Origin of the sequence: Mesorhizobium sp. LCM 4576 (genome assembly GCF_001854815.1) — a bacterium.
GTDB classification, from domain to species: Bacteria; Pseudomonadota; Alphaproteobacteria; order Rhizobiales; family Rhizobiaceae; genus Mesorhizobium; species Mesorhizobium plurifarium.
This window is the reverse complement of the sequence record NZ_MDDT01000089.1, coordinates 57,672-115,342: the sequence shown is the minus strand read 5'-3', so window position 1 is coordinate 115,342 and position 57,671 is coordinate 57,672. Positions and strand designations below refer to the sequence as shown.

Sequence of the window (57,671 nt, the reverse complement as noted above, 5' to 3'; positions counted from 1 at the left end):
TCATGGCCCGTCCGGGCCAGCATGCCTCGCCGAAAAAGCCGCCGCCGCCGCCCGCGACGGCAGGTCGAGCTTGAGCAGGATGTTGGCGACGTGCCGCTTGACCGTATGCTCGCTGAGGCTGAGCTCGGCGGCGATCGCGGCATTGCTCTTGCCGTCGGCGATCAGGTTCACCACCTCGCTTTCCCGCGCCGTCAGCGCCATCGGCTCGGCCGGCCTTCCCTTGGGCCGGCAGGCCGGCTCCAGATGCTGCTCCGACGTCGCCAGAACCACCGGCACAGGCTCATCCAGCTCATCGAGGCTGACGCGGCCAGCATCGACGAAATGCAGGCCGGAGCCCACCGCGAGATCGGCGACCAGCCGCGAAGCCAGGATGTCGCCGCGCCGCGCATGGGCGGCGAGCTGCATGGTCACCCGCGCGGTCAGCCCGACCGGCTGGCCGCGCGTTTCGATCTCGCCGACATGCGCGCCTTGCGCGCTCGCCACGCCGATCTGCTGCGCCGCCTCGCGCAGCGCCGCGGCGCAGCGTATGGCGCGCGCCGGTCCGTCGAAGCGCGACACCATCAATTCACCATGCGTGCCGGCCGCGCGTCCGCCGTGGCGCCCGACCAAAAGCCGCCAGGTTTCCTGGAAGCGCTGGCTGCGCTCGCTCCACATGCGGTCGCCGAGCTTGGCCGTGTCATAGATCCGCGTCACCAGCAGCGCCGCCAGCACGCGCTCGGTGTCGGCTACCGCAGGTTCCCCGGTGAGACATTCCTCGATCAGGTCGGCCACGCGATCGACATCGCCGGTCCAGATCGGATGRTCGCGCCCCGCTATCTCGACCAGCCGGGCATGCGGGATCTTCTTTGCAAGGAAGCGGCTGGCGTCGGGGTCGACCCGCGCGTCGTTGCGGCGATGGATGAGCAGCGTCGGCGCGCTGATCATCGCCAGGATATCGCGCACGTCGACATCGGCGTTCATGCGGGCAAGCGCTGCCGCGGCCGTCGGGCTGGCCGACAATCGCTCGAACCGGGCCCACCATTGGGCGAAATGAGCGTCGTCGACCCGGCCCGGCGCGAAATTGGGCAAGGTCGCGCCAGTGCCCCACGATGTCTCCGCCATCTCGATGAAGGCTTCCAGACGCTCCGGCGGCATCACCCATCTGTGGAAATGCGCATAGCCGCCATAAAGCACGAGCGCCCGCGTCCGCTCCGGATAGGTGGCGGCGAACAGCATCGCCATCGGCGCGCCTTCCGAGGCGCCGAGGATCGCCGCCCGGCCGCTGCCGGCGGCGTCCATCACCGCGCGCACGTCGTCCATGCGGGTCTCCAGACTGGGCAGGAGGCGGCTGTCGACGCGGTCGGAAAGCCCGGTGCCGCGCTTGTCGAACAGGATCAGCCGCGAGAAGGCGGAAAGCCGTTTCAACAGGCGGCTGTAGCCTTCGTCTTCCCAATGCAGATCGAGATTGGAGATGAAGCCCGGCACGAAGACCAGGTCGAACGCACCCTGGCCGACCACCTGATAGGCGATCCGCACCTCTCCGCTGCGCGCGTATCTGGTCTCGATCGGCCTCACGCAAACTACCCGCCCGGCCAGACGATTTCCTGTCGCCGACCATAGCAGAAATGGTCCGTCTAAGGCAGAAGAACTTTAGAAAGCGGGAATATAAGACGTTCGGCGAACGGGAGTTTGTCCGGCCTATTTCCGGGGCGTGGCGCCTGCGGCCTCGGCAGGTCTGACGTAACCCAGGTCCGCATCGGCCTGCTGCGGCGTCTGCGGCCGCTTGATCTTGGGCGAGGCGGCAAGCACCAGCTCGTCGAAATCCTCCGCGTCGCCGTCGAGCAGCTCGAAGAACTGACGCCGCATCCTGGGCTCCCAGAACTTGTTGATGTGCTCGGCAACGCCGGCGATGCCTTCCTCGCGCGGCTTCGAGTGGAAAAAGGTGGCGATCTGGTTGGCCATACGCACCAGCTTTTCCTTGGTGCTGGCGATGTGGTCTTCGTCATGCGACATGCTTGGCAACTCCGGAAACCACCCGTTCGGGGTGGGTGAAAATATCGAAATCGTCCCCGCGCACCAGTGCCACCAGCGTCATGCCGGCGGCCTCTGCCGTGCGGATGGCGAGCGCGGTCGGCGCCGAGACCGCCATGAYGATCGAAGCACCAATGGCCGCTGTCTTCTGCACCATCTCGACCGAGACGCGCGAGGTCACCACGACGGCGCCGCTGGCGCCATCGATGCCGGCCTTGGYCAGCGCGCCGGCAAGCTTGTCGAGCGCATTGTGGCGGCCGACATCCTCACGCGCCATCACGATGCCTTTGCCTGGGACGTAGAAGCCGGCGGCGTGCACCGCGCCGGTCTCGATGTGCAGCGGCTGCTGCTTCGACAGGAGCTTGACCGAACGGATGACGTCTTCGGCCTCAAGCGTAAGTTTCGACGCGCCGACCACGTCGACCGAGCGCATCGCCTCCTCGATGGATTCGATGCCGCACAAGCCGCAGCCGACGGGCCCGGCCAGTCGCCGCCGCCGCGCCTGGAAGCGCGTGTTGGCCTGGTCCTTCAGCCGGATCTGGATATCGATGCCGGCTCCGAGCTCCTCGACCTCGATCGCCTCGATCTCCGCCGGGTCGGCGATGATGCCTTCGGTCAGCGAGAAGCCGAGCGCGAAATCCTCGAAATCCGCCGGRCTTGCCATCATCACCGCATGRGTGGTGCCGGCAAAGGAGAACGCCACCGGCGTCTCTTCCGGCACCATGCGGGCCGCGGCAACGGTGCCGCCGGCGCGATGCGCCAGCCGCGATATTTGCGTCGTCGCTTTGCGGCGCGCGGCCAAGACTACTCCGCCGCCGCCAGCGGGGCGATCCGACGGCTCTGCCTGGCCTGTTCGTTATAGTCCTTCTGCCAGTCGGTCGGGCCGTTGGACGGCGCCACCTGCACGGCGGTGACCTTGTATTCCGGACAGTTGGTCGCCCAGTCCGAGAAGTCGGTGGTGATCACGTTGGCCTGCGTGTCCGGATGGTGGAACGTCGTGTAGACGACGCCGGGTGAGACGCGGTCGGTGATCAGCGCGCGCAGCGTCGTTTCGCCGGAGCGGCTCGCCAGCCGCACCCAGTCGCCGTCGCGGACGCCGCGGACCTCGGCGTCATGCGGATGGATCTCCAGCCGGTCCTCGGYATGCCAGGCAATGTTTCCGGTGCGCCTTGTCTGCGCGCCGACATTGTACTGGGACAGGATACGTCCTGTGGTGAGCAGCAGCGGATAGCGCGGGCCGGTCCGCTCGTCCGTCGCCACATATTCGGTGCGGATGAACTTGCCCTTGCCGCGCACGAAGCCGTCGACATGCATGATCGGCGTGCCGAGCGGCGCCTTCTCATTGCAGGGCCACTGCACCGAGCCGACGCGATCGAGCAGCTCGAACGAGACGCCGGCAAAGCTCGGCGTCGTCTTGGCGATTTCGTCCATGATCTGCGACGGATGCGTGTAGTTCCAGTCGAGCCCGATGGCCCGGGCAAGCTCTTGCGTCGCTTCCCAGTCGGCGTAGCGCGCCTTCGGCTCCAGTACCTTGCGCACCATGTTGATGCGGCGCTCGGCATTGGTGAAGGTGCCGTCCTTCTCGAGGAAGGTCGAGCCCGGCAGGAAGACATGAGCGTAGTTCGCCGTCTCGTTGAGGAAGAGGTCGTGCACGACCACGCATTCCATCGCGGCGAGGCCGCCAGCGACATGCTTGGTGTCCGGATCGGACTGCAGGATGTCCTCGCCCTGGATGTAGATGCCCTTGAACGAGCCGTCGACGGCGGCGTCCAGCATGTTGGGAATGCGCAGGCCGGGCTCTTCGTCCAGCTTCACGCCCCACAGGCTCTCATAGATGTCGCGCACCGCGTCGCCCGAGATGTGGCGGTAGCCCGGCAGCTCATGCGGGAACGAGCCCATGTCGCAGGAGCCCTGCACATTGTTCTGGCCGCGCAGCGGGTTCACGCCGACGCCCGGACGGCCGATGTTGCCAGTGGCCATCGCGAGATTGGYGATCGCCATCACCGTGGTCGATCCCTGGCTGTGCTCGGTGACGCCGAGGCCGTAATAGATCGCGCCGTTGCCGCCCTTGGCGTAGAGCCGCGCGGCACCCCGGATGGCTTCCGGGTCGACGCCGGACAGCTTGCCGACAACCTCGGGGCTGTTTTCCGGCAGCGCGACGAAGGATGCCCAGTCCTGGAACTCGGCCCAGTCGCAGCGCTCACGGATGAAGGCTTCATTGTAGAGCCCCTCGGTGACGATGACATGCGCCAGCGCCGTCAGCACCGCCACATTGGTGCCGGGCTTCAGCGGAAGGTGGTAGTCCGCCTCGACATGCGCCGACTTGACCATCTCGGTGCGCCGCGGATCGAGCACGATCAGCTTGGCGCCCTGGCGCAGCCGCTTCTTCAGCCGCGAGGCGAACACCGGATGTGCGGAAGCCGGATTGGCGCCGATGATAACGGCGACATCGGTGTRTTCGACGGAGTCGAAATCCTGCGTGCCGGCCGAAGTACCGTAGGTCTGGCCGAGCCCGTAACCGGTCGGCGAGTGGCAGACGCGGGCGCAGGTGTCGACATTGTTGTTGCGGAAGCCCTGCCGCACCAGCTTCTGAACGAGATAGGTCTCCTCGTTCGTGCAGCGCGAGGAGGTGATGCCGCCGATCGCGGTGCGTCCATACTGATACTGGATGCGGCGGAATTCCTTCGCCGTGTGCGCGATCGCCTCTTCCCACGACACTTCGCGCCACGGATCGGTGATCTTCTCGCGGATCATCGGCGACAGGATGCGGTCCTTGTGGGTGGCGTAGCCATAGGCGAAACGGCCCTTGACGCAGGAATGGCCGTGGTTTGCCTGGCCGTCCTTGTAGGGCATCATGCGGATGACCTCGTCATCCTTCACCTCGGCCTTGAACGAGCAGCCGACGCCGCAATAGGCGCAGGTGGTGACGGCCGAGCGCTCCGGCATGCCCTTTTCGAGCACCGTCTTCTCGCGCAGCGCGTCGGTCGGGCAGGCCTGCASGCAGGCGCCGCAGGAGACACATTCGGAAGCGATGAAATCCTCATGCATCCCGGCGACCATGCGCGATTCGAAGCCGCGGCCCTCGATGGTCAGCGCGAAGGTGCCCTGCACCTCTTCGCAAGCGCGCACGCAGCGCGAGCAGACGATGCACTGTGCCGGGTCGTAGGTGAAATAGGGGTTGGATTCGTCGCGGGCGATATAGTCGACGGCCAAGGAGCCGTGGCCGGGCRCGACGCCATTCTCCTGCTTGACGTGGTTGCGGCCCTCGACGCCGTAGCGGTTCTCGGTAAGACCGACCGACTTCGCCACCGYGTCGAACTCGCTGGCGCCGGTGCCGGCCTTCTCGTTCCAGCCGGTCGGATGGTCGGAGACGTAGAGCTCCATGACGCCGCGGCGGATGGCATCGAGCCGGTCYGACTGCGTGCRCACCACGATGCCCTCCGCAACGGGCGTCGTGCAGGAGGCCGGCGTGCCGCCGCGCCCTTCGATCTCGACCAGGCAGACGCGGCAGGAGCCGAAGGAGTCCAGCATGTCGGTGGCGCAGAGCTTCGGGATCTCGATCCCGCCTTCCATCGCCGCGCGCATGATCGACGTGCCCTCAGGCACCGTGATGCTCTGCCCGTCGACGGTGAGCGTGACCTGCYTCGTCGCCTTCGACTCCGGTGTTCCGTAGTCGATCTCTTCGATGAGTGTCGGGAAGTCGGCCTTGATGTTCATCTGCCAGCTCCTATTCAGCCGCCACGCGCGCCGGCGCGGGCTTGAAATCCTCGGGGAAGTGCGTGATCGAACTCATCACCGGATAGGGCGTGAAGCCGCCCAGCGCGCAGAGCGATCCGAACTTCATCGTGTTGCAGAGGTCAGTGACCAGGGCGAGGTTCTTCTCCGCCTCGATGCCCGCGGCGACCTTGTCCAGGACCTCCACGCCGCGCGTCGAGCCGATCCGGCAGGGCGTGCACTTGCCGCAGCTTTCGATGGCGCAGAACTCCATGGCGAAGCGCGCCTGCTTCAGCATGTCGGCCGTCTCGTCGAATACGGTGATGCCGGCATGGCCGATCAGTCCGTCGCGCTTGGCGAATTCCTCGTAATCGAAGGGCGTGTCGAACAAAGCGCGCGGGAAATAGGCGCCGAGCGGTCCTCCGACCTGCACCGCCTTCACCGGACGGCCCGAAGCCGTGCCGCCGCCGATCTCGTCGACGATCTCGCCGAGCGTCAGGCCGAAGGCCGTCTCGAACAGGCCGCCATTTTTGACATTGCCCGCGATCTGGATCGGGATCGTGCCGCGAGAGCGGCCCATGCCGAAATCCTTGTAGTAGGCCGCGCCCTTGTCCATGATGATCGGCACCGAGGCCAGGCTGATTACATTGTTGATCACCGTCGGCTTGCCGAACAACCCTTGGATGGCCGGCAGCGGCGRCTTGGCGCGCACGACGCCGCGCTTGCCTTCGAGGCTGTTCAAGAGCGAGGTTTCCTCGCCGCAGACATAGGCGCCGGCGCCGACGCGGATTTCCATGTCGAAGGCGTTGGGCGAACCCAGCACATTGACGCCGAGCACGCCCRCCTGGCGCGCGATCGCGACGGCCCTGTTCATCGTCGCCACCGCATGCGGATATTCCGAGCGGATATAGACGAAACCCTTGGTCGCACCGGTGGCGATGCCGGCGATCGCCATGCCTTCGATCAGCACGAAGGGATCGCCTTCCATGATCATGCGGTCGGCGAAAGTGGCGCTGTCGCCCTCGTCGGCGTTGCAGACGATGTATTTCTGCGCGCCCGCCGTATCCAGCACCGTCTTCCACTTGATGCCGGTCGGGAAGCCGGCGCCGCCGCGACCGCGCAGGCCCGACTCGGTCACCTGCTTGACGATTTCGGCCGGCGCCATGGCGACGGCGTTCTGYAGGCCGCGCAAACCGCCCAGCGACTTGTAGGCGTCGAGCGACAGCGGGTCGTTGATGCCGCAGCGTGCGAAGGTCAGGCGCGTCTGCTTGGCGAAGAAGGGGATCTTGTCGGGCGCGCCCAGCCAGCGCTTGTGGTGGCCGCCCTTGAGGAAGCCGCTGTCGAACAGGCTTTTGACGTCGGACGGCTTGACCGGGCCATAGGCGACGCGGCCCGTCTCGGTGGCCACCTCGACCATCGGCTCCAGGAAATAGGCGCCGCGCGAGCCGTTGCGCACGATCTTGGCCTCGACGCCGCGTTCCTTGAGCTCGGCTTCGATCGCCCTGGCGACCTTATCGGCGCCGAGCGCGATGGCGCCGGAATCGCAGGGGATATAGATGCGCGGGATCATGAACGCACCTCCGCGACGATCTCTTCGATCTTCTCGTCATCGAGCCGGCCGATGACTTCGCCGTCGAGCATCGCCGACGGCGAGCAGGCGCAAAGCCCGAGGCAATAGACCGGCTCCAGTGTAACCGATCCGTCGCGGGCGGTCTCGTGGAAATCGATGCCGAGCAACTGCTTGACCTTGGCCGCGACGGCGTCCGAGCCCATCGACTGGCAGGCTTCCGCCTGGCAGAGCTTCAGCACGTGCCGTCCGGCAGGCTTGGCGCGGAAATCGTGGTAGAAGCTGACCACGCCGTGCACCTCGGCCCGGGAAAGGTTCAGCCCATCGGCGATCACCGGCAGAGCGTCCTTCGGAACGTGCCCGAACTCTTCCTGTATGCTGTGCAGGATCGGCAGCAGCGGGCCTTCGAGGCCCTTCATCTCGTCAACGATCGCCGCCGTGCGCGACGCGATCTCGGTACTTGCGGCCTGCATGGTCACGCAGCGCCCTCCCTGGTCGTGGCGGCCAATGTATGTCACCCCTGGATATAGAGCGTTTTCGGGGCAACGACATGCATAGGGCGCAATATCGCTAAGTCCTTACGAAATCAGAGGAAACCCCTGAAATCAATAAAGCGCTCCCGTCGCTTGATAGAAATTTTCTATCAAAATGCGGCGGCTCGCATTGTCTAGCCTAGCGATGGGCGCGGAAATCGTCCGCCAGCGCCATCGCCTCGTCCAGAAGCGCCTGCACCAGCGGCGTGTGCGGCTCGCGTGGCGCCGCCACCAGCCCGACCGTGTGGCTGGCATCCGGCTCGACGATGGGGATCGCCCGGATGGGCTCGGAAAAGCCGAATGTTTCCGCAAGGTTGAGCGGCATGATTGACGACCATTTGCCGGTACGGATATGCGAGAACAGCACGATCATCGAATTGGATTCCAGCGTCGGCCGCACCTGCACGCCGGCTTCCGCCAGATGCTGGTCGATGATGCGGCGGTTCTGCATGTCCGGCGTAAGAAGACAGAGCGGCAGATGGCTGATCTCGGCCCACGTCACTTTGTCGCGGTCAAAATAGGGGTTCCCGACCGCCGTGATCAGCTGATAGCGCTCGTCATAGAGCGGCACGCTGGTGACGCGTCCGAGCGGCTCGTTGTCGAGATAGGTGATGCCGGCGTCGACATCGAAATTGCCGAGCAGCGACAGCACCTCGATCGAGGTGCGCGACAGCACCGAGAAGGTGACGCCCGGGTGCTTTTCGCGGAACGGCGTGGTCAGCCGCGCCACCATGGCCAGCGCCGTCGGTATCGCGGCGATGCGGATGCGCCCGGACAGGCCGTGGCGCGCCGCCCGCATCTCCTCGCGCATGGTCCTTGTATCGCCGACGATGCGACGCGCCCAGCCCAGCACCTGCTTGCCTTCCGGCGTCAGGCCCTGGAAGCGCGAACCGCGCAGCACCAGCATGACGCCGAGCTGCTCCTCGAGCTGCTTGATGCCGGCCGACAAGGTCGGCTGGGTGACGCCGCACACCTCCGCGGCCCGGCCGAAATGCTCCTCCTTGGCCAAGGCGATAAAGAATTCCAGCTTGTCGATCATGCCATCCGGTCCGCGGCGTTCGCCCCAAGGTCGGGGAAATCGCATCGCTTCGCAAGACATACGCGCAATCGGATCTCGTCCACATTTTTGAGCCGGCTATCTGTTTTCCCGCGCCGCGCATGGCGCTATGTGGGGGTAGGGCGGATTGAGGAGGACGACGTGCTKGGTTGGTTTCGCAAGCTCTTGCCGCGCGAGGATCGCTTCTTCGATCTGTTCGAGCGGCATTCRCGCACCGTGGTCGGCGGCGCCGAGGCCCTCGAGCAGCTGCTCAGCGGCAACGACATCGACCGCTGGTGCCAGAAGATCATCGATCTCGAAAACGAGGCTGACGGCATCACCGCCGAGGTCCTGCTTGCCGTCAGGCGCTCCTTCATCACGCCATTCGATCGCGGCGACATCAAGGACCTGATCCAATCGATGGATGACGCCATCGACATGATGCACAAAACCGTCAAGACGGTGAAATTGTTCGAGGTCAGGGAGTTCGATCCACTGATGCGAGAAATGGGCGGCGTCATCGTCCAGGCTGCCCGGTTGGTCGCGGAGGCGATCCCGCTGTTGGGCAAGGTGGGCGCGAACGCCGCGCGTCTCAACGCCATCGCCGAGGAGGTGATGCGCGTCGAGGGCCGCGCCGACGACCTGCACGAGCAGGGCCTGAAAGACCTGTTCAAGCGTCACGGCCGCGGCGACGCCATGGCATATCTGATCGGCTCGGAGATTTATGGCCAGCTGGAGAAAGTGGTCGACCGGTTCGAGGATGTCGCCAATGAGATCAGCGGCATCGTCATCGAGAACGTTTAGGCGATGGAAGCAACGATCGCGTTCCCCCTGCTGGTCGGCCTCGTCGCCGTGGCGTTGTTCTTCGATTTCCTCAACGGCCTGCACGATGCCGCCAACTCGATCGCGACCATCGTCTCCACCCGGGTGCTCAGGCCGCATTACGCGGTGTTCTGGGCGGCATTCTTCAATTTCATCGCCTTCCTGTTCTTCGGCCTGCATGTCGCTGAGACGGTGGGAAAGGGCATCGTCGACGCCAGCATCGTCACGCCGGCGGTAATCTTCTCGGCACTTGTCGGGGCCATCGTCTGGAACATCGTCACCTGGGTCGCCGGCATTCCGTCGAGCAGCTMGCACGCGCTGATCGGCGGACTGGTCGGCGCGGGCGTCGCCAAGGCCGGAACCGGCGCCATCGTCTGGTCCGGGCTCGGCAAGACGGTCGCGGCCATCGTGCTTTCGCCGGCGACCGGATTCGTGCTGGCGCTCGTCCTTGTGGCCATCGTCTCCTGGCTGTTCGTGCGCCAGACGCCGTTTGCCGTCGACAACACCTTTCGCGTGCTGCAGTTCTTTTCCGCCTCGCTCTATTCTCTGGGGCATGGCGGCAACGACGCGCAGAAGACCATGGGCATCATAGCCGTGCTGCTCTATTCGCAAGGCGCGCTCGGCCCCGCTTTCTATGTGCCGCTATGGGTGGTCCTCACCTGCCAGTCGGCGCTGGCGCTGGGTACGCTGTTCGGCGGCTGGCGCATCGTCCACACCATGGGCTCGAAGATCACGCGGCTGAACCCCATGCAGGGTTTTTGCGCCGAGACCGGCGGCGCCATCACGCTGTTCGCCGCCACATGGCTTGGTGTCCCGGTCTCGACCACGCACACCATCACCGGCGCCATCATCGGCGTGGGCGCCGCCCGCCGCGTCTCGGCCGTGCGCTGGGGTATCGCCGGCAACATCGTCGTCGCCTGGGTGATCACCTTGCCGGCGACGGCGGCGATTTCGGCGTTGACCTATCTCGCGACGCGACTGGCCGCATGACGCGGCCCGGGTCGCCGCCGCGTCACTATTCGCCCACCAGGTTCAGGATATTGCCGTCCGGATCCTTGAACCAGGCGACCTTCATGCCTTGACCGACATGGATGTCGCCCTCCAGAGTCAGTCCAGGCATTTCGTAGTGCTCGAAACTGACGCCCTTCGATCTCAGCGACTTGACGATCGGCTCGATCCCGTCGCCTACCGCCCACGTCACAGCCGTCGCCTTGTTGGTGCCGGCGAATTGCGAATGGTAGACGTTGATGAACGTGTCGCCGCTCTTATACACGACCAGCTCGCCGCCCATGTCGTCGACTTGTTTGAGGCCGAGCGTTCCGTCGTAGAACGCCTTGGCTTTCTCCAGGTCCTTCACCGCGAGATTGGCTGTCGCATTGCTGTTCTGCAGCATGACGGTCTCCTTCACAGATAGTCGTGGTGGCGGTGGAGATAGCGCGGWTGGGTCGTTTGGCCATGGCCAGGCTCGAAGCTCGATCCCGATGCAAATCCGACGTGAGCCGTCGCTTTCCGGGRCACGCTCGGCGGGCCATTGCGCCACGGCTTGGTTCCGCCGGCAAACTGCACTATCTGGAACGCCAAAGCCCCGAGGAAATATCATGACCGTTACCAAGGAATCCGTCGTCGAGCGCCTGAAGACGGTGAACGGACCGGACTTCACCGGCAACATCGTCGATCTCGGCATGGTTTCCGAGATTTTCATCGCCGATGCCAAAGTGTTCTTTTCGATCACCGTTCCCGCTGCGCGCGCCCAGGAGCTGGAGCCGTTGCGCGCCGCCGCCGAGCGCGCGGTCAAGTCCATCCCCGGAGTCGCCTCCGCCATTGTCGCGCTGACGGCGGAGAAAAAGGGCGGCGGCATGGAGGCGCCGGTTCCGGCGCGCCCGGCTGCTCCGCGGCCCGCCGCCCCGCAGCCGGCGCCGCAGCGTCCCGCGCCGCACGCTCCCGCCTCGCAGAGCCATGGCAAGCGCGGCGTGCCCGGCATCGACGCCATCATCGCCGTCGCTTCCGGCAAGGGCGGCGTCGGCAAGTCGACCACGGCCGTCAACCTGGCGCTCGGGCTCGCCGCCAACGGGCTGAAGGTCGGCGTGCTCGATGCCGACATCTACGGCCCGTCCATGCCGCGGCTGCTCAACATCCACGGCCGGCCGCAAACCGTCGACGGCAAGGTGCTGAAGCCGATGCAGAATTACGGCCTCAAGGTGATGTCGATGGGCTTCCTCGTCGACGAGGAGACGCCGATGATCTGGCGCGGCCCGATGGTGATGTCGGCGCTGACGCAGATGCTGCGCGAGGTCGAATGGGGCCCGCTCGACGTGCTGGTGGTCGACATGCCGCCCGGCACCGGCGACGCTCAGCTCACCATGGCCCAGCAGGTGCCGCTCGCCGGCGCCGTCATCGTCTCGACGCCGCAGGACCTGGCGCTGATCGATGCGCGCAAGGGCCTCAACATGTTCAAGAAAGTCGACGTGCCGCTGCTCGGCATCGTCGAGAATATGAGCTATTTCCTCGCCCCCGACACCGGCAAGCGCTACGATATTTTCGGCCATGGCGGCGCGCGCCGCGAGGCTGAGCGCCTCGGCGTCACCTTCCTCGGCGAGGTGCCGCTGGAAATGGGTATCCGCGAAAGCTCGGACGCCGGCGCGCCGGTCGTCGCCTCCAAGCCCGAGGGCGCGGAGGCGAAAATCTACCGCGACATCGCCGCGAAGGTCTGGGAGCGGGTCCAGCAAGAGCGCGGTGTGGCCGAAGCCGCCGTGCCGAGCATCGTGTTCGAATAGCCTTCGGTCAGGCGCCGACCTTCTCGCCAAACGTCGAGAAGAACTGCCCGGCGAGCTTCTTCGACGTCGATTCGATCAGACGGCTGCCGAGCTGCGCGATCTTGCCGCCGACCTCGGCCTTGGCGGCATATTTAAGCACCGTCGAGTCCGGCCCGTCGGCGGTCAGCGTCACGTCGGCGCCGCCTTTGGCGAAGCCGGCAATGCCGCCCTTGCCTTCGCCCTGGATGGTGTAGGAATGCGGCGGCTTGAGGTTCTTCAGCGTCACTTCGCCGTTGAAGGTCGCCTTGATCGGTCCGATCTTGAGCACCACGGTCGCCGCCATCTCGGTGGCCGAATTCATCTCCAGGCTCTGGCAACCGGGAATGGCTTCCTTCAGGATCTCCGGGTCGTTGAGGGCTTCCCACACTTTCTCGACGGGTGCGGCGATCCGCTCCTCGCCTTCGATCACCAAAGCCATCAAGACCTCCCCGATTTGCTGATGCYGATTGGTCGTAGCGCGTGGGCCGAAACAAGTCTATCGCACCAAAGTCCGGGTTCGGGCGGCGCCTGCCTCTTGCTTGCGCTCGCGCGTTGTCATATCGATTTGTCATACAAATACGGAGACCACCATGGCAGGCGCCCCCACCAAGAAGAAGAAATTTCGCTCGCAGGAGTGGTTCGACAATCCAGACAATCCCGGCATGACAGCGCTCTATCTCGAGCGCTACCTCAACTACGGCCTGACGCGCGCCGAACTGATGTCGGGCAAGCCACTGATCGGCATCGCGCAGACCGGTTCCGACCTCTCGCCCTGTAACCGGCATCACCTCGAGCTCGCCAAGCGCGTGCGCGAAGGCATCGTCTCGATGGGCGGCATCCCCTTCGAGTTCCCGTGCCATCCGATCCAGGAGACCGGCAAGCGCCCGACAGCCGCGCTCGACCGCAACCTGGCCTATCTCAGCCTCGTCGAGGTGCTCTACGGCTATCCGCTCGACGGCGTCGTRCTCACCATCGGCTGCGACAAGACCACGCCCGCGCTCTTGATGGCGGCGGCCACCGTCAACATTCCGGCAATCGCGCTGTCGGTCGGCCCGATGCTCAACGGCTGGCACAAGGGCAAGCGCACAGGCTCCGGCACCATCGTCTGGGAATCCCGGCAAYGGCTCTCGGCCGGCGAGATCAACTATGACGAGTTCATGGACATTGTCGCCTCCTCGGCGCCGTCGACCGGCTACTGCAACACCATGGGCACCGCCACCACGATGAATTCGCTGGCCGAGGCGCTCGGCATGCAGCTCCCCGGTTCGGCCGCCATTCCAGCGCCCTATCGCGAGCGCGGCCAGATCGCCTACGAGACCGGCAAGCGCATCGTCGACATGGTGCACGAGGACCTGAAGCCGTCCGACATCATGACGCGCCAGGCCTTCGAGAACGCCATCGTCGTCAACTCTGCCATCGGCGGTTCAACCAATGCGCCGATCCACTTGAACGCGATTGCCCGCCACCTCGGCGTGCCGCTCGACAATGACGACTGGCAGAAGATCGGCCTCAACATTCCGCTCCTCGTCAACCTGCAGCCGACAGGCGAGTATCTCGGCGAGGACTACCACCACGCCGGCGGCGTGCCGGCGGTCGTCGCCGAATTGATGAAGGCCGGGCTCCTGCCGCATCCGGGCGCAGTCACCGCCAACGGTAAGACGATGGGCGACAATTGCAAGGACGCCGTCAACGAGAACCACGACGTCATCCGCAGCGCCGACAAGCCGCTCAAGGCCAATGCCGGCTTCATCAACCTCAAGGGCAATCTGTTCGATTCCGCGATCATGAAGACCAGCGGCATCTCGCCGGAATTCCGCGAGCGCTACCTCTCCAACCCGAACGATCCGGAAGCCTTCGAGGGAAATGCCATCGTCTTCGACGGACCGGAGGATTACCACGCCCGCATCGACGATCCGGCGCAGGGCATCGACGAGCACACCATCCTGTTCATGCGCGGCGCCGGCCCGGTCGGCTATCCGGGCGGCGCCGAGGTGGTCAACATGCAGCCGCCGGCCTACCTCATCAAGAAGGGCATCCATTCGCTGGCCTGCATCGGCGACGGCCGCCAGTCCGGCACGTCCGGCTCGCCGTCGATCCTCAATGCCTCGCCGGAAGCCGCGATCGGCGGCGGCCTGGCGCTGCTCAAGACCGGCGACCGCGTCCGCATCGATTTGAAGAAGGGCACGGCCAACATCCTCGTCAGCGACGAGGAGATCGCCAAGCGGCGCGCCGCGCTGCAAGGCAATGGCGGCTACCATTATCCAAAGCACCAGACGCCCTGGCAGGAGATCCAGCGCGGCATGGTCGACCAGTTCTCGGCCGGCATGGTGCTGAAGCCGGCGGTGAAGTACCAGGACGTCGCCCATACCAGCGGCGTGCCGCGCGACAATCACTGATCGTGTTAGCTGGCTAAATCATGAGGGCGGCTTGCCGATGGCAGGCCGCCCTTTTTCGTGCCCTTGTTTCGGCTACGTTCAACGCACAGATAAGGTCGATCCCGGCAGGCTGCGAAGGGTAGAGACTATTTTGGCGAAACGGCGTTCTTCCCTGGGCTTCCTCGGCATGTTCGGCCGCTCCAGCGATCTGCGCCAGCTCGACGAGGCGCTGCGCGCGGCCGATCTGCATCCAGCCCTGGTGCCGGAAGGCGTCAAGCTGACCATCGTCAATCTGATGAACGACCGCTGGCCCGATGAGCCGCCGGCACAAGCCTATCATTCCGTGGCGCAGCTCTGCGGCTATTGCGTCGCCGGRCCGCAGGTGTTCGAGCAGGCCAATGGTCGCGAGCCGACCTTGGCGGTCGAGCGCCGCATCGAGGCGGCGCTGGAGGCCGGCGACAGTTTCGACGCGCAGATCGTGCTGATGACGCTGCATGCCAAGCTGATCAACGCCGAGGTCGTCGAGCGCTACGGGCTGAGTGTGGAGTAATCAGCCGCCCATCTTGCTGCGCGGCAGCTTGATCATCTCGCCGAAGCGGGCGCGCAATTTGTCGTCGAGAACACGCGAGACGTGGCGCGGGAAACGCTCGGCAAGCACGCGCTTCTTCTCCGCGATCGCTCGCGACAGGATATCGGGCCGGCCCTTTTCGTTCCATTCCTTGGGCGAGAACCGGTCGCCGACGGCGGGATAGAAATACTCGGTCTGCATCAGCTTCAACGTCTGGTCGTTGCCGAGATAGTGTCCGGGACCCTTGAGGCAAACATCGGCGATGGTGTCGATCGACAGCGCGTCGTCGGTCACCTCGATGCCGCGCACGCAGCGCAGGCAGTGGCCCAGCATGTCGTTGTCGATGATCAGGCTTTCGAGGCAGAAGCCGAGCAGCGAGGCATGCATGCCCGCCGATTCATAGACCAGGTTGAGGCCGGACAAGCCCGCCATGACATTGGTGATGCCCTTCTCGTAGCCCGCCTGGATGTCGGGCAACTTGGAGTCCGACATGCCGGCCGCCGAGCCGCCGGGCAGGTCGTAATATTGCGCCATCTGCGCGCAGGCCGCGGTCAGCACCGCCTGCTCGGCCGAGCCGCCGGACATGGCGCCGGTCCTGAGGTCGGAGACGAACGGCCAGGTGCCGAAGATCGCCGGATGTCCGGGCTTGATGGCATTGACATAGACCAGTCCCATCAGCACCTCCGCCACCGCCTGCACGACGGCGCCGGCGATCGCTGCGGGTGCCGTGGCGCCCGCCTGGCCGGCCGACAAAAGCAGGATCGGAATGCCGCCTTCGACGCAGGCCTCCAGCACGCCGCAGGCATCCTCGGCGAACTTCATCGGCGGCACCACGAAGCAGTTCGAATTCGACACGAATGGCCGCGCGCGGAAATTCTCCTCGCCGCCGGCGATCGCATAGAGCATTTCCAGCGCCGGCTTGACGTTCTCGCGCACGGTGAACGAGGTGCCGACATGCTTGGACGTTCCTATCACGCAGGCATAGAGCGTGTTGAAATCCATATCGAGCGGATCGGGGATGTCGCGCGGCACCATGGTGCGCTGGAAGAAATGGATGTTGTCCAGCCCATCGACGATGYGAGCGGCATCGTAGAGATCCTGCAGCAGCGACTCGCGATACTCGCGCTTCTCGACATCGACCAGATGCACCGCGGCGCCCGCCGTGCCGAAATGCACGCGCTTGCCCTGGATCGTCATGTCGTGCTTCGGATYCTGGCCGTAGAGGGTGAAGTTGCGCGCCGCTTTTTTGATCGTGTCCAGCACCAGCGCGCGCGGCAGCCGGATGCGGCCATCGTCGCCATAGGTGCCGCCGACCCGGGTCAGCGCCTCGATGCAGGACGGAATGGCATTGGCGAAGCCGACCGTCTCCAGGAGGGTCAGCACCGCTTCGTGGATGCGCTCCTGGTCGTTCTGGCTCAATGGGCCATAGCTGCCGCCTTCAAGCCCCGGCCGCACCGGACGGATATCGTCTGCCAAGGGCGCCGCCCGCATCGCGCGGCGCGCTTCGCGCCCGCCGGATCRCCGCGAACGCTGGTCCGACGACGATTCCTGCTTCTCGAGAGCCACTGACATGGAAGCACTCCACCTTTTGTCTAAACTGCGAGGCGGCACGCGGCGGTTGGTCCACCATCGTCTGCCTCGTCCCCTTCTGGCCCCGACTATGCCGCCGGCATTGGTACAGCCTATGGGCCAAGCAATCCCGTCGAATATGCCAGGCTTCTAAAGCAACGGGGTGTGTGCCAAAACAAAAAGAGCCGGCGCGGCGCCGGCTCTTTTCGGGAAATCAGTGGCGATCAGGCGGCAGCGGGCCTGCGGCCGGCGGCGGTGGCGAGTTCGCGGATGCCCGGCTCGATATGCTGCAGCGAGATCGAGGAGATGCCCAAGCGCATGAAACGAGAGGGCTTTTCGCTGCGATCGAAGAACCGGTCGCCGGGTTCGATGATGACGCTGCGCGAAGCGGCCGCTTCCGCCAGGCCACGGGAATCGGTGCCGCGCGGCCCTTCCAGCCAGAGCGAGGTGCCGCCCGCCGAGTCGGTCGAGCGCCATTCTGGCAGGAAAGCGGAAATCGCATGGACCAGACGCTTGCGCCGCTCGTCGAAGGCGGTGGAGAGCCTGCGCACCAGCGCCTCGTGGTGGCCGAGCGACAGGAACAGCGCCACCGCGCGCTGGTTGTTCGCCGGCGGGTGCCTCAGCATGAAGCGGCGCAGCGCGCGAAGCTCGGCGATCAGTCCCGCCGAGGCCACGATGTAGCCAAGCCTCAGGCCCGGAGCGAGCGTCTTCGACATCGAGCCGACATAGATGACGCGGCCAGAGCGGTCGAGGCTCTTCAGCGCCTGCTGCGGCGCCTCGTCGAGCAACTGGCTGTCATAGCCGTCCTCGATGATGATCTGGTTGTTGCGGTTGGCGCGCGCCAGAAGGTCCTGCCGCCGCTCCGCCGACAAGGGCACCATGGTCGGGCAGTGGTGGCTGGGCGTGACGAAGACGAAGCCGGAATCGCTCGGGATCGACGAAGTCACGATGCCCGACTGATCGACCGGAACCGGCTGGATATCGGCGCCGGCCAGCCGGAAGATCGAGCGGGCGTCGGGATAGCCGGGGTCCTCCATCGCCACTTTCGAGCCCTTGGTCATCAACAGCGAAGCGAGCATGTAGAGCGCGTTCTGCGCGCCCAGCGTCACGATGATCTCGTCCGGATTGGCGAAGATGCCGCGCCGCGGCAGGAGCCTGGCCTGGATCTGCTCGATCAGCAGCRGATCGTCGCGATCCACCATGTCGGACGCCCAGTTGCGGATCTCCAGCACCGCCAGTGCCATGCGGTTRCACTCGCGCCATTCGGCGGTCGGAAACAGCGCCGGATCGAACTRGCCGTAGACGAACGGATAGGAGGACTTGATCCAGTTGTCGTGCTTGGCCGGCGGCGGCATGTCGCTTGCGGCGATCTGCCGGCGCGCCTTCCAGTCGATCTCATTCTGCTGGTCCGGCGCCTTCTGGTGCGGCTTGGCGGGGGTGGCCAGCACGTCAGGGTTGACGAAATGGCCGCGCCGCTCGCGCGCCACCAGGAAACCCTGGTCGACCAGTTGCTGGAAGGCGAGCACCACTGTGCCGCGGGCAACCCCAAGTTTTTCCGCGAGAATTCGGCACGACGGCAGCGGCATCGAGGCGGYGATCTGTCGGTCGAGAATGGCCGCGACGATCGCTTGGCGGATTTGCGCCTGGAGGGTTTGGCCGGATTCAGCCGAAATCCSGAACAGACCGGACCATATGGCCGTGTCATTGCGCTGTGGYATGGGAAATCTTCCTCGGATGGCCAGCTGTTTTCACTTGGCTGGACCAGTGGAGTGTATGGGTGGCATAAGGGGTTGCGCCAATCAATTTTTCTGATCGCTGGGATTTATGCCAGTGATCTATCAGGGCGCGATGCGAAGCATCGTCGCCCGCGACGCGCAGCGTCGTCGCCCGCGATGTAAGCGCGATGCGAAGCATCGTCGCGGCGCCCAAGCGCGACGCTCAGCGTCGTCGCGGCACCAACCCAAGGCGTGACGCGCAGCGTCGTAGCCCCGGCGCACGGCACCTTCACCATCCAACACCCCCCTCATCAAAGCGTGATGCAGTGCGGCAAAGCCGCGCTTGAACGAAATGGAAATCGGCTAGATAGAATGACGCGCCGACACGCGCCGGAAACATCCGGCCTGCTAAAATGGTCTAAAAACCCGCCAGGAGCCCGCCAGTGGACCAGCCAACCTTCGACAAGCAACTTGCGGCCTTGCGCGATCAGCGCGCGGCGGCCAAGGGCTCGATGCGCGAGGCCTTCGCCGCCGATCCCAAGCGCTTCGAGACATTTTCCGCCACCGATGGCGATCTTCTGCTCGACTGGTCGAAATGCGYGGTCGACGCAAATACGATGACGATACTGGAAAAGCTCGCGGATGCGGCCGATCTCGCGGGACGCCGCGCCGCCATGTTCGAAGGCAAGAAGATCAACATCACCGAGAACCGCGCCGTGCTGCACACCGCTCTGCGCAACCTGACCGGCAAGAGCGTGATCGTCGACGGCCAGGACACCAAGGCCGACGTGATCGCCGTGCTCGACGCCATGGGCGCCTTCGCCGACGCCATCCGCTCCGGCAAGGCGCCAGGTGCCACCGGCAAGAAGATCACCGWCATCGTCAACATCGGCATCGGCGGTTCGGACCTCGGCCCGGCGATGGTGACGCTGGCGCTTGCACCCTATCATGACGGGCCGCGCGCGCATTATGTGTCCAATGTCGACGGCGCCCATATCCATGACACGCTGAAGGGCCTGTCTGCGGAAACGACTCTGTTCATCGTCGCCTCCAAGACCTTCACCACCGTCGAGACGATGACGAATGCCGAGACGGCGCGCGACTGGGTTCAGAAGGCGCTGGGTAAGGAAGCGGTCGGCAAGCATTTCGCCGCCGTCTCGACCGCCCTCGACCTGGTTGCGAAGTTCGGCATCGAGCAGGACCGCGTCTTCGGCTTCTGGGACTGGGTCGGCGGCMGCTACTCGGTCTGGAGCGCCATCGGCCTGCCGGTGATGATTTCCGTCGGCCCGCGCAACTTCCGCGCTTTCCTAGACGGCGCGCATGAGATGGACGAGCATTTCCGCTCGGCACCCATGCAGAAGAACTTGCCGGTGCTGCTGGGGCTGATCGGCTGGTGGCATCGCGTCGTCTGCAAATATCCGGCCCGCGCCGTCATCCCTTACGATCAGCGCCTGTCGCGTCTGCCCGCCTATCTACAGCAGCTCGATATGGAATCGAACGGCAAGAGCGCCACGCTGGACGGCGCCGCCGTCGCCACGCCGACCGGTCCGCTGGTCTGGGGCGAGCCCGGCACCAACGGCCAGCATGCCTTCTTCCAGCTCCTGCATCAGGGCACCGACTTCATCCCGGTCGAGTTYCTCGCCGCGGCGATAGGCCACGAGCCCGAGTTGAAGCACCAGCATGATCTCCTGCTCGYCAACTGCCTGGCGCAGTCGGAGGCCTTCATGAAGGGGCGCACGCTGGAAGAGGCGCGCGCCCAGATGCTGGCCAAGGGCATGAAGCCGGCCGATGTCGACCGCATCGCGCCGCACCGCGTCTTCTCCGGCAACCGCCCGTCGCTCACCATCCTCTACCGCAAGCTCGATCCGCGCACATTGGGCCGCATAATCGCGCTCTATGAGCATCGCGTCTTCGTCGAAGGCACGCTGTTCAACATCAATTCCTTCGACCAATGGGGCGTCGAACTCGGCAAGGAACTGGCGACAGGTCTGCTGCCTGTCGTTGAGGGCAAGGAGACTGCCGCAAAACGCGACGCCTCGACTGCCGGACTGGTGGCTCATATCCACCAATTGCGTGGCGTGGAGTAAAAGGATTGGCGGATATCAAGGGAATATTGTTCGACAAGGACGGCACGCTTGTCGACTTCAACGCGACCTGGCTCGGCATAGCCGACTTCATGGCGATGGACGCCGCCGAGGGCGACCGCTGGAAGGCCGACCGGCTGCTGGCGGCCGCAGGCTTCGACTTCGCCACCAAGCGCTTCAAGCCCGATTCGATCTTCGCGTCCGGCTCGAACATGGACGTGGTCGAGCTCTGGTTCCCGCGTCTGTCCGACGAGGATCAGCTGTTGGCCGTTTCGCGCTTCAACGAGATCACCTCCGTGCAGGGCTCCTCGATGGCGGTAGCGCTTCCCGGCATCATCGATTCGCTGCGCACGCTGCATAAGCAGTCCTACCGCCTGGGCGTCGCCACCAATGATTCCACCAGCGGCGCCGAGAAGACGCTCGCCACGCTCGGTGTCGCGCAGCTCTTCGAAGCCGCCTTTGGCTATGATGCGGTGGCGAGTCCGAAGCCGGCGCCGGATACGGTCGTCGCCTTCTGCGATCTGACCGGGTTGAAGCCGGGCGAGATCGCCATGGTCGGCGACAACCGCCATGACCTCGAAATGGCGCGCGCCGGCGGCTGCGGCCTGGCGGTGGGCGTGCTCTCCGGCACCGGCACGCGCGACTCGCTGGCGCCGATGGCGGACGTCGTTCTGGACTCGGTCGCCGACCTGCCGGATTTCCTTGCCGCGCGGGTGAACGTGCCGGCGGGCTAGACCGGTCGCCGCCTCAGGAAAAACGCCTCAATCCGGCATTCTCCGATGTGAGTGCTTCTTGGCGCGATTGCCGCAGCTGTTCATGTCGCACCAGCGCCGCGAACCGTTTTTCGTGCGATCGATAAAAAGCCAGCGGCAATCTTCCGGCGGGCATTGTTTGAGACGCGATAATTCCTCGCCGCGAAGCAGATCGAGGGCCGCCCACGCGATTGCTCCGGTGATGCGGTTGGCGCCTCGGAAATGCAAGGACACCGGCGATCCAGCGAGCGCGCCGGTCCTGAGTGCTTCTGCTGCATATGTTCGGATGGTGTCGAGCGCAGCAGCAGGAGGTTCGCCGCCATGAGCGATTGCCGAGCCGGCGTCGCTCACAGCCGCGCGAAGGGCGAGAACGTCTTTGACCAACCCCTTGTGGTCGGCCGAACGAAGAGCGAAATCATCGTCGATCAGGCCCGTTTGCCTTGACCACGCCAGGATGTCCGCCGCCGTCGCGAGATGGTCGACTTCCCGGTCGGTGCCGCGCCGACTGATGGTGTTGGCGAAGTCAAGGGCCAGATTGCCTGCGATACGATGAGGAAGTGACATTGGCGATCGCTTTCAATTCCTCGCTGGGTCGGCGCTGTCGCGTCTGGACAGCGCCAATCCTGCTGCTGCCAGCAACAGCGCGGCGCCGCCGATCTCGGCCGCGCCGACCTTTTCGCCGAAGAGCCAAACGCCCACGGCCAGCGCAACGATGGGCGAGATGAAGGCGTAAAGCCCGGCACGGGCGGTGCCCCATTTTTCAAGCAGACGCAGATAGATCGTGTAGGCCACGATGGTTCCGAGAAGGGACAGGAACAACAGGCTGGCCGCGGCGGGAGCAACATCGATCCTTGCTGRCAGGGTCGCCGATAAGTCGCCCAAAAGGAACGAGACAGCGATCAGCGCCGCGCCGCCGAGAACGGCATGGATCGCCGTGAGCGTCAGAGGCTTGATCGGGCCGATCAGCGGCCGTGCGATGACGCTCCCCACGCAATAGCACGCGGTGCCGGCCACGATCGCGGCAAGCCCCAGTCCGTTTCCGGATTGCTGCTCGACAAGGCGCGTCCAGAAGAGGCCTAGGAGACCCGTGCAGCCAAGCACCAGCGCCAGGCCGTGYCGCCAGGTCGGYCGCTCTTCTCCGAGCACGACCGCCAAGCCAAACAGAAGCACCGGGACCAGGGCGAGATTGACCAGGCCGGACAGGCCGGACGGGACCGTTTGCATGCCCCAGAACAGCAGGCCGTAGGTTCCCGCATTCGTCAGCAGGGCCGATATGATGACACGCATCGGTCGGCCTTCGGCAAAGGCCGACAAGGCCCCATGTGTCCAAAATGCCAGGATCCCCGCAGTCAGCAAATAACGCAGACCCGCCAGAAGGATCGGGGGAAYGCCCGCATCGAGGCCGATCTTGATCGCCGCCCAGGTCAGTCCCCAGATCAGCGCCATGAGGCCGAACAGACMGAGATTGCTCATCGTGGCGATCTCAGCGCAGATCCTGATCGTCGACGAGGATGCGGTGGATCTCGATGCGTTCGGGCAGTTCCATCAGAAATTCGGCGTCCCGGTCCAGGTGATGGACTTTGATCGGGTCGCCTTTGGTGAAAGCGGTCATAGCCTCGATGTCGGGCCAGTAGGAGATTGTCGTGAACCAGGTCTCCTCTTCCCGGTCTTCTCGAAAGAGTTGGACGCCGAGCGCCACCTGCTGAAGCGGAGGAATGCCCTCTGCCTTCAAATAGGGTTCGTAGCTATTCGCGACGTCACGACGGGTTCGGCCGCGCCAGATGCGTGCGATGGTTGGCTTCGTGACCATATTCGTCTCCTTAGGTTCTGGATTTCGCAGGGAGCCGCCTTACGGGCAGCGTTCGCGAGAGGAAGTCGCGCACGAGCCGCAGGGCTTCCTCGAAATGTGTTTCCAACAGCCAATGGCCGGCATCATCGAGGATATGGAGTTCTGCATCCGGGAGATCGCGCCGATAGGCGAGCGCCGACTGCTCGGGCATATAGCTGTCCTGCGGCCCCCACACGATCAGCGTCGGCGGCTGTTGGTCGCGCAGATAGGATTGGTATCGGGGGAACCATTCGAGGTTCTGTTCGAGCTTCTCCATCAACTGGACCGACACCGTCTTTCGGATCGGCGTATTCATCAGCGGCCAATGAAGCTTTCACAGATCGGGAGGGACGCGGCTGGCGACGTCCTCGGAGACCTCGCCGATGAACTCCTTGCGGAATCCCTCCTCGCTCACCGCTTCTTCGAGCGGACGATGCCGCGCGGCGGATTTGTCCGCCCACCACGCTTTGATCGTGTCGTATTTCGGCCCGAGGACGTCCTCGTAGATGTCGCCGTTCTGGATGATCAGCGCCGCGATCCTGTCCGGATGCGCTATCGCGTGGCGGAGGCCAATCTGAGAACCGTAGTCGTGAAGCCAGAGCATGTAGCGATCCAACTGCAGCGCATCGGCAACGTCAGCGAGAACATCGGCATAGGCGTTGAAATCATAGTCGAACTCCGTGGGATCCGGTGTGTCGCTGTAGCCGAATCCAGGCCAGTCGAATGCTACTGTCCGCCAGCGATCGGCCAGGCCCGGCATAAGGCGCCTGAACTGGTAAGACGAGCACGGGTAGCCATGCGGCAAAAGAAGGACAGGAGCATCGGGCGGCCCCGCGTCCCGCATGAATATTGTGTGATCACCGATTTTCGTTCGACGGTGACTTGTGTCGTTGATTGTCATGGTCGCTCCGTCTTTTCATTCTATCGATTAGAACTGGTAAAACGGATTTAGCTGGTTCTTGTTCCGAGCTTCGCCCGCGGAACGACAAATGAGAAAGTGCCGTATGAGCCCTAGCCTTCGATATGAGGCGAGGGCGGATTGCCGGACTTTTTAACCGGCCTTTGTCGGGACAAAGGTGAACACCGCGCTGGGCCCGGGCTCGCTGCCGCCGTTTCCGCCGACATCCGGCACGTGATATTCACCGAGCAGGCAAAGCCGAGGTCTCGGCAGCCAGGCGCGACCCGGATCGCCGACCAGCACGTCGATGCCGGCGGCGAGGCATCGATCGAGGAACGGCATCATCCGCCGCCCGACATCCTGCGCGTAAAAGACGTCGCCCGCGAGCACCAGCTCGACTGCCGGCGGCGGGTCGGCGGTGATGTCCTCATCGCGTATCTCGATGGCGACGCCATTGGCTTGCGCGTTGAGGCGGAGCGCCACCACACCGTTGCGGTCGATCTCCGACGCGATCACCGCGCGCGCTCCCGCCTTTGCCGCGGCGATGCCGACCAGCCCCGAGCCGGCGCCGAGGTCGAGCACCCGCTTGCCGGCGACGATCGACGGCCTGTCGAGGACATAGCGCRCCAGCACCGCGCCGCCGGCCCAGGCATAGGCCCAGTAGGGYGGCTGCGGCTCAGGCAGGCTTTCGCCRCTGTCGTCGTCCGGTTCCAGCAGTCGCCGCAGTCCGCTGCCGGGATGAGCCTGATAGAGCCGGACCTCCGGCACTGACGGCACCGGCGCCAGCCGCATGTTCGCCTTGATGAAGTCCGCCGGATCGAGCCGCTTGCCTCGCTCCCGTGTCTTGCCGGCGGAATGATCGCTCAAGCCTGGTCCCGCAGCGCCCGCCGCAGGATCTTGCCGACCGGCGTCTTCGGCAGCTCGGTGCGGAATTCGATGAATTTCGGCCGCTTGTAGCCGGTCAGGTTCTCGCGGCAGTAGGCCATCAGGGTCTCGACGGTGAGCGCCGCGTCCTTCTTGACCACGAACAATTTAGGCACTTCGCCGGAATGCTCGTCCGGCACGCCGATGGCCGCGACTTCCAGCACGCCCGGGTGATGCGCCACCACCTCTTCCAACTCGTTCGGATAGACGTTGAAGCCGGAAACCAGGATCATGTCCTTCTTGCGGTCGACAATCTTGGTGTAGCCGCGCTCGTCCATGAAGCCCATGTCGCCGGATTTGAAGAAACCGTCCTTGGTCATCACCTTGGCGGTCTCGTCGGGCCGGTTCCAGTAGCCGGCCATCACCTGCGGRCCGCGGATGCAGATCTCGCCCACTTCGCCGAGCGGCACATTGTTGCCGTCGTCGTCACGGATGGCGATTTCCGTCGAAGGCAGCGGCAGGCCGATAGTGCCGGTGAAGTCGGCCGAGCTGAACTTGTTGGCGGTCGCCACCGGCGAGGTTTCGGACAGCCCGTAGCCTTCGCTCACCGGACAGCCGGTCAGCGCCTTCCAGCGTTCGGCGACGCCCTTCTGCACCGCCATGCCGCCGCCCAGCGTCAGGATCAGCGRCTTGAAGTCGAGCTTGCGGAATTCCTCATTGTTGAGCAACGCGTTGAACAGCGTGTTGAGGCCCGGGAAGATGTGCATCGGGTATTTCGCCAATTCCTTGACGAAGCCCGGAATGTCGCGCGGGTTGGGGATCAGCACGTTCTGCGCGCCCTGCTGCATGCCCATCAGCGCGTTCACCGTCAGCGCGAAGATGTGATAGAGCGGCAGCGCGCAGATGAAGTTGAGATGCGCCGGCTTGGGCTTCACCGTGTAGGCGTCCTCCACCCACAGCGAATTCTGCGCGACGTTCGAAAGCACGTTGCGATGCAAAAGCACTGCGCCCTTCGAGACACCGGTGGTGCCCCCCGTATATTGCAGGAAGGCGATGTCGTCGGCCGAGACCGTGGGCGGCTTGAAGGCGATGGTCGCGCCGGTCTTGAGCACGGCGTTGAACTTGACATGGCCGGGCAGTGACCATGCCGGCACCATCTTCTTCACCCGCCGCACGACGAGGTTGACGATGGCGCCCTTGAGGCCGCCCAGCATGTCGCCCATGGCGGCGACGATGACGTGCTTGACCGGCGTCCTTGCGATCACCGCCTGCAGCGTGCCGGCGAAATTCTCGAGGATGACGATCGCCTGCGCGCCCGAATCCTTCAGCTGGTGTTCCAGTTCGCGCGGCGTGTAGAGCGGGTTGATGTTCACCACCGTGTAACCGGCGCGCAGGATGCCCATCATCGCCACCGGATATTGCAGCACGTTCGGCATCATCAGCGCCACGCGCGCGCCCTTCTCCAGGCCTCTTGCCTGCAGATAGGCGCCGAACGCGGCCGACAGCCGCTCGAGCTCGGCATAGGTGATCGACTTGCCCATGCACACGAAGGCCGGCCGCCCGGCGAATTGCTTGCAGGCGCCGACCAGGAACTCGCCGATGGACTTGTAGGGCAGGGCGCCGATCTCGGCTGGCATGTTCTTGGGATAGCTTTTCAGCCATGGCTTTTCCGGCAGGCCGGCCGTGAGTTCGGTGATCGCCTTCGGCAAGGCCTTCGAGGCAGGCTTGGCGGCGGTCGGCTTGGCGGCCTCCGCTTTTGCGGTGGCCGGCTTGTCCTTTTTGGCGGCCGCGGCCTTGGTCTTTGYCGCTGCTGGTTTGGCGGCTGCCTTGGCAGGCGCCGCCTTGGCGGCCGTCTTCGTCTTCGGGGCGGCGGCCGCCTTCAGAGCCTTGGGCGCATCGCTTTCGGCGGCGRCCTTGGCCTTTGCTTTCGCCGGGGCTGTCGTCTTGGATGCTTTTGCCACCTGTCTCTCCCTGTCGCCTTCTTGTCTGGCGCCGCCTCCGAAAGAAGCGTCCCTCCACGCCGGTCCGGATTTCCGGGAAATCCCGCCCATCGTCTATGTATTGCCTCTATCCGCGACCGTGCAAGCCTTGCCCCTGCGGCAACACGGGGGAAAGATTTGCCGCCGAATTCCCGTGCTTCGATCGCTTTCCGTATCGTGCCTGAGCGGCGGGGCGAACTTGGGCAGGGAGGCCTCGCGCCGCCATTTCGAAAGATGGCCAATCAATAAAAAATTTCCATCGTTAACAATGTCGTGAGAAGAAAAAACTACTCGTTTTTTCCAATATTTGAGCAAAGGATAGATTCTTTTCCTRCTTCCCATGGGGCACGCAAACGAGGTGTTCCAAAGGCGAAGAAACGGTGCTTATATGCGCCCTTCGCGAGCCTGATAGAGGGGCTTGRGAGAACATCAGGGAGTGCTCAATGAAAAAGACAATGGCTTTTGCAGCCGCGTTGCTGGCTGCAAGCGTCCTCAGCGGCATGGCCAGTGCCAAGACGCTTGTTTATTGCTCGGAAGCGTCGCCGGCCAATTTCGATCCCGGTACGACGACCGGCGGTAACGACTTCGACGCGTCTTCGCGCACCGTCTATTCGCGACTGGTCGAATTCAAGCACGGTGGCACCGAGATCGAGCCTGGTCTTGCCGACAAGTGGGAAATTTCCGACGACGGCCTGGTCTATACTTTCCATCTGCATCCGGGCGTGAAGTTCCAGACCACCGACTATTTCAAGCCGACGCGCGACCTCAACGCCGATGACGTCGTCTTCTCCTTCGATCGCCAGTTCAACAAGCAGAATCCATGGAACGGCGACAAGTATCTGCCGAACCTCACCTGGGACTATTACACCGGCATGGACATGCCGAAATATGTCGCCAAGTGGGAGAAAGTCGACGACCTCACCGTCAAGCTGACGCTGACCGAGCCGAACGCGCCGATGCTGGCCAATCTCGGCATGGACTTCGCTTCGATCGTGTCGAAGGAATATGCCGATCAGCTCGAGAAGGAAGGCAAGATGGCCGACTTCTCGACCAAGCCGGTCGGCACCGGTCCGTTCCAGTTCGTCGACTACCAGCTGGATTCGGTCATCCGCTACGCGGCCAACCCCGACTACTTCAAGGGCAAGGAAAAGATCGACGATCTCGTCTTCGCCATCACGCCTGACGCGACCGCCCGCATCCAGAAGGTGCTGGCTGGCGAGTGCGACGTGACGGTCTATCCGAACCCGGCCGACATCGCCACCATCAAGGCCAACAAGGACGTGACCCTGATGKATCAGGCCGGCCTGAACATCGGCTATATGAGCTACAACACCACGATCCCGCCGCTCGACAAGCCGGAAGTGCGCCATGCGCTCAACCAGGCGATCGACCGGGARGCGCTGATCAAGTCGCTGTTCCAGGATGCCGGCGCCACGCCGGCCGAAAACCTGATCCCGCCGACCATGTGGTCGTGGAACAAGGATGTGAAGACCGACGCCTACAATCCGGAAGCGGCCAAGAAGGTGCTCGAGGCTGCCGGGCTGAAGGAGATCCAGCTCTGGGCTTCCGACCGCGCCCGTCCGTACAATCCTAACTTCCAGCGCGCCGCCGAGCTGATCCAGGCCGACTGGGCCAAGGTCRGCGTCAAGGCCAACATCGTCAACTACGAGTGGACGAAGTACCGCGAGGAAGGCAAGAAGAAGGATCGTCCCRGCGCCTTCCAGGTCGGCTGGACCGGCGACAATGGCGACCCGGACAATTTCTTCGCCACCCTCTTCGCCTGCTCGGCCATCGGCGTCTCGAACTATTCGAGCTGGTGCGACAAGGACTTCGAGGACCTGATCCAGAAGGCCAAGAAGACCAGCGACCAGGCCGAGCGCACCAAGCTCTATGAGCAGGCGCAGGTGATCTTCGCGAAGGAAGCGCCCGCCTTCCTGCTGGCGCACAGCCAGGTTTACGCGGTCGTTCGCAACAACGTCACCGGCTTCAAGATGGACCCGCTCGGCATTCACCGTTTCGACGGTGTTGACAAGTCCGAGTAATATTTGCGAACGGGGCGGCGCGAATTCGCGCCGCCCCGTTTCGACTTGACGATGCTCCGATATCTTCTCAACAAAATCGCCCTCCTGATCCCGACCCTGGTCGGCATCACCATCTGCGCCTTCGCCTTTGTCCGTCTGCTGCCCGGCGATCCGATCCTCGCCATGGCCGGCGAACATGGCGTCGCCCCCGCCCGCTACGAAGAGCTCAAGGAACAGTTCGGCTACAATCTGCCGATCTGGCAGCAGTACGCGCGCTATGTCGGCGAGGTCGCCACCGGCGATTTCGGCGTCTCCATCTCGTCCAAGCGGCCGGTCCTCGAGGAGTTCAAGACGCTCTTCCCGGCGACGTTGGAACTGTCCTTCTTCGCCATGGTCTTCGCCATGGTCATCGGCATTCCCGCCGGCATCTTCGCCGCCGTCAAGCGCGGCTCATGGTTCGACCAGTCGCTTATGGGTACCGCGCTTGTCGGCTATTCGATGCCGATCTTCTGGTGGGGCCTGCTGCTCATCATCTTCTTTTCCGGCTATCTCGGCTGGACGCCGGTGTCGGGCCGCATCGGCCTGCAGTTCTTCTTCAAGCCGATCACCGGCTTCATGACCATCGACAGCCTGCTTTACGGCAAATGGGACGCGTTCCGCTCCGCGCTCAGCCACCTGGTGCTGCCGTCGATCGTGCTCGGCACCATTCCGCTGGCGGTGATCGCGCGCCAGACGCGCTCGGCCATGCTCGRGGTGCTGGGCGAGGATTATGTCCGCACCGCCYGCGCCAAGGGGCTTTCGGCGGCCCGCGTCATCGGCGTGCACGCGCTGCGCAACGCGCTGATCCCGGTCGTCACCACGATCGGCCTGCAGGTCGGCACGCTGCTCGCGGGCGCCATCCTCACCGAGACCATCTTCGCCTGGCCGGGCATCGGCAAATGGATGGTCGATTCCATCTTMAAGCGCGACTATGTCGTCGTGCAGTCGGGTTTGCTTTTGATCGCGCTCATCGTCATGGCGGTGAACCTCATCGTCGATGTGCTCTATGCCGTCATCAACCCGCGCATCRGGGCAGCGTAGATGAGCCAGACCGAAATCGCCCCGATGGCCGCCGGCAGCCCGGATCGTCTCACCGGCCTGAAAACCTTCTGGCACTATTTCTCCGTGAACCGCGGCGCCGTCATCGGCCTGTTCGTGTTCATCCTTCTGGTGCTCGCAGCACTTTTCGCGCCGCTGCTCGCGCCTTACGCGCCCGACATTCAGGACAAGGCCGCGTTCCTCAGGCCGCCCGCCTGGCAGGAAGGCGGCTCGACGCAATATCTGCTCGGCACCGACCCGGTCGGCCGCGACATCCTCTCGCGCCTGCTCTATGGCGCCCGCTTCTCGCTGCTGATCGGCGCGGTGGTGGTCACGCTCGCGCTCACCGGCGGCATCACGCTCGGTCTGCTCGCCGGTTATTTCCGCGGCTGGGTCGACGTCGCGATCATGCGCGTCATGGACCTGATCCTGGCCTTCCCGTCGCTGCTCTTGGCGCTGGTCCTGGTCACCATCCTCGGTCCGGGTCTGTTCAATGCGATGCTGGCGATCGCGTTGGTGCTGCAGCCGCATTTCGCGCGCCTGGTGCGCGCCGCCGTGATGGCCGAGAAGAGCCGCGAATATGTCGTGGCGGCGAAGGTCGCGGGCGCCGGACATCTGCGTTTGATGCTCGCCACCATCCTGCCCAACTGCCTGGCGCCGCTGATCGTCCAGGGCACGCTGTCCTTCTCCAACGCCATTCTCGAAGCGGCCGCTCTCGGCTTCCTCGGCCTCGGCGCGCAGCCGCCGACGCCGGAATGGGGCACGATGCTTGCCTCGGCGCGCGAGTTCATCCTGCGCGCCTGGTGGGTGGTGACCTTCCCGGGCCTCGCCATCCTCATCACCGTGCTTGCCATCAACCTGATCGGCGACGGCCTGCGCGACGCGCTCGATCCCAAGCTCAGGAGGTCGTGATGGCGCTGCTCGACATCCAGAACCTCGTCGTCGAATTCCAGACCGCGTCCGGCCCGTTCCGCGCCGTCGACGGCGTCTCGCTTCATGTCGACGAGCGCGAGGTGCTCGCCATCGTCGGCGAATCCGGCTCCGGCAAGTCGGTCTCGATGCTGGCCGTGATGGGCCTCCTGCCATGGACGGCCACCGTCACCGCCGACCGCATGACCTTCAACGGCCGCGACCTGTTGAAGATCAGCCCGGCCGATCGCCGCAAGATCATCGGCAAGGACATCGCCATGATCTTCCAGGAACCGATCGCCAGCCTCAATCCCTGCTTCACCGTCGGCTTCCAGATCGAGGAAGTGCTGCGCTTCCATATGGGCATGGACAAGGCCCAGCGCCGGGCGCGCGCCATCGAGCTTTTCAAGCAGGTCGGCATCCCCGATCCGGCTGACCGGCTCAATTCCTTCCCGCATCAGATGTCGGGCGGCCAGTGCCAGCGCGTCATGATCGCGATGGCGATCGCCTGCAATCCGAAGCTCCTGATCGCCGACGAGCCGACCACGGCGCTCGACGTCACCATCCAGAAACAGATTCTCGATCTGCTGGTCTCGCTGCAGGCCAAATATGGCATGGGCCTGATCATGATCACCCACAATATGGGCGTGGTGGCCGAGACCGCCGACCGCGTCATCGTCCAGTACAAGGGCCGCAAGATGGAAGAGGCCGACGTGCTGTCGCTGTTTGAATCGCCGAAGAGCAACTACACGCGCGCGCTGCTCTCGGCCCTGCCGGAAAACGCCGTCGGCAACCGGCTGCCGACCGTCTCCGACATGCTGTTCGAGGCGGCGCCCTCCGGAGCCGGTGCATGACCAAGGTCGTCGAAGGCAAGGACATCAAGCGCGACTATCACGTCGGCGGCGGCCTGTTCCGCGGCGCGCGCACCGTGCATGCGGTGAAGGGCGTCTCCTTCAGCGTCGAGAAGGGCAAGACGCTGGYGATCGTCGGCGAGTCCGGCTGCGGCAAGTCCACGCTCGCCCGCATCATCACGCTGATCGATCCGGCCACCTCCGGCGAGCTCTTCATCGACGGCAACAAGGTCGACATCRCCAGGGACGGGCTGACCAAGGAAATGCRCCGCAAGGTGCAGATCGTGTTCCAGAACCCTTATGGTTCGCTCAATCCGCGCCAGAAGATCGGCGACGTGCTCGGCGAGCCGCTCCTGATCAACACCGACAAGCCGGCCGAGGAGCGGCGCGACCTGGCGATGAAGATGCTGAAGAAGGTCGGCCTCGGACCCGAGCATTACAATCGCTATCCGCACATGTTCTCCGGCGGCCAGCGCCAGCGCATCGCCATTGCCCGGGCGCTGATGCTGAATCCGAGCCTCTTGGTGCTGGACGAACCGGTCTCGGCGCTCGACCTCTCGGTGCAGGCGCAGGTGCTCAATCTGCTCGCCGACCTCCAGGACGAGTTCCAACTGACCTATGTCTTCATCAGCCACGACCTCTCGGTGGTGCGCTACATCGCCGACGACGTGATGGTCATGTATTTCGGCGAAGCGGTCGAATACGGTCCGCGCGACGAGGTCTTCTCCGACCCCAAGCACGCCTACACCAAGACGCTGTTCGCCGCGACGCCGCGCGCCGACATCGCCAGCATCAAAGCGAGGCTGGCGAAGAAGAAGGCGGCCTGACGCAAGGCGTCAGGCGCCGCTCCATTACGACAGCTTCGCGATGATCGCCCGCAGCGCTTCGCCAAACCGGCGCACTTCCTCGACCGTGTTGTAATGCACCAGCGAGGCGCGGATGGCGCCGCTGTCCATCGACAGGTTCAGCCGCTTCATCAGTCGCGGCGCATACATATGCCCGTCGCGGATGCCGATCTGCATCGCCGCCATCTCCTCGACGATGCGCTGCGGCGAAAGCTTGCCGATGTTGAAGCAGAAGGTCGGCACGCGCTCGTGGATGCGCGCCTCGTCGGCGACGCCGTAGATCGTGGCGCCGCAATCCTTCAGCACCTTCATCATCTCGCGCGCCAGCATAAGCTCGTAGTCGCGGATGGCGTTCATGCCGGCGACGATGTTGTCGCGGCGCGAGCGGTTGTTCTGGGCTAAGAAGTTGCGGCCCACCGATTCCAGGTAGCGCACCGCCGCGTCCATGCCGGAGACGTTTTCGTAGATGAAGGTGCCGGCCTCGACCTTGTAGGGCGGCTCGTCCGGAATGAAATCCTCGCGGAAGGTCGGCAGCCGCTTCAGCGTGTCGAAGCGGCCCCACAGGAAGCCCATATGCGGCGAGAAATTCTTGTAGCCGGAGCAGACTAGGTAATCGCAGTCCCAGGCCTGCACGTCGATCAGTCCGTGCGGTCCGTAATGCACGCAGTCCAAAAACACTTCGGCGCCGGCCGCATGCGCGATCCTGGCCACCGAGGCGACGTCGACGATCGAGCCGATCGAATGCGCCGTCACCGTGCAGGCGACGAGCCGGGTGCGGTCCGACATCAGCGGCTTGAGGTCGTCGACATGCAGATTGCCGTCCTCGCGCATGCGCCACCATTTCAACTTGGCACCGGCGGATTCCAGCGCCAGCCAGGTGGCGATGTTGGCGTCATGGTCCATGTCGGTGACGACGATCTCATCGCGCTCTTGAAGCATCTGGCCGATGCCGAGGCTGACCAGGCGGATGAACGAGGTGGCGTTCATGCCGAAGCAGATTTCGGAGGGGCTGTAGGCGTTGATCAGGAGCGCGACGCTTGTCCGGGCTTCGGCGACCGACTGGTCGACCATGACGCTGCGGCCRTAGCGCCCGCCGCGCTGCACATTGTGCCCGACCAGATGGTTGGTCACCGCATCGAGCACGCTTTGCGGGATCTGCGCGCCGGCGGCATTGTCCATGAAGATGAAGTCGCCGGCCTGGCTGAGCGCCGGGAACATCGCGCGGATCTTTTCGACCGGGAACGAGGCGGCGCCGTCCTGCGCTTTCGAAACATGGTGCTGGTTCACGAGGCGTCTCCTTCAGGTCATCGATTCAGGTGGGGGATCAGTGCGCGGCGCGGGCCTTGCCGCRCTCTTCGAGGTAGCCGACCAGCCGCACCAGCGGCCACAGGAAGGCGAGGTAGATGATCGCGGCGCYGATCAGCGGCGTCGGGTTGGCCATCAGCGCCTGCGCGTCTGTCGCCTGCTTCAATAGGTCCGGCATCGCCACGACCGAGGCGAGCGCGGTGTCCTTGAAGACGGAGACGCAATTGCTGGTCAGCGGYGGGATGACGACACGGATCGCCTGCGGCAGGACAACCTTGCGCATGGYGACCCAGAAGGGCAGGYCGAGCRCTGCCGCCGCTTCGAACTGGCCTTCTGGGATGTTCTGGATGCCGGCGCGGCACACTTCAGCGGTGAAGGCGGCAAGCACCAGCGACAGCGCAAGTGCTGCCGACACGAAGGACGAGAGCCGAATGCCGACGAAGGGCAGGGCATAATAGATCAGGATCAGCACCACCAGGATCGGCAGCGCGCGGAAGATGTCAATATAGAGCGTCGCCAGCCGCCTCAACGGCTTCGGCGCGTAGAGCCGCACCAGGCAGATCGCCAGTCCGGCGATGGTGCCGAAGACGATTGCGGCGCAGCCGAGCAGGATGGTGTTGCCCAATCCGCGGATGAGGATCGGAAAGGATCGGACGAGGATGCCCCAGTTGAAGAAGGTGTCGATCAGTTCCATCGGCTCACCATGAAGGCAATGCCAAGCCCACCGCCTTCGCGGGCCTGAAGGGTGGAAGCGTGAGCGCCGGTCTGGCCGGCGCTCACGCGGCGACATTTCGCGGGATTATTGCGGGATCGGACCCGGCGTCACGGTGCTGGTTCCGGCTTCCGGGTCGACGCCGAACCACTTCTTGTGGATCGCGGCCATGGTGCCGTCCTTCTTCATGGCGGTGATCGCGTCATTGACCTTCTCGAGCAGCGGATGGCCCTTCTTGGTCATCATCGCGAAGCGCTCGCCGGTCGGGATGCGCACCAGGATCTTCAGCGCCGGCATCTGCTTGATGGCGAAGAGGAAGCCGGCGAGCTCGCCGGCGCCGCCGTCGATGCGGCCGTTCTGCACGTCCAGCAGAAGGTCCTGCTGGGCGTTGTAGCTCTTGGTCTCGGCGACGCCGAGCTTGGCGGCGTTTTCCTTCATATAGGCTTCGCCGGTCGAGCCGGCGATGACGCCGATGGTCGTGCCCTTGAGGTCGTCGAGCGACTTGATGGCGGAATCCGCCTTGCCGACGATGGTGCCGTCGCTGTCGTAATAGGCTTGAGTGAAGCCCTGGTTCTGCAGCCGCTCCTTGGTCACCGAGATCGAGGACACGGCGAAATCGATGCGGCCGGAAGCGGTCGCCRCGAACAGCGCCTGGAAGCCCAAATCCTGGAACTCGACATCGGCGCCGATGCGCTTGGCGACGTCGTTGGCGACGTCGATCTCAAAACCCTCGAAGCCGCCGGAATCGGTCTTGTATTCCCACGGCGGGTTGGCCGGATAGGCCCCCACCATGATCTTGTCGGCAAAGGCGGGCGCCGCGAAGGCCACGCCCGCGGCAATCATCACCCCAATCAGTCCTAGACGTTTCAACATCTTGCTTCCCTCTGGTTCGGTTCCTCTTCCGCTTCTTCCGGCGCCAGCTCCCAGGCGCCGCAGGCGAGGCGGTGCCTGCAATCAGGATGCGCGGCGATGCCGCGAACCGATATGGTCCTGGAGTCTGGCGATCAGCGCATCGACCGCCGCTTCCGTGGTGACAATGCCGGGCGACAGCCTGAGCGTCGTGCCGCGCGCGTCGCAGTAGAGGCGCTCGTTGCGCAGCGAAGCGACAATTTTCGCCGCCTCGACGCCTTGCGGCAAGCCGAGCATGACGCTGCCGCCGCGCTCGCCGGCGTCGAGCGGCGAACRCAGCGCCCAGCCATTGTCGAGCGCCGCGCCGATGATGCGCTCGACGAGCGCGGCGTTCTGCGCGCGGATGGCGTCGATGCCTGTCTTTTCCACCCACTCCAGCCCGGGCAGCGACGCGATGCTTGCGAGGATCGCCGGCGTGCCATGATCGAAGCGGCGCGCGTCGTCGGCATAGGCGAAGGCGTCGAGATCCCAGGAGAACGGGTTCGGCTGGCTAAACCAGCCGCGCAGCTCCGGCCGGCAGGTCGCAAGCAATTCCGGCGCGACCTGCAATATCCCGGCACCGGAAGAACCGCACAGCCATTTGAGCGATGTCGAGACGACGAAATCGACCGGCGTCGCGGCAACCGAAAACGGCGCAACGCCGATGCCTTGCGTGACGTCGACACCGACAATGCTGCCCATGGCGCGGCCATGCGCGGCGAGCCGCTCGACATCGCAGCGATGCGAGGCCGTCGAGGTGACGAAGGTGATGAGCGCGAGCCCGACATCGTCTTGCCAGCGGGCAATGAAATCCTCATCGCGCACCCAGCTTTCGCCCGGCGGCAGCGGCACGGTGTCGAGCGTGAAGCCGAAGCGCTCGGCCAGGCCCGCGAGCAGGAAATGCAGGCTCGGGAAGCAATCGCCGGCAACCAGCAGGCGTTTTCCCGCCAGGCGCTCCGCCGGAAGCCCGCCGATCAGGCTGTAGAGCGCGGCAGTGACATTCTCGGCTGTGGTCAGCGTACCCTTCGGCGCCTCGATCAGCCGCGTCCAGGCGTCGATGAAGCGTTGCCGTGCGGCCAGCGCGGCCGGCCACTGGCCGTCGTCCTCCGCCGACCAGATGGCGGAAAATTCCGCCAGCGCGGCGGCCATCGCCTCGGCCTTGCCGGGGAAAGTGCCGATCGAATGATAGAGAAAATAGCCGGACATTTGCTGTCTCTCGCTCCCTTGTGATCATGTGATCACAAATCCAGGAAGGGATCAATCCTTTAAGGCTGAAGAAAGTCGGCGGGAGTGGTCAAAAAGGGCTACTGCTTGGTCCAGTGCGACTGCGACGGGACCGTTTCCGCGCTTCGGTTACCGCCGTTGAAAAAAATCAGGACGCTTTGYCGAAAGCGGCGAAATCGACTGCCTTGGGCTCGGGCACGTCGGGACAGATCGTGCGCAGCGTCGCTTGAGTCGCCGTGATGTCGGCCACGACCTCGTCGCGGGCGCGCGGAAAATCCTTGTCCCTGATGGCCGCGATGATCGCGGCGTGACGTCCAGAGGGTTCCATCGTGCCGGCGCGCATCAGCGGCGCGACATGGTTGGACAACAGCCGCATATAGGGGCCGAAGCGCAGCCACAGCGTCTCGATCAACTGGAACAGCACGTCGGAGCCGGAAGCGCGATAGATGGTGAAGTGGAACTGCTGGTTCTTGGCGATCAGCTCGTAGATGCTGCCGTCACGGCCGATCGCCTGCTGGTCGTCGGTGACCCTCTGCAAGGAAGCGACATCGGCCGCGGTCAGGCGCGGCGCGCCGAGCTCGGCGGCGAGCCCCTCGACGGCGAGCCGGGCCCGGCAGAGGTCATCGAGCCGCGCCCGCGTCACCACCGGCACGCAGGCCGAGCCATTCTGCGAGATCTCCAGCGCGTTCTCCGCCGCCAGCCGCCGCAGGGCCTCGCGCACCGGCATGTTCGAGGTGCCGAAGGCCTCGGCCAGCGAGGCGATGGTCAGCACTTGCCCGGGATCGAAACTGCCGACCATCAAGGCATGGCGAAGCTGCTGATAGACGCCATCCTGGACGGTGATGCGTCCCGATACGGGTTCGAAGCCCAGAGCCACGCTTTTGCTTTCCTTGGATACCGGCAAAGTCTATGTGCGAAGACATCCCCGCCGAAGCGGGCGTGATCATCTGATCATAGATTGCGGCAGTAGCCAAGCGGGCTGCGGTTTGGTCTCAGGCGTTCGATCGATATCCGCTATCTCACTCCGGAATGACCGCCGTCGCCTGGATCTCCACCTTGGCGCGGTCCTCGACCAGCGCCACCACCTGCATGGCGGCCATCGCCGGAAAATGYCGGCCGATGACGTCGCGGTAGGCCTCGCCGATCCCCTTCAGGTTGGCGAGATATTCGGCCTTGTCGGTGAAGTACCAGGTCATGGAGGTGATGTGCCGCGGCTCGCCGCCGGCTTCGGCCAGCACCGCGACGACATTGGCGAGCGTCTGGCGCACCTGGCCGACGAAGTCGTCGGTCTCGAACTGGCATTGCCCGTTCCAGCCCACCTGGCCGCCGACGAACACCAGCCGCCCTTGCGCGGCCACGCCATTGGCGTAGCCGACCGGTTTGGCCCAGCCTTCCGGCTGCAGGATCGTGTGCATGTCTAGCCTCCCCCTTGGTTGAAATGCGGTCCRCAAGGCATGGTGTCAGACGGCGCCCATCACCTGCCTGGCGATGACCACCTTCTGCACGTCGGAAGCGCCCTCATAGATGCGCAGCGCCCGGATCTCGCGATAGAGGCTCTCGACGATGTGGCCCTTGCGCACGCCGTCGCCGCCATGCAGCTGCACCGCCTTGTCGATCACCTCCTGCGCCTTGTCGGTGGCGAACAGCTTGGCCATCGCCGCTTCGCGGGTGACACGGGCGGCGCCCATGTCCTTGGTCCAGGCGGCGCGGTAGATCAGGAGCGCGGCGGCGTCGACATCCAGCGCCATGTCGGCGATATGGCCCTGCACCATCTGCAACTCGGCCATYGGCGCGCCGAACAGTTTGCGTTCGGCGGCCCTGCTGACGCTCTCGTCCAGCGCACGCCGCGCGAAACCGAGTGCCGCCGCGCCCACCGTCGAGCGGAAGACGTCGAGCACCGACATGGCCATGCGGAAACCGTCGCCCGGCTTGCCGATCTGGGCGGAAGCCGGAACGCGGACATTGTCGAAGGAGAGCCGCGCCAGCGGATGCGGCGCGATCACCTCGAGCCGTTCGGCAATGGCAAGGCCCTCGGCGTCGCCCGGCACGATGAAGGCGGAGATCCCCTTGGCGCCCGGTGCCTCGCCGGTGCGGGCGAAGACGACATAGAGGTCGGCGATGCCGCCGTTGGAGATCCAGGTCTTCTCGCCGGAAAGCACATAGAAGTCGCCGTCGCGGACCGCTGTCATTTCCATGTTGGCGACATCGGATCCCGAGCGTGGCTCTGACAGCGCAAAGGCGGAAATCGCCTGGCCGGCTCGCGTCTTTTCCAGCCAGCGCTGCTGCTCCGGCGTGCCGAACAGCGTGATTGCTCCAGTACCGAGCCCCTGCATGGCGAAGGCGAAATCGGCGAGCCCGTCATGGCGGGCCAGCGTCTCGCGGGTGATGYATAGCGTGCGCACGTCGAGCGGGCCGGGATTGGCGGGGTCGAGCGCTGTCGGCTTCAGYCAACCGTCGCGGCCGAGTTTCGCCACCAGCTCGCGGCAGGCGGCGTCGACGTCGTGATRGTCGACGGGCAGGTTCTTTGCGCACCAGCTGTCGAGGCGTTCAGCGAGCTGGCGGTGGCGGTCTTCGAAGAAGGGCCAGTTGAGGAAGGAACGGTCAGRCATGGGCGCCTCCGCTTTGCTTCAAACGTCGAGCTCTACGGCGCCCCCCTCTGGCCTGCCGGCCATCTCCCCCACAAGGGGGGAGATTGGCAGTTTCGGCGCCGCCGCTTCTCCTGCGGCGCTGGAGATTGGCGAAAGCCGAGATGACAGCTGATCTCCCCCCTTGTGGGGGAGATGTCCGGCAGGACAGAGGGGGGCGCTGTCCCGCCAGCGTCTCCATCAACGCAACCATCCTCAATTCCCCTCGAACACCGGTTTTTCCTTCGCCACGAACGCGTTATACGCCCGCTCGAAGTCGCCGGTCTGCATGCAGATCGCCTGCGCCTGCGCTTCCGCCTCGATCGCCTGGTCGAGACCCATCGACCATTCCTGGTTGAGCTGCGTCTTGGTGATGCCATGGGCGAAGGTCGGCCCGGAAACGATGCGCGCCGCCATGTCGAGCGCGTCGGCTTCCAGTGCCGCCGCATCGACCAGGCGGTTGTAGAAGCCCCAGCGCTCGCCCTCAGTGGCGCTCATCGTGCGGCCTGTGTAGAGCAACTCGGCGGCGCGGCCCTGGCCGATGATGCGCGGCAGGATCGCGCAGGCGCCCATATCGCAGCCGGCGAGGCCGACGCGGGTGAACAGGAAGGCGGTCTTGGCTTCGGGCGTGGCGATGCGGATGTCGGAAGCCATGGCGATGATCGCGCCGGCGCCGACCGCCACGCCGTCGACCGCGGAAATGATCGGCTTGCCGCAATTGAGCATCGCCTTGACGAAGTCGCCGGTCATGCGCGTGAAGGCGAGCAACTGCTTCATGTCCATCTTGACCAGCGGCCCGATGATGTCGTGGACATCGCCGCCCGAGCAGAAATTGCCGCCATTGGGCAGGAACACCGCCGCGTCGACATCCTCGGCATAGACCAGGTCGCGGAACGTGTCGCGCAACTCCGCGTAGCTGTCGAAGGTCAGCGGATTCTTGCGCTCGGGACGGTCGAGCCGGATCTTCGCGATCTTGCCTTCGACATCCCAAAGGAAGTGTTTCGGCTTGAGCTTGGCGATAGTGCTCATTCGCGTCCCTCCCAGTTGCTGCGGAACGATTTCAGCATGCCGGTCAGCCGGCGCGCCTCGTCCTCGCTGACGGTGCCGAGCAGTTCGCCGACCCAATTCTCATGCGCCGCGGCGATCGCGGCGAAGGATCTCGAGCCTTCCTCGGTCAGCCGCACCATCGAGGTGCGGCGGTCGCCGTTGCGCCGCGCCCGCRTCACCAGGCCTTCGGAAACCAGCCGGTCGACGATGCCAGTGACGTTGCCGTTCGACACCAGCAGGAAGCGCGACAGGTCGCTCATCAGCATGCCTTCCGGCGATCGGTAGAGCGCCGCCATCACGTCGAAGCGCGGCAGCGTGGTGTCGAACTCCTTCTTCAGCCGCTCGCGCAGCTCGRCCTCGATGGTGCGCGAGGCGCGCAGCAGGCGGATCCACAGCCGCAGCCTCTCCTTGCCCGGCCCGGTTGAGGTCGGTCCCGCTACCATGTCTCGCCTCCCGAAACCGAAATCGCCTGTCCGGTGATCGATCGCGCGGCATCGCTGCACAGCCAAAGCACCGCCGAGGCGATTTCCTCCGGCTGGACGAAACGCCCTTGCGGGTTCGTCGCCGCGAGGTTCGCGCGCGCCTCGTCGGCGGAACGTCCCGTCTTCTCGACGATGCGCTGAACGGATTCTTCCAGCATCTCGGTCTCGACGAAGCCCGGGCAGACGGCGTTGACGGTAACGCCCGACTTGGCGGTCTCGGCGGCCAAAGCCMGCATCAGTCCGACGACGCCGTGCTTGGCGGCGACGTAAGGCGCGACATAAGCGTAGCCCTTCAAGCCGGCAGTGGAGGCGACGAAGACAATGCGTCCGACCTTCCGTGCCAGCATGCCGGCCAGCGCCGGCTTCACCGTCAGGAAGGCGCCGGTGAGATTGACGTCGAGCGTACGCTGCCAGTCCGCAAGCGCGGTCTTGTGCGCCGGCGCGCTGCCCGCCATGCCGGCATTGGCGACGACGATATCGAACGGCCCGCGCGCGGCTTCGGCCTTCTCGTGGAGGGCCGCCATCTCAGTCTCGTTTGTGACGTCGGCGGCGAGCCAAGAGATGCGGCTATTCTCCTTCRCGACCTCGGCCAGCGCCGCTTCGCGCCGCCCGCAGATGGTGACGTTCACGCCGGCTTTCGCCAGCGCAAACGCGATCGCCTTGCCGACGCCGGAGCCGCCGCCCGTAACCAGCGCGTGCTTGCCGGCAATTGCCCGCGCGGCGCTCATACTTTGAGCCCCGCTGCAGCTTCGCGCTCGGCCAGCCGGTAGATCTGGTCGCGTCCGCGCAAATAAGGATCCGGCCATTTGACGCCGCGGTCGCCAAGTGTGACCGCCGCATGCAGCGTCCAGTAGGGATCGGTAAGATGCGGCCTGGCCAGCGCCACCAGATCGGCGCGGCCGGCCATCAGGATCGAGTTGGCATGGTCTGGTTCGTAGATGTTGCCGACAGCCATCGTCGCCATGCCGACCTCGTTGCGGATACGGTCGGAGAATGGCGTCTGGAACATGCGGCCGTAGACCGGCTTGGCGGCGATGGTGGTCTGCCCGGCCGACACGTCGCAGAGATCGACGCCCGCCTGATGGAGTAGCCTGGCGATCTCGACCGCATCGGCCGGCGTGACGCCTTCGATCCCCACCCAGTCATTGGCCGAGATGCGCATCGAGATCGGCTTCTCGGCCGGCCACACAGCGCGCACCGCATGGAAGATCTCCAGCGGATAGCGCATGCGGTTTTCCAGCGAGYCGCCATACTCGTCGGTGCGGCGGTTGGTCAGCGGCGTGATGAAGGCCGACAGCAGATAGCCATGCGCGRCATGGATCTCCAGCATGTCGAAGCCGCAGCGCGCGGCCATCTCAGCCGAAGCGACGAACTGGTCGCGAACCATGTCCATGTCGACGCGGTCCATCGCCTTCGGCACCTGGTTCTGCGGCGACCACGGCACGGCCGAGGGCGCCATCACCGGCCAGTTGCCCGAGATGAGCGGCACGTCGGTTCCTTCCCAGCCGAGGCGGGTCGAGCCCTTGGCGCCGGAATKGCCGATCTGGGCGCAGATTTTCGCTTCAGTCTCGGCGTGGACGAAATCGACCAGCCGCTTCCAGGCGACTTCGTGCTCCGRCTTGTAGAAGCCTGGGCATCCGGGCGTGATGCGCCCCTCGGGGCTGACGCAGGTCATCTCGATATAGAGGAGGCCGGCGCCGCCCTTGGYGCGCTCGGCATAGTGAGAAAAATGCCAGTCGGTCGGGCATCCGTCGACGGCCTTGTACTGCGCCATCGGCGACACGACGATGCGGTTGGTGAGCGCCATGTCGCGCAGCTTGAACGGCGCGAACATCGGCGCGCGGCGTAAGCTGTTGCCGCCCGCGCCGGCCTTGCGCTGGAACCATTCCTCGGCGTTCGCCAGCCATTCGGCATCGCGCAGGCGAAGGTTCTCGTGGCTGATGCGCTGCGAGCGGGTGAGCAGCGAATAGTTGAACTGAACTGGATCAAGCCCGAGATATCGTTCGACTTCCTCGAACCATTCCAGCGAATTGCGCGCCGCCGATTGCAGCTTCAGCACCTCGGTGCGCCGCGCATCCTCATATTTGCGGAAGGCCGCCTCCAGATCGGGCTCGGCTTCGACATAATCCGCGAGCGCCACCGCGCTTTCCAGCGCCAGCTTGGTGCCGGAGCCGATCGAGAAATGCGCCGATGCCGCGGMATCGCCCATCAGCGCCAGGTTCTTGTAGGACCAGCGCTCGCACAGCACGCGTGGGAAGTTGATCCAGGCCGAACCACGGATGTGGTTGGCGTTGGTCATCAGCGGATGACCGCCGAGATGCTTTGCAAAAATGCGCTCGCAGACCGCGATCGATTCCTGCTGCGTCATCTGGCCGAAGCCGAAAGCGTTCCAGGTCTGCTCGCTGCATTCGACGATGAAGGTCGCGGTCTCGCTGTCGAACTGGTAGGCATGCGCCCACACCCAGCCATGCTCCGTCTTCTCGAAGATGAAGGTGAAGGCATCGTCGAATTTCTGCGTGGTGCCCAGCCACACGAACTTGCATTTGCGGGTGTCGATGTCCGGCTTGAAGACGTCCGCGAAGGCCGCGCGCGACTTCGAGTTCAGCCCGTCGGCGGCGACCACCAGGTCGTGCGTTTCCATGAAAGGTTTCGGGTCGGAAATCTCGGTCTCGAACATCATCTTGATGCCGAGCTCGCGGGCGCGCCGCTGCAACAGGATCAACAGCCGCTTGCGGCCGATGCCGCAGAAGCCGTGGCCGGAAGACACCGTGCGCACGCCGTCATGGATGACGGCGATGTCGTCCCAATAGGCGAAATGCTTCTTGATCCAGACGGCRCTGACCGGGTCGTTCCTGGTCAGGTTCTCCAGCGTCTCCGCCGACAGCACCACGCCCCAGCCGAACGTGTCGTCCGGGCGGTTGCGCTCATAGACAGTCACCTCATGCGCGGCGTCGCGCAGTTTCAGCGAGATGGCAAAGTAGAGTCCGGCCGGTCCGCCGCCGAGAACCGCAACCTTCATGTCTTGCGATCTCCTCTAGAGCAATTCCAGGAAAAGTGCGTAGCGGTTTTCCGTCCGGAATTGCGTAAACTCCATAAGGTCTCGGGAGCCGCCGGCAAAGGCCGGCGATCCCAACTCTCAGTATCGCGCCGCGCGGCAATTATTTCAAGCTTGAAGTTTTATAATTGAATGATCGCCGCCGATGCGTTTGGTTCGTCACTTGGCCGGGTCCTTCGGGCTCCACAGCACCGTCTCGGCGCCCTTTTCGTAGGCCATGCCTTCGGGGTAGYTGATCGCCTCCAGCTGCAGCCCCCACGGCGCCTGGAAATAGAGGATGGTCTGGCCGGCGGCCGGGCCTTCCTTCACCGGCAACGGTCCCATCCTGGTCTTCACGCCCTTGCCCTCGAGATAGGCCTTCGCCGCGGCGACGTCGTCTACATAGAAGGCGATATGATAGCCGCCGATATCGCTGTTCTTGGGCGTTGCGTCCTTCTGGTCAGGTGCTGTGTATTTGAACAGCTCGATGTTCGATCCGTAGCCGCAACGGATCTGAGTGATCTCCTCGATCACCGCCTTCGGATCGACGCCGAGCAGGTCTTGCATGAAAGTGCCCTTGTCGTCGGCGAACGGCCCGAAGGACATCGCCTTCTTGCAGCCGACGATAGTGGTGAAGAAATCGACGGCCTGCTTCATGTCGGGCACGGTGATGYCGGTATGGTCGTGYCCGCGCATGCCGGGGATCGAATCCGCTGAAGCCGCTCCCATTGCACCAAACAAAGAGGYCGCGAAGACCGCCGCCTGGATTGCGTATTTCATGTCACCCTCCATTGGCGGGCCGACTTGTCCTGGCGCACATCCGAGGCCCGCTGGTCGGCGTGCGAATATCGAAACTCAATTCATGCTGGCACCTTCGGCCGCAGCCAGTCCGGATCGATCTCGGGGAGCGGAATGGCGGCGAGCAGGTCGCGCGTGTAGGCCTCCTTCGGGTTGTCGAACAGTGCGTCCGTGGCGCTGGCCTCCACGATCCTGCCCTCGCGCATGACGATGACCTGCTGGCAAAGCCGCCGGATCACCGAAAGGTCATGGCTGATGAAGGCGACCGTCAGGCCCATCTCGGCCGCCAGTTTCTCCAGCAGAGTCAGGATCTGCGCCTGCGTCGAGACGTCGAGGCCGGAGACGATCTCGTCGGCCAGCACGAATTTCGGCGACAGCGCGAGCGCCCGCGCGATGYCGACGCGCTGGCGCTGGCCGCCCGACAATTCGTGGCGGTAGCGGCTGGCGAAGCTCTGCGGCAGGCCGACGCGCTGCAAGGCTTCAGCAACACGCTCCTTCAGCCGGTCGCCCAGCCCGTTCTGCCTCAAGGGCGCGGCGATGATGTTGAAGATCGTATGGCGCGGATTGAGCGACGACATCGGGTCCTGGAAGATCATCTGCAAGTCGCGGCGCAGCGGCCTGAGCTCTCCCTCCGAAAGATGGCCGATGTCGCGCTCCTCGAAGCTGATCGARCCGGCGCTCGGCTCGAGCAGCCTGACCAGCGAGCGTCCGAGCGTCGACTTGCCGGAACCGGATTCCCCGACGATGYCGGTGACCGATCCCTTGGGCAGGTCGAAATCGAGCCCTTTCAGGATTTCCGCCAGCGGCGCGCGGCCGATCAACGGCTTGCGCGTCATGTCGGGYAGCGCCACCTTCAGGCCCCGCACGGAAAACAGCGGCTCAGCCATGGCTTGGCCTCCAGTCCTTGTCGGCAGCCGCGATCTCAGTCGCCAATCCGGCAAGCACGCTCTCGTCCACCGGCTTCAGCGAGGCATACGGATCGGTGTAGCGCGGCGTCGCCGCGATCAGTGCTTTCGTGTAAGCGTGCTGCGGCGCCTCGAAGAGCTGCGCGGTCTCGGCCTCYTCGACCACCTTGCCGGCATAGAGCACCGACACTTTCTGGCTGATCTTGGCGACGACGCCGAGATCGTGGGTGACGAACAGGATCGCCGTGCCGTGGTCGCGCTGCAACTGCGCGATCAGCCGCAGGATCTGCTTCTGCACGGTCACGTCCAGCGCCGTCGTCGGCTCGTCGGCGACGATCAGCCTCGGCTCCGCCGCGAAGGCCGCCGCGATCAGCACGCGCTGCCGCATGCCGCCGGAGAGCTCGTGAGGATAGCTCTTCAGCACGCGCTCAGGATCGCGGATCTGCACCTCGTCGAGCAATTGGCGGATGCGTGTGTCGGCCCGCTCGCCGCTCCAGCCGAGGATGCGCACCAGCCGGTCGGTCATCTGCGCGCCGACGCGGCGCGACGGGTTGAGCGCGGTCAGCGGATCCTGCGGGATGAGCGCCGTGCGGGCACCGATCAAAGTGCGCCGCGCCTTGACATCGAGACGRCCGAGATCCTCGCCCTCGATCAGYATCTCGCCTTCGACGACCCGCACGCTTTTCGGCAGCACGCCGAGCACCRCCTTGCCGATCATCGTCTTGCCGGCGCCGCTTTCGCCGACCAGCGCGCGGACTTCACCCGGCTGGACTGTGAGCGAGACCGAGCGCAGCACGCGCTGGCCGTTGGGCAGCACGGCRCTGAGTTCGCGAATGTCGAGGCACGCGCTCATCGCAGCACCGGATCGAAACGCGCCTTCAGCGCTTCGCCGAACTGGCTGAAGGAAAGCACGGTGAGGATCAGCGTGATCAGCGGGAACACCAGCACCCACCAGGCCTGATGGATCGACAGCCGGCCCTCGGCGATGATGCTGCCCCAGGTCGGGTCGTCGGTCGAGATCGACAGGTTGACGAAGGAGAGGATCGCCTCGACGATCACGGCGATGCCCATTTCGAGCGACAGYAGCGCCACCACCGACGGCAGCACATTGGGCAGCACTTCACGCAGCATGATGCCGATGCGGCCATAGCCGGCGATGCGCGCGCTCTCGACATAATCCATGCGCGCCTGGCTCATCGCCTCGGCGCGGATCACCCGGCAGAAGCGCGTCCAGTCGATGATCGCGATGGCGAGGATCACGGAGCTGAGGCCCGTGCCCAGCACCGCGACCAGAAGGATCGCGAACAGCACTGGCGGGAAGGCCATCCAGACATCGACGACGCGCGAGATGATGCGGTCGGCCCAGCCCCCGAAATAGCCGGCGATCAGCCCCAATGCCGAACCGATGAGGCAGGCGGATGTCGCGGCGGCGAAGGCGACGATGAAGGCGATGCGTCCGCCGAAGATCAGCCGCGAGAGAAGATCGCGACCCAGGCTGTCGGTGCCCAGCCAATAGCCGGGCTCGGCGCCATCCAGCCAGAAGGGCGGCAGGCGCTCCAGCATCAGGTCCTGCGCCAGCGGGTCCTGCGGCGCGATCAGCGGCGCGAAGATCGCCGCGAGCAGCGCCAGCAGAAGCCAGCCGCCGGCCAGCCACAGCCGCGGGCTTGAGGCTCGTCGGGCGATGCGCGCCTCATCCATGACGCAGTCTCGGATTGAGCAGCGCATACATCATGTCGACGGCAAGGTTGATCAGCACGAAGAGCAGCGCGAACACCAGCACGATGCCCTGGATCAGCGGCAGGTCGCGGTTGATGACGGCGTCGATTGCCATGTTGCCGAGCCCCTCATAGGAAAACAGCCGCTCGACGATGACGGTGCCGCCGATGAGGAAGGTGAACTGCACGCCGACCAGCGTCAACGTCGGCAGCGCCGCATTCTTCAGCGCCTCGCGCAGGATCACCTGAGTTTCCGAAAAACCTTTCACCCGGGCGAGCACGACATAGTCGAGGTCCAGCACTTCCTTCAGCGACTGTTTCAAGAGCTGCGCGATGATCGCCGCCAGCGGCAGCGCCAAGGCAACGGCCGGCATCAGCATGTGCTTGATGAGGTCCCAGGTGAGGTCGAAGCGGAGTCTCAAGATACTCTCGACCAGATAGAACTGGGTGATGAAAGGCAGGTCCAGCTGCGRCGAGACGCGGCCGGAAATGTCGAAGACGGGCACCAGCACGCCGAAGAGCAGGATCAGCACCAGGCCCCAGAGGAAATCGGGGATGGAGAGTGTCGCGCCGCTGGCAATGTCGATGCCGGCTTCGAGCGCCGTGCCGCGTGAGCGCGCGCCGAGGATTGCTGCGGTGGCGCCGATCGCCACCGCCATCAGCAGTGCCACGGTCGCAAGCTCCAGCGTTGCCGGCAGCCGGTTGGAGACAAGGCCAARCACGTCCTGGCGCAGCGATATCGAGGTGCCGAAATCGCCATGCAGCACGCCGGCGAGCCAGATGAAGAACTGCTGCACGATCGACTTGTCCAGCCCGTAGAGCGCACGCAGCCGCGCAATGTCGTCATTGCTGGCGCCGGGCGGCAGCATCATGGCGATCGGGTCGCCGGGCGCGACGCGGATGACGACGAAGACGACGATGGYGACGCCGAACAGCGTCACCAGCATCGTCAACAGACGAACGAAGAATCTCTGCAGCAGCATGCTCGCTGAGCCTAATGCACTCGGCCCCTCACCCGGCCTCCGCTTCGCTCGGCCGACCTCTCCCCGAGGGGAGAGGAGCTTGCCGGCGTTGCCCCAGTCTCTTCTCCCCAACGGGGAGAAGGTGGCCCGAAGGGCCGGATGAGGGGGCCTGCGACGTTGAAGGAGGCGCGCTAGCGCGCCTCCTCGATTCGGTCAGGCGGCCGGCGTCATCAGCGCCGGCAACAGCGCGCCGGACACGTGCTGCACGACATTGACCTTCTTCGAGTGCACGATCGGCTGCGCATACTGCATCAGCGGCAGCACATAAGCCTGCTCGGCGATGTACTTGTCGACGGCCTTCCAGCCGGCGATGCGCTTGGCCTCGTCCTTCTCGCCCCACAGCGGGTTGATCATGTCGATCAGGTCCTGGCTGTCCCACACCGAATGCGGGCTCGGGCCGTACATGGCAAAGCCCGTCGAGGTGGTCGGGTCGCCGATCGAGTTGCCCCAATTGTAGAAGGCGGCCGGCGCCAGCTTGTCGGCGGCGCGCAGCTCGTAGTGCTTGGCGATCTCGTAGACCTCGATTTTGGCCTCGATGCCGACCTTGCGCCACATGCCGACGATCGCCTGGATCATCTCATAGTCCTTGGGCTTGAAGCCCTTGGTCGTCTGTATCGTGAATTTCACCGGCTTTTCCGGCGAGTAGCCGGATGCGGCGAGCAGTTCCTTGGCCTTGTCCGGATTGTGCTCGACCTTGATCGACGGATCGAAGGCCGCGTATTCCGGCGTCTCCAGCGTTGCGATCGGCAGGCCGTAGCCGCGCAGCAAGCGCTTGACCAGAAGCTCCTTGTCCACCGCCATCACCGCCGCCTGGCGGACATTCTTGTCCAGCATCGCCTCGATGTCGTTGAAGAAGATCATGCCGATGTCGGAGACGTTCTTGATCGAGCCGGCCAGCCCGTCCTTGGCGATCAGCCGGTCATATTCCTCATAGGGGATTTCGAGCGTCACCTGCGAGGAGCCGGATTCGATCTCGGCAACGCGGCTCGCCGCGTCGGTGACGAATTTGATCGTCACATTCTCGAAGRCCGGCTTCGTGCCCCAGTAATGCGGGTTGGCCTTCAGCCGCAGGAAGGCGTTGCGCTCGAATTTGTCGACCATATACGGCCCGGTGCCGATCGGCGCCTTCTCGAAGCCTTCCGCGCCGACCTTCTCGTAGTAGGCCTTGGGCAGGATGTAGCCCGTCAGGAACGACATCCATTTGAAATAGACCGGGTCGAACTGCACGACGTCGCCGGTGATCTTGTTGCCGTCGATCTTGAAATTGTTGACGTTCTTCCAGACGAACTGGATCGGGTTGCCGGTCTTCTCGTCGCCGGCCCGCTGCAGCGACCACACCACGTCCTCCGCCGTGAAGGGCGAGCCGTCATGCCATTTCACGCCGTCGCGAACCGTCATCATCACCTTGGTGCGGTCGTCGTTCCAGCCCCATTCGGTGAGCAGGCCCGGCGTGAAGGAAAGGTCCGGCTTCTGGCCGATGATCTGGTCGAACACCGACTGATAGAGGCCCTGGATGGTCGGGTTGACGGCCGAGGGGCCGGTCGTCGGGTCCCAGGAGGGCAGGTTGACGTTGTAGGCGATGGTGAGTTCGTCCGCCGCCTTGGCCGCCCTCGGCAGGCCGAGCGTCGCGGCACCGATCGCCGCGGCGCCATACCCAAGCAAGTCACGTCTGTTGATGGTCATGGTCGTTCCCCTTGTTGGTTGTCATTTGTCCGCGCGGCGTTTTTTCATTCGGGTGGTGGGCAACCGCGCCTTGTCCATCCCGGAATCTCTTTGGCTCAACCTCCTCCCAGCTGTTGGGCGAGCATGAAGCCGGAGCCTGCGCCCGTCCCGGCGCCGGGCCATGTCGCGGCGCCGGTGAGGAAGAGGTTCGAGACCGGCGTGGTCCAGCGCGCGAAGCCGCGCGCCGGACGGAAGAGGAAATTCTGCGCCAGATGGTGGCTGCCGCAGACCTGGTCGCCGCCGACGAGGTTCGGGTTCTCGCGCTCGAGGTCGAGCGGCGAGAAGGTCGCGCGGCCAAGGATCTTGCTGCGCAGCCCGGGCGCATAGCTCTCGATGATATCGAGCACCCGTTCGGCATAGGCGTCCTTGACCGCGTCCCAGTGCGCCGGCGCGATCTTACCCGCGGCATCGCCGAGGATCTGCGCCGGCAGCATGCGCACCTGCACCCACAGCACATGCTTGCCTTGCGGGGCGCGCGACGGATCGACGGCCGTCGGCTGACCGACCACGAGCACGGGCTGATCGGGCAGCAGGCCGGCGATTGCCTGCTGGTAGACGCGCGACATGGCGTCGAGCGACGGCGCCAGATGCACATAGGCGAATTGCCGAAGCTCGGCGCCGGCGCTCCAGCCCGGTAGGTCGTCCATCGCCAGATGGATCATCATCGTGCCCGGCGCATGCCGGAATTTTTTCATCGCCGCGTCGAAGCCGGCGTCGCCCGAGCCATTGGGCAGCAGCTTGCCGGGGAGCGCTTTCGGCGCGACGCTGGCAATGACGGCCCTGGTCGCGACATGGGTTTCGCCGGATGCCAGCCTGACCCCGGTCGCCTTGCCGCCGGAAACCATGATCTCGGCGATTTCCGCGCCGGTCGTGATCTTGYCGCCGGCCGCCGTCACCATGCCGGCCAGGGCACGGATGATGGTGTCGGCGCCGCCCTTGCCCAGCACCATGCCGAAACTCTGGTTGGCCATCGATTCCAGATAGGGGAACACGGCGCCCCCGGCGATGTCGGGCGCGAAGTCGAGATGCATGCCCCAGGCCGCGAGCGTCGTGCGCACATGCGGCGTCTCGAAATTCTCCTCGAGCCACGCGCGCGGCGATGACAGCAGCAACCGAGCCGTGTCGAGCGCGCCAGCGATGCCCTTCTTGCGCCACAGGGTCCAGCCTGTACCGGCCAGCGCTCTTGCGCTCATCGGTGAACCCAGYAGGCGGAACAGGTGCTCGGCCTCGCCTGGGAAGGCGCCGACCAGCCTGCGCCATGCGGCTGCGTCCGCCGCTGAGAAGGCGGCCAGCCGYGACGCCGTCTTTTCGAGATCGTTGCTGACGCCGAACCATGTCCCGTCCGGGAAGGCGCTGGCGAAACAGTCGGCGACGGGCGCGAACTCCAGCCCGTGGCTTTTCAATTCATTTGCATATTTCCGGTGGAAGGCCGAGYCGGCGAACAGGCTCAAATTCATCGCGCCGAAATCGTGCCGGAAGCCGGGGAGCGTGTATTCGGCGGTCCGCACCGCGCCGCCGATCATCTCGCTGCGCTCGAAAATCGCTATTTTCCAGCCCTTGAGCGCCAAATGCGCGGCGCATGCCAGACTGTTGTGGCCCGCCCCGACAAAGATGGCGTCGAACTCGCTCACGCCCCGCCCCAAAATGCTTTATGCTTAAAGATAATTGCAGATGCATATGTTTTCGTCTAGTAGGTATATTAAGGGCCGCAACGAGCCTTGATCATCAGAGACAAGAGGGAACAAAGACCATGGATACGCAGAAACTCCTCGGCGAGGTCGCCGGCCAGTTRCTCTCGGGCGCCATCAAGGTGGTCGACCTGACGGCGCCGCTCGGACCGAACACGCCGCTGATCAAGCTGCCGCCGGAGCTCRCCGTCGACACGCCGAAGGTCGAGATCCATGAGATTTCCAAATACGACAAGAACGGTCCGTGGTGGGCCTGGAACTGGCTGAAGCTCGGCGAGCATTYGGGCACGCATTTCGACGCGCCGCAGCACTGGATCACCGGCAAGGACTATCCGGACGGCGCCACCGACACCATTCCGGCGCAGAATTTCATCGGCCCGGTCAACGTCATCGACTGCTCGGCGGAAGCCGCGGCGGACCACGATTTCCTGCTCACCGTCGACCACATCAAGGCCTGGGAAGCCAAGCACGGCGCCATCAATCCCGGCGAGTGGGTGGTGATGCGCACCGACTGGTACAAGCGTAACGGTTCGGAAGCCGAGTTCCTCAACGCCAACGAGACCGGCCCGCACACGCCCGGCCCGACGGCGGAAGCCATCCAGTTCCTGATCAGCAAGGATATCAAGGGCTGGGGTTCGGAGACGATCGGCACGGATGCCGGTAAAGCAGGAGGGATGGAGCCGCCGTTCCCGGCGCACACGCTGATGCACAAGGCCAACCGCTATGGCCTCGCCAGCCTGTGCAACCTCGACCAGCTGCCGCCGAAGGGTGCGATCCTGATCGCCGCTCCGCTCAAGATCGAGCGCGGCACCGGCAGCCCGATCCGCGCGCTGGCGCTGGTGCCTCGGGGTTAAAGCCAAGGCCACGACGATGAGCGACGTCGATCACATCATCGTCGGCAGCGGCATCAACGCCCTGGTCTGCGCGGCCATGCTTGGCGCAAAGGGCGCCAAGGTGCTCGTGCTCGAGCGCAACGACCGCATCGGCGGCTGCATGCGCACCGAGGAGGTCACTGCGCCCGGCTTCGTCCATGACGTGATGGCCACGACCTTCGTGCTGTTCATCACCTCGCCGGCTTTTGCCGCGCTCGGCAAGGACCTCGCGCGGCACGGGCTGGAGTTCTGCCACACCGCCACGCCGACAGGCGTGCTCACGCCCGACGGYAGCCATGCCGTCATAACCACCGACCGCCCAGCCAACATCGCGGCGCTGAACGCAATTGCCTCGGGCGATGGCGACCGTCACGGCACCGATGTCGGCGGCATCGAGCGCAATGCCGGGCTGCTGTTCGGCCTGCTCGGCGGCGCGCTCTGGTCCTATCCGACGACGAAGCTTATCGCCGGYGAGGCCTGGCGGCGCGGCCCGCGCGATCTTGCCGCCTTCATGGGTGAGGCGCTGGTGCCCGCGCGCGGCTGGCTGGAAACGACTTACGCGTCCGAACTCGTCCGCGCGCTCTGGGCGCCCTGGGTGCTGCATGCCGGGCTAGGCCCTGAAGACGCCTTTTCCGGCCAGATCGCCAGGGTCATCGCTTTCGCGCTGGAGGCGGCCGGCGCGCCGATCGTCAAGGGCGGCGCCAGGAACCTGCTCGCCGCCTTCGAGGCGCTGATCAAGGAACGCGGCGGCGAAATCCGCGTCAACGCCGATGCCGCCTCGATCGTTCAGACCGGCGGCCRCGCCACCGGCGTGCGTCTGGCCTCCGGTGAAACGCTGACAGTGGGAAAGAGCGTCATCTGCTCGGTCACGCCGACGCAGCTCTATGGCCGCCTGCTCGGCAAGGATGCGCCGGAGGTGGCAACAAAAGCCACGCAGTCCTATCGCTACGGCAAAGGCAACTTCCAGATCCACTACGCCCTGAACAAGCCGCCCGCATGGCGCGGCGAGGGCCTCGATAAGGTGGCGCTGCTGCATCTGACGCCGRGGCTCGACGGCGTCTCCAAAGCCTGCAACGAGGCGGTGCGCGGCCTGCTGCCRGAAATTCCGACCATCTGCGTCGGCCAGCCGCACGCGCTCGACCCGTCACGCTGCCCGGAGGGTAAGGCGATCCTGTGGCTGCAACTGCCCGAGGCACCGCGCGTTATCAAGGGCGATGCAGCGGGACAGTTGGAGACACYGGCCGACGGCCGCTGGAGCGACGCATTGCGCGAAGCCTATGCCGACCGCGTCGAGGCGATCCTTGCCAGCCACATCGAGGGTTTTCACGACACCATCATCGCGCGCCGCGCCTATTCGCCGGCCGATCTCGAAACGATGAACATCAATCTGGTCGGCGGCGATCCCTATGGCGGCTCGTCCACCATCGACCAATCCTTCCTGTGGCGGCCGTTCAAGGCGAGCCGCAACCACGAGACCGGCATCAAGGGCCTCTATCACATCGGCGCCTCGACCCATCCCGGCGCAGGCCTCGGCGGCGGCTCCGGCTTCCTTCTGGCGGGGAAGCTGTGATGGAACAGAAGCTCGCGGAAAGGCGCCAGCGCATCTCGACCCTCGGCCAGATCGGCCTGCAGCAATTCGCGCCCTATCTGATGAACCGCATCATGGGCCGCTACAACGCCACTTTGCGTGACGACTTCCGCAAGCAGGGCCTGACCATTTCGCAGGTGCGGACACTCGCCGTRCTCTCGGTTACCGACGGTGTCACCGTCAACGATCTCTCGGTCTACACGGTGATCGAGCAATCGACCTTGAGCCGCACGCTCGACACGCTCGAAGGCCAGGGCCTGGTGCGGCGCGAGCAGGGCGTCACCGACAGCCGCATCCGCCATGTGTTCCTGACCGACGACGGCCGAGCGCTCTTCACCCVCGCCTGGCCGGCCATGCACGACGCCTTCGAGGCGATGTTCGACGGTGTCGACGACGCCGAATATGCGGCGCTGATCGCGATCCTGCAGAAGATGCTGAAGAACATCCGCAAGCACGAGATTTGAGTTGATGTACGCGCCGCCCGCCCAAAGGCAACGGGAAGGCGGCAACGGAAGGAGGCAGAGATGGCCGAACGGTCTTTTGCCAAGGAAGTCGAGAAGCTGAGGCTTGGCGCCGGCGAGGAATTCGCGGGCGAAGGCATTCTCGCCATCACCAAGGCGCTGCTGCAATGCGGCGTCGGCTATGTCGGCGGCTACCAGGGCGCGCCGATCAGCCATCTGATGGATGTGCTGGCCGACGCGCAGGACATCCTGGGCGAGCTCGGCGTGCATTTCGAGGCGAGCGCTTCCGAAGCGACTGCCACCGCCATGCTGGCCGCGTCCGTGCACTACCCGATCCGCGGTGCCGCCACCTTCAAGTCGACCGTCGGCACCAATGTCGCTTCCGATGCCTTGGCCAATCTCGCGTCCGGGGGCGTCACCGGCGGYGCGCTGATCATCGTCGGCGAGGATTATGGCGAGGGCTCCTCCATCATGCAGGAGCGCAGCCACGCCTTCGCCATGAAGAGCCAGGTCTGGCTGCTCGACCCGCGTCCGAACCTGCCGTCGATCGTCAAGGCGGTCGAGGACGGCTTCGAGCTGTCGGAGGCCTCCAACACGCCGGTCATGCTGCAGGTGCGCATCCGCTGCTGCCACGTCCACGGTCACTTCACCGCCAAGGACAACAAGCGCCCGCCAATGTCTGTCGCCGATGCGCTGTCAGCGCCGCGCCGCGACACCGGCCGCATCGTGCTGCCGCCAGCCTCCTTCCTGCATGAGAAGGAGAAGGTCGCCAAGCGCTGGCCGGCGGYGGTCGATTTCATCAAGAGCCGCAAGATCAACGAGATGTTCGGCTCCGACCACGGCTCGGTCGGCATCGTCATGCAGGGCGGCATGTACAATTCCGTCATCCGCGCGTTGCAGCGGCTCGGCCTTGCCGACACCTATGGCGACACCGACGTGCCGCTCTATGTGCTGAACGCCGTCTACCCGCTGGTCGACGACGAGTTCCTCGCCTTCTGCGAGGGCAAGCAGGCGGTGCTGGTCGTCGAGGAAGGCCAGCCCAATTACATCGAGCAGGCCTTTGCCGCGATGCTGCACAAGGCCGGGCGCGGCACCAGGCTGGTCGGCAAGGAGCATCTGCCGATGGCCGGCGAATACACTGGACAGGTGATGCTCGACGGCATCGRCTCCTTCCTGCGCGCCAATGCCCCGCATCTTTTGCCGGGCGAAGTCCGCGCGCCGAACAAGCTGGGCGAGGGCGTCGATACCGCCGATCTCATCAATGTCGTGCCCGGCCGGCCGCCGGGCTTCTGCGTCGGCTGTCCGGAGCGGCCGATCTTCGCTGCGACGAAGCTGGTCGAGCAGGAGCTCGGCAAGCATCACATCGCTTCCGACATCGGCTGCCATCTGTTCTCGATCATGCCGCCCTTCGAGCTCGGCGCCACCACCATGGGCTACGGGCTCGGGCCGGCCTCCGCCTCCGCCTTCAATTCGCCGGAAGCAAAACGCCGCTCGATCTCCTTCGTCGGCGACGGCGGTTTCTGGCACAACGGCCTGACCTCCTCCATCGGCAACGCCGTCTTCAACAAAAATGACGGCGTCATCGTCATCGTCGACAATTTCTACTCGGCCGCCACCGGCGGCCAGGACATACTGTCGTCGCGCGCCAACAACCGCACCAAGTCGACGAAACATCCGATCGACGAAGCGGTGAAGGGCATGGGCGTCAAATGGCTGCGCCATATCGACCGCACCTATGATGTCAGCAAGATGCGCGACACGTTGCGCGACGCGCTGACCACCGAGGAGAAGGGGCCGAAGGTCATTGTCGCCTCGTCCGAATGCATGCTGAACCGCCAGCGCCGCGAGAAGCCGCTGGTCGACAAGGCGATCAAGGGTGGCGAGCGGGTGGTGAAGCCCAAGTTCGGCGTCGACGAGGACATCTGCACYGGCGACCACGCCTGCATGCGCCTCTCCGGCTGCCCGTCGCTGTCGGTGAAGACGCTCGACGATCCGCTGCGCKACGATCCGGTTGCCTCGATCGACCAGAACTGYGTCGGCTGCGGCAATTGCGGCGAGGTGGCGGATGCGGYCGTGCTCTGCCCGTCCTTCTACCGCGCCGATGTCGTCCACAATCCCGGCCGCTGGGACCGTTTCCTGGAGAGCGCGCGCCGTGCCGTGATCGGCCTTTTGCAGCGCCGCCGCGAAAGCCGCCGTTTGACGTTCGCCGATGCTTGACCAGGCTTCCCCCCTGCGCCCGAAGGCGGGCGCTTTAGATGACGAGCGGGTGATAAAACTCGCTGTGCTCGCCGTCGGCGGCCAGGGCGGCGGCGTGCTCGCCGACTGGATCACCGATGTCGCCGAACGCAACGGCTATATCGCGCAATCGACCTCCGTCGCCGGCGTCGCCCAGCGCACCGGCGCGACGATCTATTAYATCGAGATGGCCCGCGACACCGGCCGGCTGCCGGTCTTTGCGCTGTCGCCGTCGCAGGGCGACGTCGATATCCTGATCGCCGCCGAGTTGATGGAGGCCGGCCGCGCCATCATCCGCGGCTTCGTCACGCCCGAGCGCACGACGCTGATCACCTCTTCGCATCGTATCGCCGCCGTCTCGGAAAAGATCGAGCCGGGTGACGGCCGCGCCTCGTCGGAGAAGGTCCACGCGACAGCGCAGGCAGCAGCAAAGCGCTTCATCGCTTTCGACATGGAAAAGATCGCCGCCGACAACGGCACGATGATATCCGCCAGCCTGCTCGGCGCGCTGGCTGGTGCCGACGCGCTGCCCTTCACTCG

General features: G+C 64.9%; 51 protein-coding genes and 1 pseudogene (1 of these 52 only partly in view). 17 read left to right on the top strand and 35 right to left on the bottom strand.

Going from position 1 to position 57,671, the window contains the following annotated elements; genetic code table 11:
* From LCM4576_RS32235 to LCM4576_RS32205, 7 genes are all read right to left on the bottom strand, one after another.
* Entirely contained in the window at positions 1-1,554 is a 1,554-nt protein-coding gene (locus LCM4576_RS32235) for an alpha/beta fold hydrolase (protein ID WP_071036360.1), read from the bottom strand.
* A 123-nt stretch (positions 1,555-1,677) separates the two neighbouring features.
* Positions 1,678-1,992, bottom strand: a complete 315-nt coding sequence (locus LCM4576_RS32230; protein ID WP_040986080.1) for a formate dehydrogenase subunit delta — start codon at positions 1,990-1,992, stop codon at positions 1,678-1,680.
* Positions 1,982-2,812, bottom strand: a complete 831-nt coding sequence (fdhD, locus tag LCM4576_RS32225) for a formate dehydrogenase accessory sulfurtransferase FdhD (protein WP_071036359.1) — start codon at positions 2,810-2,812, stop codon at positions 1,982-1,984. Before fdhD ends, LCM4576_RS32230 begins: the two co-directional genes overlap by 11 nt.
* Positions 2,813-2,814: 2 nt before the next feature.
* The gene (gene fdhF / locus LCM4576_RS32220) at positions 2,815-5,727 is read right to left on the bottom strand and encodes a formate dehydrogenase subunit alpha (protein ID WP_071036358.1); all 2,913 of its coding nucleotides are present in this window, start codon (positions 5,725-5,727) and stop codon (positions 2,815-2,817) included.
* 10 nt (positions 5,728-5,737) lie between these two features.
* Complete coding sequence (locus LCM4576_RS32215) at positions 5,738-7,294, bottom strand: NADH-quinone oxidoreductase subunit NuoF (RefSeq protein WP_071036357.1); 1,557 nt, start codon at positions 7,292-7,294, stop codon at positions 5,738-5,740.
* Positions 7,291-7,770 carry a formate dehydrogenase subunit gamma gene (locus tag LCM4576_RS32210; RefSeq protein WP_071036356.1) on the bottom strand — a complete coding sequence of 160 codons (480 nt, stop codon included), beginning with the start codon at positions 7,768-7,770 and terminating at the stop codon, positions 7,291-7,293. Before LCM4576_RS32210 ends, LCM4576_RS32215 begins: the two co-directional genes overlap by 4 nt.
* Before the next feature lie 193 nt (positions 7,771-7,963).
* A complete protein-coding gene (locus LCM4576_RS32205; protein WP_040986075.1) occupies positions 7,964-8,863 on the bottom strand; it encodes a LysR family transcriptional regulator in 900 nt (299 codons plus the stop codon).
* Between the two features lie 159 nt (positions 8,864-9,022).
* Between LCM4576_RS32205 and LCM4576_RS32200 the strand changes: the two genes are divergently transcribed.
* Together LCM4576_RS32200 and LCM4576_RS32195 are read left to right on the top strand one after the other, a co-directional pair.
* Complete coding sequence (locus LCM4576_RS32200) at positions 9,023-9,664, top strand: DUF47 domain-containing protein (RefSeq protein ID WP_041001445.1); 642 nt, start codon at positions 9,023-9,025, stop codon at positions 9,662-9,664.
* Positions 9,665-9,667: 3 nt separating this feature from the next.
* Entirely contained in the window at positions 9,668-10,672 is a 1,005-nt protein-coding gene (locus LCM4576_RS32195) for an inorganic phosphate transporter (protein WP_071036355.1), read from the top strand.
* A 25-nt stretch (positions 10,673-10,697) separates the two neighbouring features.
* Here LCM4576_RS32195 and LCM4576_RS32190 read toward each other — a convergent pair whose 3' ends face one another.
* Complete coding sequence (locus tag LCM4576_RS32190) at positions 10,698-11,075, bottom strand: VOC family protein (protein WP_071036750.1); 378 nt, start codon at positions 11,073-11,075, stop codon at positions 10,698-10,700.
* 205 nt (positions 11,076-11,280) lie between these two features.
* On the opposite strand from LCM4576_RS32190, the gene LCM4576_RS32185 reads away from it, so the two are divergent.
* Entirely contained in the window at positions 11,281-12,456 is a 1,176-nt protein-coding gene (locus LCM4576_RS32185; RefSeq protein ID WP_071036354.1) for an Mrp/NBP35 family ATP-binding protein, read from the top strand.
* Between the two features lie 7 nt (positions 12,457-12,463).
* On the opposite strand, the gene LCM4576_RS32180 is transcribed toward LCM4576_RS32185, so the two are convergent.
* Entirely contained in the window at positions 12,464-12,913 is a 450-nt protein-coding gene (locus tag LCM4576_RS32180) for a carbon monoxide dehydrogenase subunit G (RefSeq protein ID WP_040986070.1), read from the bottom strand.
* 151 nt (positions 12,914-13,064) lie between these two features.
* Between LCM4576_RS32180 and LCM4576_RS32175 the strand changes: the two genes are divergently transcribed.
* Positions 13,065-14,870, top strand: a complete 1,806-nt coding sequence (locus LCM4576_RS32175) for an IlvD/Edd family dehydratase (RefSeq protein WP_071036353.1) — start codon at positions 13,065-13,067, stop codon at positions 14,868-14,870.
* 130 nt (positions 14,871-15,000) lie between these two features.
* A complete protein-coding gene (locus LCM4576_RS32170; protein WP_116398060.1) occupies positions 15,001-15,399 on the top strand; it encodes a hypothetical protein in 399 nt (132 codons plus the stop codon).
* Here LCM4576_RS32170 and LCM4576_RS32165 read toward each other — a convergent pair whose 3' ends face one another.
* Positions 15,400-16,989: a trimethylamine methyltransferase family protein gene (locus tag LCM4576_RS32165; RefSeq protein ID WP_071036352.1), complete on the bottom strand. Its 1,590-nt coding sequence runs from the start codon at positions 16,987-16,989 to the stop codon at positions 15,400-15,402.
* A gap of 221 nt (positions 16,990-17,210) precedes the next feature.
* Positions 17,211-18,704, bottom strand: a complete 1,494-nt coding sequence (locus LCM4576_RS32160) for a PLP-dependent aminotransferase family protein (RefSeq protein WP_071036351.1) — start codon at positions 18,702-18,704, stop codon at positions 17,211-17,213.
* Positions 18,705-19,144: 440 nt separating this feature from the next.
* On the opposite strand from LCM4576_RS32160, the gene pgi reads away from it, so the two are divergent.
* Entirely contained in the window at positions 19,145-20,788 is a 1,644-nt protein-coding gene (pgi, locus tag LCM4576_RS32155) for a glucose-6-phosphate isomerase (RefSeq protein ID WP_071036350.1), read from the top strand.
* A gap of 5 nt (positions 20,789-20,793) precedes the next feature.
* Positions 20,794-21,519 (top strand): HAD family hydrolase, encoded by a 726-nt coding sequence (locus LCM4576_RS32150; protein WP_040986064.1) that lies wholly within the window; start codon positions 20,794-20,796, stop codon positions 21,517-21,519.
* A gap of 27 nt (positions 21,520-21,546) precedes the next feature.
* On the opposite strand, the gene LCM4576_RS32145 is transcribed toward LCM4576_RS32150, so the two are convergent.
* The 6 genes and pseudogenes from LCM4576_RS32145 to LCM4576_RS32120 form a co-directional block, all read right to left on the bottom strand.
* The gene (locus LCM4576_RS32145) at positions 21,547-22,101 is read right to left on the bottom strand and encodes an ABATE domain-containing protein (RefSeq protein ID WP_071036349.1); all 555 of its coding nucleotides are present in this window, start codon (positions 22,099-22,101) and stop codon (positions 21,547-21,549) included.
* Between the two features lie 12 nt (positions 22,102-22,113).
* On the bottom strand, positions 22,114-23,010 hold the full coding sequence (locus LCM4576_RS32140) for a DMT family transporter (protein ID WP_083361599.1): 897 nt from the start codon (positions 23,008-23,010) through the stop codon (positions 22,114-22,116).
* Positions 23,011-23,020: 10 nt separating this feature from the next.
* Positions 23,021-23,347, bottom strand: a complete 327-nt coding sequence (locus LCM4576_RS32135; RefSeq protein WP_040986062.1) for a hypothetical protein — start codon at positions 23,345-23,347, stop codon at positions 23,021-23,023.
* A 10-nt stretch (positions 23,348-23,357) separates the two neighbouring features.
* Positions 23,358-24,266 (bottom strand): annotated as a pseudogene (locus LCM4576_RS32130) (alpha/beta fold hydrolase).
* Positions 24,267-24,416: 150 nt separating this feature from the next.
* A complete protein-coding gene (locus LCM4576_RS32125; RefSeq protein ID WP_083361610.1) occupies positions 24,417-25,055 on the bottom strand; it encodes a methyltransferase in 639 nt (212 codons plus the stop codon).
* A gap of 71 nt (positions 25,056-25,126) precedes the next feature.
* Positions 25,127-27,088 (bottom strand): long-chain fatty acid--CoA ligase, encoded by a 1,962-nt coding sequence (locus tag LCM4576_RS32120; protein WP_071036347.1) that lies wholly within the window; start codon positions 27,086-27,088, stop codon positions 25,127-25,129.
* 461 nt (positions 27,089-27,549) lie between these two features.
* Between LCM4576_RS32120 and LCM4576_RS32115 the strand changes: the two genes are divergently transcribed.
* Genes LCM4576_RS32115 through LCM4576_RS32095 form a run of 5 tightly spaced genes read left to right on the top strand, consistent with a single transcriptional unit; the run spans position 27,550 to position 32,791 of the window.
* Positions 27,550-29,148 (top strand): ABC transporter substrate-binding protein, encoded by a 1,599-nt coding sequence (locus LCM4576_RS32115; protein ID WP_071036346.1) that lies wholly within the window; start codon positions 27,550-27,552, stop codon positions 29,146-29,148.
* A gap of 51 nt (positions 29,149-29,199) precedes the next feature.
* Positions 29,200-30,207, top strand: coding sequence for an ABC transporter permease subunit (locus LCM4576_RS32110; RefSeq protein ID WP_071036345.1), 1,008 nt, complete (start codon positions 29,200-29,202; stop codon positions 30,205-30,207).
* Positions 30,208-31,116, top strand: a complete 909-nt coding sequence (locus LCM4576_RS32105; protein ID WP_040986057.1) for an ABC transporter permease subunit — start codon at positions 30,208-30,210, stop codon at positions 31,114-31,116.
* Entirely contained in the window at positions 31,116-31,967 is an 852-nt protein-coding gene (locus LCM4576_RS32100) for an ABC transporter ATP-binding protein (RefSeq protein WP_083354624.1), read from the top strand. Before LCM4576_RS32105 ends, LCM4576_RS32100 begins: the two co-directional genes overlap by 1 nt.
* Positions 31,964-32,791: a dipeptide ABC transporter ATP-binding protein gene (locus LCM4576_RS32095; RefSeq protein WP_071036344.1), complete on the top strand. Its 828-nt coding sequence runs from the start codon at positions 31,964-31,966 to the stop codon at positions 32,789-32,791. Before LCM4576_RS32100 ends, LCM4576_RS32095 begins: the two co-directional genes overlap by 4 nt.
* A gap of 24 nt (positions 32,792-32,815) precedes the next feature.
* Here the strand turns inward: LCM4576_RS32095 and LCM4576_RS32090 are convergent, their stop codons facing one another.
* From LCM4576_RS32090 to LCM4576_RS32005, 18 genes are all read right to left on the bottom strand, one after another.
* Positions 32,816-34,096, bottom strand: coding sequence for a cysteine desulfurase-like protein (locus LCM4576_RS32090; RefSeq protein ID WP_071036343.1), 1,281 nt, complete (start codon positions 34,094-34,096; stop codon positions 32,816-32,818).
* Positions 34,097-34,133: 37 nt separating this feature from the next.
* Positions 34,134-34,808, bottom strand: a complete 675-nt coding sequence (locus LCM4576_RS32085) for an amino acid ABC transporter permease (protein WP_071036342.1) — start codon at positions 34,806-34,808, stop codon at positions 34,134-34,136.
* A gap of 105 nt (positions 34,809-34,913) precedes the next feature.
* Positions 34,914-35,699, bottom strand: a complete 786-nt coding sequence (locus LCM4576_RS32080) for an ABC transporter substrate-binding protein (RefSeq protein WP_071036341.1) — start codon at positions 35,697-35,699, stop codon at positions 34,914-34,916.
* Positions 35,700-35,780: 81 nt separating this feature from the next.
* Positions 35,781-36,920: an aminotransferase class V-fold PLP-dependent enzyme gene (locus LCM4576_RS32075; protein WP_071036340.1), complete on the bottom strand. Its 1,140-nt coding sequence runs from the start codon at positions 36,918-36,920 to the stop codon at positions 35,781-35,783.
* A gap of 166 nt (positions 36,921-37,086) precedes the next feature.
* Positions 37,087-37,815 (bottom strand): GntR family transcriptional regulator, encoded by a 729-nt coding sequence (locus LCM4576_RS32070; protein ID WP_071036745.1) that lies wholly within the window; start codon positions 37,813-37,815, stop codon positions 37,087-37,089.
* Between the two features lie 142 nt (positions 37,816-37,957).
* Entirely contained in the window at positions 37,958-38,353 is a 396-nt protein-coding gene (locus LCM4576_RS32065) for a RidA family protein (RefSeq protein WP_071036339.1), read from the bottom strand.
* A 45-nt stretch (positions 38,354-38,398) separates the two neighbouring features.
* Positions 38,399-39,547: an acyl-CoA dehydrogenase family protein gene (locus LCM4576_RS32060; protein ID WP_071036338.1), complete on the bottom strand. Its 1,149-nt coding sequence runs from the start codon at positions 39,545-39,547 to the stop codon at positions 38,399-38,401.
* A gap of 231 nt (positions 39,548-39,778) precedes the next feature.
* Positions 39,779-40,591 carry an enoyl-CoA hydratase family protein gene (locus LCM4576_RS32055; protein WP_071036337.1) on the bottom strand — a complete coding sequence of 271 codons (813 nt, stop codon included), beginning with the start codon at positions 40,589-40,591 and terminating at the stop codon, positions 39,779-39,781.
* Positions 40,588-41,052: a MarR family winged helix-turn-helix transcriptional regulator gene (locus tag LCM4576_RS32050; RefSeq protein ID WP_071036336.1), complete on the bottom strand. Its 465-nt coding sequence runs from the start codon at positions 41,050-41,052 to the stop codon at positions 40,588-40,590. The genes LCM4576_RS32055 and LCM4576_RS32050 overlap by 4 nt, the downstream gene beginning before the upstream one ends.
* Positions 41,046-41,819, bottom strand: coding sequence for an SDR family NAD(P)-dependent oxidoreductase (locus LCM4576_RS32045; RefSeq protein WP_071036335.1), 774 nt, complete (start codon positions 41,817-41,819; stop codon positions 41,046-41,048). The genes LCM4576_RS32050 and LCM4576_RS32045 overlap by 7 nt, the downstream gene beginning before the upstream one ends.
* The gene (locus tag LCM4576_RS32040; protein WP_071036334.1) at positions 41,816-44,110 is read right to left on the bottom strand and encodes a bifunctional salicylyl-CoA 5-hydroxylase/oxidoreductase; all 2,295 of its coding nucleotides are present in this window, start codon (positions 44,108-44,110) and stop codon (positions 41,816-41,818) included. The genes LCM4576_RS32045 and LCM4576_RS32040 overlap by 4 nt, the downstream gene beginning before the upstream one ends.
* Positions 44,111-44,305: 195 nt before the next feature.
* Entirely contained in the window at positions 44,306-44,905 is a 600-nt protein-coding gene (locus LCM4576_RS32035) for a VOC family protein (protein WP_071036333.1), read from the bottom strand.
* Positions 44,906-44,985: 80 nt separating this feature from the next.
* Positions 44,986-45,810: an ATP-binding cassette domain-containing protein gene (locus tag LCM4576_RS32030; RefSeq protein WP_071036332.1), complete on the bottom strand. Its 825-nt coding sequence runs from the start codon at positions 45,808-45,810 to the stop codon at positions 44,986-44,988.
* On the bottom strand, positions 45,803-46,681 hold the full coding sequence (locus tag LCM4576_RS32025; protein ID WP_071036331.1) for an ABC transporter ATP-binding protein: 879 nt from the start codon (positions 46,679-46,681) through the stop codon (positions 45,803-45,805). Before LCM4576_RS32025 ends, LCM4576_RS32030 begins: the two co-directional genes overlap by 8 nt.
* Positions 46,678-47,526 carry an ABC transporter permease gene (locus tag LCM4576_RS32020; protein ID WP_041001491.1) on the bottom strand — a complete coding sequence of 283 codons (849 nt, stop codon included), beginning with the start codon at positions 47,524-47,526 and terminating at the stop codon, positions 46,678-46,680. Before LCM4576_RS32020 ends, LCM4576_RS32025 begins: the two co-directional genes overlap by 4 nt.
* Entirely contained in the window at positions 47,519-48,526 is a 1,008-nt protein-coding gene (locus LCM4576_RS32015; RefSeq protein WP_071036330.1) for an ABC transporter permease, read from the bottom strand. Before LCM4576_RS32015 ends, LCM4576_RS32020 begins: the two co-directional genes overlap by 8 nt.
* 192 nt (positions 48,527-48,718) lie before the next feature.
* A complete protein-coding gene (locus LCM4576_RS32010) occupies positions 48,719-50,248 on the bottom strand; it encodes an ABC transporter substrate-binding protein (protein ID WP_071036329.1) in 1,530 nt (509 codons plus the stop codon).
* 95 nt (positions 50,249-50,343) lie between these two features.
* Positions 50,344-51,918: an NAD(P)/FAD-dependent oxidoreductase gene (locus tag LCM4576_RS32005; protein ID WP_071036328.1), complete on the bottom strand. Its 1,575-nt coding sequence runs from the start codon at positions 51,916-51,918 to the stop codon at positions 50,344-50,346.
* 119 nt (positions 51,919-52,037) lie between these two features.
* Here LCM4576_RS32005 and LCM4576_RS32000 point away from each other — a divergent pair, with 119 nt between their 5' ends.
* The 5 genes in view from LCM4576_RS32000 to LCM4576_RS31980 are tightly spaced (at most 60 nt apart) and all read left to right on the top strand, a layout consistent with a single transcriptional unit that may run on beyond the window.
* On the top strand, positions 52,038-52,829 hold the full coding sequence (locus LCM4576_RS32000) for a cyclase family protein (protein WP_071036327.1): 792 nt from the start codon (positions 52,038-52,040) through the stop codon (positions 52,827-52,829).
* Positions 52,830-52,845: 16 nt separating this feature from the next.
* On the top strand, positions 52,846-54,417 hold the full coding sequence (locus LCM4576_RS31995) for an NAD(P)/FAD-dependent oxidoreductase (protein WP_071036326.1): 1,572 nt from the start codon (positions 52,846-52,848) through the stop codon (positions 54,415-54,417).
* A complete protein-coding gene (locus LCM4576_RS31990; protein WP_071036325.1) occupies positions 54,417-54,899 on the top strand; it encodes a MarR family winged helix-turn-helix transcriptional regulator in 483 nt (160 codons plus the stop codon). The genes LCM4576_RS31995 and LCM4576_RS31990 overlap by 1 nt, the downstream gene beginning before the upstream one ends.
* Before the next feature lie 60 nt (positions 54,900-54,959).
* Positions 54,960-57,113, top strand: a complete 2,154-nt coding sequence (locus tag LCM4576_RS31985) for an indolepyruvate ferredoxin oxidoreductase subunit alpha (protein ID WP_071036324.1) — start codon at positions 54,960-54,962, stop codon at positions 57,111-57,113.
* Positions 57,106-57,671 carry the 5' portion of an indolepyruvate oxidoreductase subunit beta family protein gene (locus LCM4576_RS31980; RefSeq protein ID WP_071036323.1) on the top strand. 1,018 nt of this gene lie beyond the right edge of the window, so only the first 566 of its 1,584 coding nucleotides appear in the window; the start codon lies at positions 57,106-57,108; the stop codon falls past the right edge of the window. Before LCM4576_RS31985 ends, LCM4576_RS31980 begins: the two co-directional genes overlap by 8 nt.

Excerpts from the sequence above, each read along its gene's own strand:
- LCM4576_RS32230 (WP_040986080.1), bottom strand. The coding sequence starts at position 1,992 with ATGTCGCATGACGAAGACCACATCGCCAGCACCAAGGAAAAGCTGGTG.
- LCM4576_RS32205 (WP_040986075.1), bottom strand. The coding sequence starts at position 8,863 with ATGATCGACAAGCTGGAATTCTTTATCGCCTTGGCCAAGGAGGAGCAT.
- LCM4576_RS32190 (WP_071036750.1), bottom strand. The coding sequence starts at position 11,075 with ATGCTGCAGAACAGCAATGCGACAGCCAATCTCGCGGTGAAGGACCTG.
- LCM4576_RS32185 (WP_071036354.1), top strand. The coding sequence starts at position 11,281 with ATGACCGTTACCAAGGAATCCGTCGTCGAGCGCCTGAAGACGGTGAAC.
- LCM4576_RS32180 (WP_040986070.1), bottom strand. The coding sequence starts at position 12,913 with ATGGCTTTGGTGATCGAAGGCGAGGAGCGGATCGCCGCACCCGTCGAG.
- LCM4576_RS32145 (WP_071036349.1), bottom strand. The coding sequence starts at position 22,101 with ATGTCACTTCCTCATCGTATCGCAGGCAATCTGGCCCTTGACTTCGCC.
- LCM4576_RS32135 (WP_040986062.1), bottom strand. The coding sequence starts at position 23,347 with ATGGTCACGAAGCCAACCATCGCACGCATCTGGCGCGGCCGAACCCGT.
- LCM4576_RS32105 (WP_040986057.1), top strand. The coding sequence starts at position 30,208 with ATGAGCCAGACCGAAATCGCCCCGATGGCCGCCGGCAGCCCGGATCGT.
- LCM4576_RS32100 (WP_083354624.1), top strand. The coding sequence starts at position 31,116 with ATGGCGCTGCTCGACATCCAGAACCTCGTCGTCGAATTCCAGACCGCG.
- LCM4576_RS32055 (WP_071036337.1), bottom strand. The coding sequence starts at position 40,591 with ATGAGCACTATCGCCAAGCTCAAGCCGAAACACTTCCTTTGGGATGTC.